Here is a 57,671-nt window from a genome sequence, read left to right as displayed (position 1 = left end):
AAAAGATTTGGATGATGACGGCAGCTTTAGGGGTGGGAATATGGCTGACAGGGTGTTCGCCGGCTTTTGTTCCGGTAGAAGATCCGAGTGAGTCACAGACAGAGGAACGAAATAGTCCTGAAACGGAAAAAGAAGATCAGAGGGAAGATCTGGCCTTTCAGCCAATTTCGGAAGAAGAACGTCGGCGGATCGTAACGGAATTGGAATCGTTTGATGGAGATCATAAATTTTCGGATATGGATCCGGAAAAGGCAGCATCCTGCGGCGGAGAGATCCGGGATACGTATGATTTTATCGGACGGGAGACGGAAAATGGTTACGGGTATGTCTTGGGATTTCGAAAAGGCAAGGAGGATCCGTTGCAAGATCTCAGCATTTATAGCATTGATGATGTGATCGAGGCTGAAAAGTGGAACGAGGATGAAAGTATTTTTGAAAAAGTATATACTTTCGAAAATGTTTATGAAATGTATTACACGGAAGCAAAGGATGTTCTGTTTTTTGTTCCGAGCGGAATAGAAGAACCGGAAGAACTCAGAAAAGCGTTTACATACAGCCTCTGTGACGGTGACGAGGGGGTCCGGTATCTGGAGACTGTAAAGGAGCGCGGCGTGCGGATGTCACCACCGGAGGACGGCGGATATCTTACCGTCCGAAGATTTGAAGATGCAGAGGTACTGGAGGAATATATTCCTTTGACTGAGGATCAGGAGAAAGAGATCACCGGCTCGGATGAGATCATTGATCCGGTAATGTATGGAATAGATGGGATCACATATGCGGCAAGCCAGGAAATTTATGAGTCAGAAAACCCGGATCCGGATGAGATCACGGTTCCGGCATTAAAAATTGCAGAGGAAAAATGTGAATTTCAGACGGTCGGAACGGAAGACATGAAAGAAATTACAAGTGCGGAACTTGAGGTGGTCCCGATTTCCAAAGAGCCAGAGAAAAACACCGATTTGGCGCGCAAAGATTCTGCTGACTCGGAGGTCGTAGGGATTTCCGAGATGCTGCAGGATCCGGAATTGTTAAAAAGGCTGGAGGAGATCCTGGCGGGGGCATCTTTTGATGAAGCGAAAGAATGTCCGTATAACGGGATCCTGACGCTGACAAAGGCGGATGGGACACAGGTAGTGGTGAGACTGGCATCGGACGGATGCGATTCGATGGTTTATGGCAGCTATAGCTTTTATCAGGCAGCTGGGGGTGAAGTTGCGGAAATTTGGGATATGTTTCCGGAGGTAAAAGCGGAGATTGTAAAGTAAGCCGGCATTTGTAGCATTGACATTTCTTATGGAATACAGACAGATATTAGACTGGGTGAACAAAGAAGACTGGAGTGCATTATTGGATGTAGGACAGTCGCAGATTGAGAAACTTCTCTCGGAGCAAAAAGAAAAAAATATTTTATAACGAATGCGGATGCGAATTTGACGGACAACTCCCAGTTCATTTGCAGGCAGATGGGAAACAGGAGAATAAAAATTTTGAATTACAGAAAAGAAAAACAGCCGGGACTTTTAGAACGGCTGACAGAATATGCGGGCTCGGATGCGTATCCATTTCATATGCCGGGACATAAAAGACGGGAGATTCCGGATGGGATCCCGGGGGGATTTCCGGACCCGTATGGGATCGATATCACGGAGATCGATGGGTTTGACAACCTGCATCATGCGGAAGGAATTTTGAAGGATGCCATGGAGACGGTGGCTGCGATCTACGGGGCGGACCGGTCCTGGTATCTTGTGAATGGGAGTACCTGCGGTATCTTAAGTGCGGTTTTTGCAGCCACGGAAAACGGCGGAAAGATCCTGACAGCGAGAAACTGTCATAAGGCGGTGTACCATGCGATCTGCCTGAACCGGCTGGAGGCGGAATATCTGTATCCGGAGGAGATCACGGAATTCAGGATCAATGGAGGAATCCGTGCGGAGGATGTGAGAAAAGCGCTTGAAAAGGATGCGATGCGCTGTGCGGGAAATTCGGGGGATGTGAGAGGAAAAATCACGAAAATCCAGGCAGTGCTCATCACATCCCCAACCTATGAAGGCGTGGTGTCGGATATCCGGGCGATCGCGGATGCGGCTCATGAATACGGGATCCCGTTGATCGTCGATGAGGCACACGGGGCACATCTGGAGTATGCAGATCAGTGTCACAGCTTTCCGAAATCGGCGTTAGAATACGGGGCGGATATCGTGATCCAGAGTCTTCATAAGACGTTGCCATGCTTTACCCAGACGGCAATCCTGCATGTGAAGGGAAAACTTGTGGATCAGGACAGAATTTCGAGGTATTTGTCCATGTTTCAGACATCCAGCCCGTCATACCTTTTTATGGCTGGGATGGAGCGGTGCATCCGGTATATGGATGGGGACGGAAGAAATGAGATGATCCGGTATGAGAAAAGACTGGAGCGCTTTATGGAGCGGATGGAAGGACTTCAGGTACTTGAGGTTCTGGACCGGGAAATCTGTGGGAAATATCGGACTGTGGCCGGATGGGATCCGTCGAAGATCGTAGTTTCCACGATGCGCGCAGAGGATTTTCACGGGGAAGAGCTGGCGGAGACACTGCGGAGAAAATACCATCTTGAGATGGAGATGACAGCGCCGGAGTATGTGATCGCGATGACGTCGCTGATGGACACGGAAGAAGGATTTGAGCGGCTTGGAACGGCGCTGCTAGAGATTGACGGGGTGCTGAGACGCCGCATGGAGTCCGGGCGAAAGGAGAAAGCAGCTAGTGAGACTCCAGAAGGCCTGGAATCTAAACTTTCTCACCCGGTCAGGAGAATGCTCATCTGTGAGGCAATGGATGCTGATACGGAGCGCACAGCGTTTCAGGATACGGTCGGAAAGGTATCTGCGGAGTTTGTGTATCTGTATCCGCCGGGAATCCCGATCATCGCGCCGGGAGAGGTCTTCACGGATGCGATCGTGGAGAAGATCATGGCGTACAAGGCAGCAGGACTTCTTGTCCAGGGACCGGCTGATCCGGATGCGGACGTGATCTTAACATGTCAGACGCCAGGGTTTGTTCATAAAGGATTCTGATGAAAAAGGAAAACGTTAGTAATTCAAGTGCATAAGAGGTGGCTGCATCCGAAATGAAGAGGCTTATCATGCGAGAGTATTTCCCAGGAGAGAAACTTTTGTTACTTTAAAAGAATAAGAATTTGATGAACTGAAAATTCCATGTCATACAGCAGTCTTCACAGATTTTTCCAAGCAGGAACAGGAATTCTTACAGTGTATAAGTGGGAATGCGGATCCCGTGAAATTATCGAGCGAGGATGGAAACAACGGTTGCACGGGACCTCTGATTTTGATACAATGAAAAGATAGAACCTGAAAAGTGGTTGTAAAAGTTCGATCGAAAAGTCTTATCTGACAGGGATAAAAATTATAATACAGAAGGCTGAGAGAAACAAATGGGCAGGATATATTATCTTCTTGGGAAGAGCGCGACAGGAAAAGATACACTGTATAAGGAAATCCTGAAGCGGAGACCAAAGCTGCGGACGGTGACGATGTATACAACAAGACCGATCCGGGAAGGCGAGACGGACGGAGTGGAATATTTCTTTACCGACCGTGAGGAGCTGGAGAGGCAGCTGGCTTCCGGAAAGGTGATTGAGTCGAGAACTTATCAGACGATCGCCGGTCCGTGGACTTACTATACGGTGGATGACGGGCAGTTTAATGTTGCCGACGACGAGTCCTGTCTTATGATCGGGACACTGGAATCTTACGAGAAGATGTGTACCTATTTTGAAGCGGGAAAGATGGTTCCGGTCTATATCGAGGTCCCGGACGGGATCCGGCTTCTCAGGGCCGTCAAACGCGAGGAAAACCAGAAAAAGCCGAATTACCGGGAAGTCTGCCGGAGATACCTTGCAGACGAAAAAGATTTTTCAGAGGAAAATCTGGAACGCCTGGGAGTTACAAAGAGATATCAGAATACGGATATGGAAATCTGCGTGGAAGAAATCCTAAGGGATTTGGATAAATAACTTTTTATAGGCGCTATTTTGTGGTAAGATAAAATGGAAACACCGTTATCGGGAACAGTTAAATGTTCTGTTTGAACCGGGAAGATCCGGCGAAAAAGGCAGTGCCGGAACTAACAGGATGAGGAGGGATGCGGCTATGTCAGAAGAAAAGATCATGGGATTTGAAGAGATCCTCGGGAATGAGATGGTGAAAGATCACTTTAAAAAGGCGATCCAGAACCATAAGATCTCACATGCTTATATCCTGACGGGAGAAGCCGGCATGGGAAGAAAATCGATCGCGAATGCGTTTGCAATGACGCTCCTGTGCGAGAAAGGCGGAAGTGAGCCGTGCATGATGTGCCATTCCTGCAAGCAGGTGATGAGCGGAAACCACCCGGATCTCATCTATGTAACACATGAAAAGCCGGGAAGCATCGGCGTGGATGATGTGCGGGAACAGATCAACGATACGATCATGATCCGCCCGTACAGCAGTTATTATAAGATCTATATCGTGGATGAGGCGGAAAAGATGACAGTTCAGGCGCAGAACGCCTTATTAAAGACCATTGAAGAGCCGCCGGCCTATGCGGTCATCATTCTGATCACGACAAATCAGGAGGCGTTTTTACCGACGATCCTCTCCAGATGTGTCCAGATGAAGTTAAAGCCGCTTAAGGATTTCACGATCAAGAGTTACCTGACCCAGAATCTCCATATTGCGGAGAAGGATGCGGATATCTGCGCTGCATTCGCAAGGGGAAATCTCGGAAAGGCGATCCATCTGGCTTCGTCGGATGAATTTAGGGAACTTTTCCAGAAGGTCATGGTTCTCGTGAAAAACGTGGGAACTATGGATATTTCGATGCTTCTGGATTGTATCCGGGAGATGAAAGAGCAAAACTTTGATATCGGCGAGGTGCTGGACTTAATGCAGCTCTGGTACCGGGATGTGCTCATGTTCAAGGTCACGAAGGACATGAACCTGCTGATTTTCAAGGATGAATATAAAATGATCAATGAGACGGGTGAGAAAGTCGATTATGCCGGTCTGGAAGCGATCCTGGCGGCGATCGACACGGCGAGAACACGTTTGAACGCAAACGTAAATATGGAATTAGCGATGGAATTACTCCTGCTGACCATGAAGAACCCGTCATAAGGAGTAAGGCATGACGAAAGTAATTGGGATCCGCTTCCGAAAAGCGGGAAAAGTATATTATTTCAGCCCTGGCGAGAATGAGATCAAGACCGGCGACCATGTGATCGTCGAGACGGCCAGAGGCGTGGAGTACGGATATGTGGTGCTTGGAACCCACGAGGTGGATGACAAGAAGGTGATCCAGCCGCTGAAACCAGTGATCCGCATGGCGACACCGGCGGACGAGGAGACGGAGCGCCGCAACAAGGAGAAGGAAAAAGAGGCCTTCAAGGTATGCGTTGAGAAGATCAAGAAGCACAATCTCAGTATGAAGCTCATTGACACGGAGTATACCTTCGATAATAATAAGGTGCTGTTTTATTTTACGGCAGACGGAAGAATCGATTTCCGTGAGTTGGTAAAGGATCTGGCTTCCGTATTTAAGACAAGGATCGAGCTTCGCCAGATCGGTGTCCGCGATGAGACAAAGATCGTGGGCGGAATCGGTATCTGCGGAAGACCGCTTTGCTGTGCGTCCTATCTTTCTGAGTTTATTCCGGTATCCATCAAGATGGCGAAGGAACAGAATCTGTCCCTGAACCCGACGAAGATCTCCGGTGTCTGCGGAAGATTGATGTGCTGCTTAAAGTACGAGGAAGATACTTATGAGGAGTTAAATGGAAGACTTCCGAATATCGGCGACTATGTGACAACAGACGACGGTTTAAAGGGCGAGGTCCACAGTGTGAGCATTCTGCGCCAGCTTGTGAAGGTCATTGTGACTGTGAACAACGATGAGAAGGAGATCCGTGAATATAAAGTGGATCAGTTAAAATTCCGCCCGAAAAAGAGACGGGAAAAGCAGTCCACGAACGATGCGGAGCTTAAGCAGTTAGAGGCTCTTGAGAAAAAAGAAGGGAAATCAAAACTCGATGGCGATTGAGTTAAAGGAAAATGAGCGTCTGGATGATCTTCAGAGAAATGGACTGCAGATCATCCAGAAGACAGATGGATTCTGCTTTGGTATGGACGCGGTGCTGCTTTCCGGTTTTGCGGCTGTAAAGCCGGGGGAGAGGGCGCTGGATCTTGGAACCGGGACGGGGATCATTCCGCTTCTTCTTTCCGCAAAGACGGAGGGAAAACATTTTTCGGCACTTGAGATCCAGGATGAGATTGCCAGGATGGCGGAGCGGAGCGTAAAATTAAACCATCTGGAAAATAAAATTGAGATCGTACATGGAGATATCAAGGAAGCCAGCCGGATTTTCGGAGCGGCTTCCTTTGATGTCGTTACGACAAATCCACCGTATATGAATGACTCCCACGGACTTAAGAATCCGACGGAGGTGAAGGCAATTTCCAGACACGAGGTGCTCTGTACGCTGGAGGACGTGGTACGGGAAGGCGCGAAAGTGCTGAAACCGGGAGGAAGAATGTATATGGTGCACCGCCCCCATAGGCTGATCGAGATCTTAGGGACGATGAAGCAGTATAAGCTGGAACCGAAGCGGATGAAGATGGTGCATCCTTTTAAGGATAAGGATGCGAATATGGTCCTCATCGAAGCAGTCCGCGGCGGCGGCGCCTGGATGAAGGTGGAGGCGCCGGTGATCGTTTATAAGGAGCCGGGGGTGTATACGGACGAGATTTACTCAATTTACGGATACTAAAAATTTGGACCAAATGGGGAATGGGTCCTGTATACACGGAAGATGTTGATAGATTAAGGTAAAGCAGCTGACGCCAGTTTACGGAATGTGGCGTTCGGCAGCAGGAGGAATTGGTCATGCAGGGAAAATTATATTTATGCGCAACGCCTATCGGGAACTTGGATGATATCACGCTGCGGGTGCTAAATACGTTGAAAGAGGTGGATCTGATCGCTGCGGAGGATACGCGGCACAGCATCAAGCTTTTAAACCATTTTGACATCAAGACGCCGATGACCAGTTACCATGAGTTTAATAAGGTGGAAAAGGCGAGAGTTCTCGTTGAGAAGATGAAGGAAGGCACGAATATCGCACTGATCACGGATGCCGGGACACCGGGGATCTCGGATCCGGGCGAGGAGCTTGTAAAGCAGTGCTATGAGGCCGGAATCGAGCTGACTTCTCTTCCGGGACCGGCGGCATGCATTACAGCGCTCACGATCTCCGGAATGGCGACGAGACGGTTCGCGTTTGAGGCGTTTCTGCCGTCGGATAAGAAGGAAAAGCAGAGAATTCTGGAAGAATTAAAGTCTGAGACACGGACGATTATCCTCTATGAGGCGCCGCACCGTCTGGTACGGACCTTGGAAGAGCTTCTTGAGGCGTTAGGGGACCGGAGGATCACGATCTGCCGGGAACTTACAAAGAAGTATGAGACGGCATTCCGAACCACGTTTGAGGGGGCATTAGATCACTTTGAGACGGAGGAACCGCGGGGCGAATGTGTCATCGTGGTCGAGGGAAAGAGCCCGGAGGAGATCAAAAAAGAGAAGGAACAGACATGGGAAGCCATGTCGATCAAGGAGCACATGGACGTCTATCTGTCACAGGGAATCGAGAAGAAAGAAGCGATGAAGCTTGTGGCGAAGGACCGCGGAATCGGGAAACGGGATGTGTACCAGATGTTATTGGAAGAGTAAAGAGTCATGCAGTTTAATTCAGTTGATTTTATGATATTTTTTCCCGCAGTGGTGGCGGTATACTTTGTGATACCGCGAAAGCTGCGGGAATACTGGCTTTTAATTGCCAGTTATTATTTTTATATGGGGTGGAATGCCAAATATGCGCTTCTGATCGGCTCATCGACAGCGATCACATATGTAAGCGGACTGCTCTTAGATCGGGCGGATCATACCAAAGAGGAACGTGCCGGAAAAATTCAGAAGAAACTGGTGCTAGCAGCCTGCATGGCGGTCAATCTGGGTATTCTGGCAGTTTTTAAGTACGGAAATTTCGCAATCAATTCTGTCAATTACATATTGTCAAAAATTCATGTCTCGGCGGTGGAGCGCCGGTTTGATCTTCTTCTTCCGGTCGGAATTTCCTTTTACACGTTTCAGGCACTGGGATACATCATGGACGTATACCGGAATGACGTGGAAGTGGAGAAAAATCCGGTCCGGTATGCGCTGTTTGTATCCTTTTTCCCTCAGCTCGTGGCAGGACCGATCGAGAGATCAAAAAATCTATTGAATCAGATGAGATCCATCGATCAGATTCAGGTGTGGGATGCGAAAAGAGTGGCATCCGGTGGGATTTTCATGGTCTGGGGACTCTTCATGAAGATGGTCATTGCAGACCGGATCGCGATTCCGGTGGATACGGTATTTAACAATTTCCGTATGTACGGGGGAACTGAGATCGCACTGGCGGCGGTGGGATTCGCGATCCAGATCTACTGTGATTTTGGCAGCTATTCCATGATCGCCATCGGGGCGGCAAAAGTCATGGGATTTCAGCTGATGGAAAACTTTAATACGCCATATTTTGCCGTCGGAATCCGGGACTTCTGGGGACGGTGGCATATTTCTCTCAGCACCTGGTTCAGGGATTATCTCTATATCCCGTTAGGCGGCAACCGCAGGGGAAAATTCCGCAAAGCGGTCAATATTATGATCGTATTTCTGACGAGCGGCCTGTGGCATGGGGCGGACTGGAGCTTTGTGCTGTGGGGCGGTATTCATGGATTTTATCAGGTGATCGAGGATGTGACGGAGAAATTTAGAAATAAACTCTGGAAAGCCATGAACGTAAAAACAGATTGCTTCAGCTGGAAATTCCTTCAGATGGCAGTGACATTTGTTCTGGTGGTGTTTGCGTGGATCTTTTTCAGAGCCGATTCGATCCGGGACGCGCTCGGTGTGATCAAACGGATCGTGATATGCCAGACTCCATGGGTCCTGTTTGACGGTGAGATCTACAATCTCGGTCTGGACCGGATCGAGATGAACATTCTGATCGTCAGTCTTGTGATCCTGTTTCTGGTGGATCTTGTGCGATATCTGAAAAAACAGACGCTGGACGTATTCCTGATGAGTCAGAATCTGTGGTTTGAGTGGTTTGCTGTGATCGGACTTATCGTGATGATCTTCATTTTCGGGGAATATGGACCAGCATTTGATCCGCAGCAGTTTATCTATTTTCAGTTCTAGGAGGGGAAAAGTGAAAAAGACGGTAGTTCGGATCACAGGTTTTTTGCTGATTCTGCTCATGGTGCTGGCAGGAATCAATCGCGTGTTCAAGATGAAGTACGGGGACGGCATCTACAGCCTGACAAAGTTTTACGAACAGAAGAAAGACAGCGTGGATGTGCTGGTTTTAGGCAGCAGCCATGCGTTTGAAAATATTAATACGGGGACACTGTGGGATGAATATGGAATGGCATCCTATGTATTGGGCGGCTCCAGGCAGCCGTCCTGGAATACATACTATTATCTGAAAGAGGCGTTGAAGACCCAGCAACCGGAGCTGATCGTTTTAGAAGGTTATATGCTGCTCTATGATGCGGATTATGAGGAGAGCAGCAGGATCATAAAAAACAATTTTGGGCTGAAGTGGTCGAAGGATAAGATTGAGTCTATTAAGGTCAGCGCACCGAAGAGTCAGTGGGCAGAGTATTTTCTGGAATATACGCAGTACCACACCAGATACCGGGAACTCAGCCGGGAGGATTTCCTGAAAAACCAGGGATATCGCTACTATGATGACTGGAAGGGGTTTGGATGTAATCTTGATACGATTGCGGAAGTGGGGACCGATGTGAAGCAGGTGGATGAGGTAAGCCCGCTTTACGGAAAGACGGAGGAGTATTACCGGAAGATCCTGGATCTGGCCAGAGAGGAGAATATACCGGTGCTTGTGACGATCGCGCCGTATTTCCTGGTGGATGAGAAGAGTGAAAGGATGTTCAACCGGGTTGGGGAGATCGCAGGGGAATACGGGGATCTGTTTCTGGACGGTAATAAACTTGTGGATGAGATCGGTGTGGATTATCAGGTGGACAATGCGGATGATGTGGGACACCTGAATTATCTGGGAAATCAGAAATACACAAAGTATCTCGGAACATACATAAAGGAACATTATACGGTGAGTGACCGCAGGGCGGACGCGGCTTATGAGAGCTGGCAGAAAAACGCGGATTATATCCGGGAGATGATCGTAAATCAGGAGCTGAAGGAGAGCGGGGATATGGAAGCGATATGCGAAAAGCTCCAGAACCCTAATTATTGGGTGTTTATCTCGGTGGATGATTCCTGCGATGGGGAGGATCAGGAACTTCAGAGGTTTCTTTGCGCGGCAGGTCTTGAGGATGCACTTCAAAACGGCTTTCCGGCGGGAGTATGGCTGACATCTCAGGGGAAAATCTTAAATGCCACTGGGGCAGGTACCGCCAAGATCTATATCCGGAAGAAACCGAAGGAATTTTGCATTCAGAGAATGGCCGGTGCTGACGGGCAGATGGAAAACCAGATCATCTGTGACAGGGTCTCTTACCGGAAGGTGGATTCCGGTGTCAATGTGGTGGTTTATGATCTGATGACGGAGGAGATCGAGGATCAGTTTGGAATTGATGTTTCTGATGGGTGCAGGATCGTGAGATAGGGAATTGTTGAGAAAATAGATGGGTGAAAAATTACAGATAAATAATGAAAAAATAACGAATATCTTAATAATATAGCAGAAAAAAAATAATAGTTGAAAAACAGGGGGGGGGTAAATGATATAATTCAAGTAGATGAAACGGAAACAATCAGCATAGCGGGGGGCGATTTATATGAAGAAAAAAATGTGGTTAACATTATGTAACTTAGGCGTTTCAGTAGTATTTTTATTGTCGTTATATAGCTATACAAAGGGTGTGAGAATGTTTTCGCTGGGATTAGCAATGGCACTTCTTATAGAAATAGGTATCAGAGGGTTTATTGAGCAGAAATTTTCGCAGGAGGGCGCTGAGGTAAATGGAAATAAGATTTATCATGTATCTGAAATATTAAGATATGCCTGCGCTATTATTTTGGCAATAGGAGTGTGGCGCAATGGGTTTAAATGACAGTGATTAAAATAATAGTTGTAATATAAACTGCTCCGTTCTCCCAATTACATGATTGTTTTGGGAGAACGGAGCAGTTTGTTGTAAGAAAGTTTATAAGCTCAGACACACAAGCGGCAGCGTGATGATCGAAAACAGGGTCGTTATGAAGATCATGCCTGCAGCGTAGTCGCCGTCGGAGTGCTGGGTCTCGGCGATCATGGCGATGGAGGCCATGGAGGGGAGTGCGCAGAGGACGCTGAGAGTGACGGCGATGCTGCGGTCGATGGACGGAATGTAGTGCATTATTGTATAGAAAGCAATGGGCAGCAGGACCATTTTTATGAGAACTGTCGCGTAGATCTCCCTGCATTTTAAGTAATTCCGGATTTTGATATAGCAGAATACTCCGCCGAGATAGATCATTGCCAACGGAGAAGCGGCGGAACCAGTTTTTGCGAGGGCGTTTACCACCGCGGCAGGAAGTTTGATGCCGGTGAGAACAAGGAAAACGCCTGTGGTGATGGCAATGGTTGCCGGATTAACCATTTTTATCAGCCGTTTTGAGAGTGAAACAGAAGTTTGGCTGTCCGGCGGGGAGGTCAGGTCTAATCCGATGGTCCAGAGCACGAGCTGGTCGATCACCGTGAATACGGCGATATAGATTCCTCCCTGTTCCGGGTATAGCGCGAGGATGATCGGAATCCCCATGAATCCGCAATTCCCGAACATGCTACAGGCGCGGTAAAGATTTCTGTGTTGTATATCCAGATGCAGTAATTTCGACAGTGCGTCTGTGACCAGATAGAGAACCAGATAGTACACTGCAGTGAGCAGAAGGATCACTGTGGATGAAAGAAACTGCTCCTTTGTTGCGCCGTTGATTGCGTTTGAAAAGATCAGCAGGGGGAGCAGGATTTTTGTGACACACGAGGACAGGGCGCCTAATTTCTCACGGTCCAGCACGTTTGTCTTCACGGCGATGATACCAATCAGGAGATACACCACGAAGACCTCAACTTGTTCGAGTACGATCGAAAAGTAATTCATTATGATACCTCCAGGCGGACAGGGAGATAGGGTGTCCGGCCTTTGTAATATAATTCATTCATTTAGAAGTTCATCTTCATAGAATTCAATTTTATTATAGATGGATTGTTGAAAGATTTCTATCATTATCTCCATCACTCCGGGCAAAAATGATGAAGATAATGATAAAATGAAGAAAATAATCGAGTACAGCACAAAAAATGACTTCCGATACTTAGAAAAGTCGGAAGTCATTTTTCAATAGGACGGGCCTAAATTTTACGCAAATTTTGCCTTTAATGTTCGGATCGCCGGGGACTGTACAAGGATCGTGTAGACCACGCCTCCGAGGACGATCCCTGCGATGGTCTGCATGGACAGGGTGAACATTTCACCGAAGGCAACAACGGTGCCGTAGAGCGGGATCTTTACTAAGGTGTAGCCGATAATATGGGCGATGCCGCCGACGATAGCACCGACAAGCCAGGAATACTTAAAGTTCGGCAGAAGCTTGTAGGCGATAGTTCCGGCGATGAACGCCCAGAGACCTTTTAATAACATGGTCGGGAGAACCCATACCGCGTAGCCGCCGAGAAAATCGGAGAGACCTGCGCCGATGGCACCGGCGAGGACGCCGCGTCTTGTGCCAAATAAGCAGACGGTCAGGATGATCATGCAGTCGCCGAGGTGAGTGTAGCCAAAGGCGGAAGGAATTTTAAAGAAATAGGTTCCGACAAATACCAGAGCGCTCATTAAGCCAATGATGGAGATATCGAGGGTGGTGTCCTGGTGTGAGTGATTTTTCATAGGGGTGTCCTCCTTGAATACAATAATTTCAAATTTTTAATAAATTTAAATGATTCAAACACATGCAACAAAACTCTGTGATATGCAGATGAAAAACTTTTGGCAGGCTTGAATGAAAACGATTTGGCTTTTCGAAGTCGAAATTTCAGTGACACAATTAAAAAAATTGCTGTAACATTTACCCCCTGTTTCTGCAGTGGATACAAAAACTTCTATTTTAATCCCATAAATTTAGCTGCGTTATTATAGAAAATGTTCTCCAGTCCTTCATCATCCACGCCGCATGCCATGATCTTCTGGATCTCAACGGTCGGGGCATGGAACGGGGAGTCGATGCCGAACATGACTTTCTCATGGCCGACAGTGTTGTAGGCGTTGGCGATCTGGACACTCATGGAGGTTCCGGAGGTCTCAAGCCAGATATTGTCGTATTTTTTTGCCATGGTGATCGCTGCATCGACGTAAACACCGTGGGCATGTCCCATATGGATCATGACGATCGGGAGATGCGGGTGGCGTTCAGCCAGAAGTCCGATCTGCCACGGAAGGGAGAACGGCGGATGACCGGAATGGATGAATAACGGTTTTCCGTATTTTTCGCAGATCTCAGCGACGGGATCCACGCAGGGATCGTCGGCGCAGTAGCCGTCAAAGAGGGACTGAAGCTTTGCACCGGCGAAGTGTTCGTCACGGATATAATGCTCTAAGGCATCGTAAGCCGGTTTTCCTTCGGCACAGTTGATCCACATGAGCGGGATGATCTTATCCGGGTGAGCCTTGAAGGCAGCAACGGTCTCTTCATTTGTGTGCGGGCCGTCGGAACAGAGGATCGTCTTTTCAATATTGAATTCTTCCATCTGTTTTAAGAGAAGGTCTGCATTAAAGTGGATATTGAACGGACTGCCGAAGGTGCCGATATGGCTGTGGGCATCGATCTTTTTAAATTTGCTGAAATCGCTTGTAATACTCATAATATCGCTCCTTTTATCTCTGTCAGATAAGACTCCCAACCTTTTCGGGTGGTGAGTCATAGTATGTTGTCGGAAAAATTTCGCATGCGGTAAGTATGTGATTATCATATCTGAGATATGGCATTGTTAAAATATCCAATTTTAAATAATTTGACCAGTCCAGATGCGGCAAATACTGAGCTTAAACAGATGAAAAGGCGGCATTCCTTCTTTGCTGCGTGGAACCACAAGGGTACGGAATGGTTGCAGGTTTACTTAAGCAGCAGGCGGTGAGAAGGAAAAACAAAAATTCACTTGACAAAACAGCAGACATCTATTACCATTAGAATCAAACATTTTGAATATCAAACTATTTGAAATTAAAAACTACTGCGGGGAATAAAATTCCTTCCGCATAAACGAAATGGCAGGATTTAGAAGATGATGACAGCCAGAATTGCTGGAATCGGCGCGTATGTGCCGGAGAATTTGATTACGAACGACGATCTGGCGAAGATCGTGGACACGAATGACGAGTGGATCCGGACACGGACCGGGATTCGGGAACGCCGGATCTCCTCCGGAGAGGGAACGCGCCATCTGGCGGCGAAGGCGGCTGAGCGGGCGCTTGCGGCAGCGGGAGTTGCCCCGGAAGAGCTGGATATCATCATTCTTGGGACTTCATCCCCGGACCGGAATTATCCCAGCGATGCCTGCAGTGTTCAGGCGGCCATCGGGGCAGTGAATGCAGTTGCCTTCGATATCTCGGCGGCATGCGCGGGATTTATTTTCGCCATGAATATCGTGGAAGGATTTTTTAAAGCCGGAATCTACAAGACGGCGCTGATCATCGGGGCGGAAACCCTCAGTAAAGTGACAGACTGGAATGACCGCGGAACCTGCGTCCTCTTTGGAGACGGAGCAGGGGCAGCCGTTTTAAAAGCGGAAGAGACCGGAATCATCGACATGATGATGGGAGCGGACGGAACAAAGGGTGATGTTCTCGCCTGCACCTCGAGAACCGTCGGAAACTTTCTCACAGGGACAAAGCCGGAGCTCGGATTTATGACCATGGATGGACAGGAAGTTTTCAAATTCGCAGTGCGGAAGGTGCCGGAGAGTGTTATGGAGCTTTTACAGCGGACCGGGACAAAAAAGGAAGACATTAAATATTATGTTCTTCATCAGGCGAATGAGCGGATCATTGAGGCAGCGGCCAGACGTCTGAAGGAGCCGATGGAGAAATTCCCGATGACGATCGGTCAGTTTGGAAATACATCAACGGCATCGATTCCGTTACTGTTAGACGATATGATCCAGAAGGACATGCTGAAGCGGGGCGACAAGATCATCATGTCAGGCTTCGGAGCCGGAATGACCTGGGGTGCAGTGCTCATGGAGTGGTAGATATCTGATTCATCCGGAAAGCAGGAGAAATTATCTACATAACAAGAAATAATTTAAAAAAACAAAAAAATGCAAAAACTCATAAAATACAAATAATAAGAACATTTAAAGGAGATCAAATCATGTTAGAAAAAATGAAAGAAATCATCGCAGAGCAGTTAAGCACAGACGCAGACAGCATCACAGAGGCAACTTCCTTCAAGGATGACCTTGGTGCAGATTCCCTTGACTTATTTGAGCTTGTTATGGCTCTTGAGGATGAGTATTCCGTAGAGATCCCGGCTGAGGACCTTCAGAATCTTGCAACGGTCGGTGATGTTATGAAGTACTTAAAAGATAAAGGTGTTGAGGAATAATCAAACCGAATAAACCAGAGTAAAAACGCGTCTATGACGCGTTTTACTGATATAAAGATAATTCCGGGCAATACCCGACAGATAGATTTCAGGAAGTGAGAGCAATAAAAATGAAGACAAGAATTACAGAAATGCTGGGAATCGAATATCCGATCATTCAGGGCGGTATGGCTTGGGTCGCTGAGCATCATCTTGCTGCCGCTGTTTCCGAGGCAGGAGGTCTTGGCCTCATCGGCGGCGCAAACGCGCCGGGAGAGGTTGTCCGTGAAGAGATCCGTAAGGCGAAAGCACTGACAAAGAAGCCGTTTGGCGTTAATGTCATGTTAATGAGCCCGTATGCGGATGATGTGGCGAAGGTGGTTGTTGAAGAGGGCGTGAAGGTTGTTACGACAGGAGCCGGAAATCCTGCAAAGTACATGAAGATGTGGAAGGAAGCAGGGATCATCGTGATCCCGGTCGTTGCTTCTGTGGCTCTTGCGAAGCTTATGGAGCGCGGCGGCGCTGATGCTGTCGTTGCAGAGGGAACCGAATCCGGCGGACATATCGGTGAGGCGACCACCATGACTCTCGTTCCGCAGGTCGTTGATGCGGTATCCATCCCGGTCATTGCAGCAGGCGGCATCGGTGATGGAAGAGGAATCGCGGCGGCTTTCATGCTGGGCGCTGAGGCAGTCCAGATGGGAACAAGATTTGTTGTCGCAAAGGAATCCATCGTTCATGAAAATTATAAGCAGAGAATCATTAAAGCAAAGGACATCGATTCTGCGGTAACAGGAAGAACCCACGGACATCCGGTCCGCTGCCTGAGAAACCAGATGACAAGAGAGTATAACCGACTTGAGGCAGAAGGAAAATCCTTTGAGGAGCTTGAGTATCTGACACTTGGAACCCTCAGAAAAGCCGTTCAGGAAGGCGATACCACAAATGGAACCGTCATGGCAGGTCAGATCGCAGGTCTTGTAACGAAAGAGCAGACATGCAAGGAAATGATCGATGAGATGATGGAGCAGGCAGATAAGCTGCTTGGCGGATGTCAGAAGTAAGGAGAATCATGGGAAAGACAGCATTTATTTTTCCGGGACAGGGCGCGCAGGTATGCGGCATGGGCCAGGATTTTTATGAAAATTCGGAGACTGCAAAGGCAGTATTTGACCGTGCGACGGAGCTTTTAGGTTTTTCCGTTCCGGAGTTATGTTTTGAGAAAAATGATCGTCTGGACATCACGGAGTATACGCAGGCGGCAATGGTGACCACGAGCGTTGCCATGATGAAGGTTATGGAGGAGCGCGGCATCCATGCGGATGTGGCGGCTGGTTTAAGCCTTGGCGAGTACTGTGCACTGGTGGCAGCAGGCGTTATGACGGCGGACGACGCGATCCGCACGGTCCGGGAGAGAGGAATCCTCATGCAGGAGGCAGTTCCGGCGGGAGTCGGCGGAATGAGCGCTGTCCTCGGCATGACGGCAGATGAGATCAATGCAGTTGTGGACGAGATCCCGAACGTGCAGGTCGCAAACTACAACTGCCCGGGTCAGATCGTGATCTCCGGTCTCAAGGAGGCGGTGGAGACCGCGGCGGTGAAGTTAAAAGAGGCAGGTGCAAGACGTGTGATCCCGCTTAATGTCAGTGGACCGTTCCACTCCTATCTTTTAGAGGAAGCCGGGGAGAAGCTTGGAAGGTTTCTGGAGAATATTCCGGTATCTGAGCCAAAGATCCCGTATGTGGCGAATGTGACAGCCGCTTATGTGACAAAGGCGGAGGATGTAAAGCCGCTCTTAACACGCCAGGTATCTTCTTCTGTCAGATGGCAGCAGAGCGTGGAGATTATGCTGGCGGACGGTGTTGACCGTTTTATTGAGATCGGACCGGGAAAGACGTTAGCTGGATTTATCAGAAAGATCAACAGGGAAGCGACAGTCATCAATATTGAGAAATTTGAGGATCTGGAGAAGCTGAACTAAGTGATCGAAAGAGAAATTAGTAAATAATGTCGCCAGAGACAAAAATCTGGCGGCTGACTGATAGAAACACGGAGGGAAACATGAATTTAACAGGGAAGGTTACTCTTGTGACAGGCGCAAGCCGCGGAATCGGCCGTCAGATTGCTCTGACACTGGCTGGATACGGCGCGACCGTCATCGTCAACTATAATGGCTCCGCAGCAAAAGCAGAGGAAGTCGTAAACGAGATCACAGCAAACGGCGGAATGGCGGAGAGCATGCAGTGCAGCGTCAGTGATTTCGAAAAATCCAAAGAAATGATCGATGGGATCGTAAAGAAATACGGCCGTCTCGATATTCTTGTGAACAACGCCGGAATCACAAAAGACAACCTGATCATGAAGATGTCCGAGGACGATTTTGACGCAGTTATTGCCACAAACTTAAAGGGCGCATTCAACTGCATCAAACATGTCTCCCGCCAGATGTTAAAGCAGAGAGGCGGACGGATCATCAACATCTCCTCCGTTTCCGGAGTGATGGGAAATGCAGGCCAGGCAAACTACTGCGCATCTAAGGCCGGCATCATCGGACTCACGAAATCCGTTGCGAGAGAGCTTGGAAGCCGCGGAATCACATCGAACGCAGTCGCACCGGGATTTATCCGTACAGAGATGACGGATGTGCTGCCGGAGGACGTAAAGAAAGCCATGGGCGAGCAGATTCCGTTAAAGCATTTCGGTGAGACAAAAGATATTGCGGAGGCAGTCGCATTTCTCGCTTCCGATGAGGCAGCTTATGTTACCGGCCAGGTTCTTCATGTGGACGGCGGCATGGCGATGTAAAAGACAGTTGGAAAAAGCGCCTGTTCCGGCCACACAGCCGGACAGCGGATGTTTCGGTTATCATCTGCGCGGGGCGTGGATGATAGCATAATTAGAACAGGAGAACGAAAAGCATGAGAAGAGTTGTAGTAACAGGAATGGGCGCGATCACCCCGATCGGAAACGATGTTGAGGCATTTTGGAACGGATTAAAAGAGAAGAAACTCGGATTTGGACCGATCACCTATTTTGACACGACCGATTATAAAGCAAAACTCGCGGCAGAGGTCAAGGACTTCGAGCCGAAGGACTATATGGATCCGAAGGCGGCAAGGAGAATGGAGCGCTTCGCACAGTTTGCGGTAGCGGCAGCCCGTCAGGCGCTGGAGGATTCTTCCCTCGACATGACAAAGGAAGATCCGTTCCGTGTCGGTGTCTGCGTAAGCTCCGGTATCGGAAGCTTACAGATCATCGAGAAAGAATATAAGAAGCTTCTGGAAAAAGGACCGAACCGCGTAAACCCGCTTCTGGTGCCGCTCATGATCAGCAATATGGCAGCAGGAAACGTGTCCATCCAGTTTGGCTTAAAGGGAAAGAACATCAACGTCGTGACAGCGTGCGCGTCCGGTACGAACTCCATCGGTGAGGCGATGCGTGCGATCCAGCACGGCGAGGCGGAGGTCATGGTCGCAGGCGGAACTGAGAGCTGCATCACACCGTTAGGCGTTGCGGGATTCTCCGGACTTACCGCTCTTTCCACTTCTGAGGATCCGGAGCGCGCCTCCATTCCGTTCGATCTTGAGAGAAACGGTTTCGTCATGGGCGAGGGCGCAGGTGTCGTTGTCTTAGAAGAATTAGAACATGCAAAAGCCCGTGGAGCGAAGATCTACGCGGAGTTAGCCGGATACGGAGCGACAGGCGATGCTTATCACATTACTTCTCCGGCGGAGGACGGAAGCGGTGCAGCAAAGGCAATGGAATACGCAATTGCTGACGCGGGAATGAAGCCGGAGGACATCGATTACATCAATGCCCACGGAACAGCGACCCACCACAACGATTTATTCGAGACAAAGGCCATCAAGCTTGCGCTTGGCGATCATGCATATAAAGTAAAGATCAACTCCACAAAATCCATGATCGGCCACCTCTTAGGCGCTGCCGGCGGCGTTGAGTTCATCGACTGTGTAAAGTCTATTCAGGACGGCTTCGTTCATGCCACAGCAGGATTAAAAGTGGACGATCCGGAATGCGATCTTGATTATACAAAGGGCGACGGCGTTTCCATGGAGGTAAAGACAGTTTTGACGAACTCTCTGGGATTCGGCGGACACAATGCGTGCCTGCTTGTCAGAAGGTTTGAGGAGTAAGGAGAACGGCGATGGAAGTAAAAGAGATCATTGAATTAATGAAGGCAATGTCGGAGAACGGCATGACCGGTTTCGAGCTTGCGGAAGGCGACTGGAAGCTGACAATGAAGAGAGAAAAAAAGGTCGTTGCGGCGGCGCAGACACCGGTCGTTATGCAGGTACCGGGACAGGGTTCCATGATCCAGGCCGCGGATGTGACCGTTATGGAGCAGGTCTCCGGTGAAAATGCGGAAAAGAAAGTTTCCGGAATTTCCGAGAAAGTGATCACCTGTCCGCTTGTGGGGACATTCTATTCCTCCCCGGCACCGGACGCAGAGGACTATGTAAAAGTCGGAGATACCGTGAAAAAAGGTCAGGTCATCGGAATCGTGGAAGCCATGAAGTTGATGAATGAGATCGAGAGCGAGTATGACGGAATCGTGGAAGAGATCCTTGTGAAGAACGAGGAGACGGTTGAGTACGGTCAGCCGTTATTCCGGATTCGTTAATTATAAAAATAACCGTTTGGCGGCCCGCGCATTGCCGCACGGGCTGTGAAAGATTGGATAGAGGATAAAAATCATGTTAGGAATCAAAGAAATTCAGGAAATCATTCCCCACAGACATCCGTTTCTTCTCGTGGATTGTGTGGAGGAGCTGGAGCCGGGCGTGAGAGCCGTCGGATATAAATCTGTGACATACAATGAGCCGTATTTCGCGGGCCATTTTCCGCAGGAGCCGGTGATGCCGGGTGTCCTGATCGTTGAGGCGCTGGCACAGACAGGCGCTGTCGCGATCTTAAGCGTTGAGGAAAACAAAGGAAAGACTGCGTATTTCGGCGCAATGAATAATGTAAAGTTTAAGAAGAAAGTAGTTCCGGGCGACAAGCTCCGTCTGGAATGCGAGATCATCAAGCAGAAAGGACCGGTCGGTGTTGGAAAGGCGGTCGCTACCGTGGACGGCAAAGTCGCGGTATCTGCGGAACTCACATTTATGATCGGTTAGGACTGGTGAAGAGATGTTTCAGAAGATTTTAATCGCAAACCGCGGCGAGATCGCCGTTCGGATCATCCGGGCATGCCGGGAGATGGGGATCAAGACGGTTGCCGTCTACTCCGAGGCAGACCGGGACGCACTGCACACACTTCTTGCGGACGAGGCGATCTGTATCGGACCGGCGCCGTCCACGGAGAGCTATCTCGATATGGAGCGGATCTTAACCGCATGCGTTGTCATGAAGGCAGATGCTATCCATCCGGGCTTCGGATTTTTGTCCGAGAATGCCCGCTTCGCGGAGCTCTGTGAAAAGTGCAATATCCGCTTTATCGGACCGTCAGCTGAGATCATTAACAAGATGGGAAATAAGTCCGAGGCGAGAAAAACTATGATGGCGGCGGGCGTTCCTGTGGTTCCGGGAAGCAAAGAGCCGGTCTACACTGTGGAGGAAGGCCTTAAGACCGCGAAAGAGGTCGGCTTTCCGGTGATGATCAAGGCGTCCAGCGGCGGCGGCGGAAAGGGAATGCGCGTTTCGAGGTCGGAGGAAGATTTTGAGGCGAACTTCTTAAATGCCCAGATGGAATCCGTTAAGGGATTTTCCGATAATACCATGTATATCGAGCGGTTTGTGGAGAATCCGCGCCACATCGAGTTCCAGATCTTAGGCGACCGTTATGGAAATGTGGTCCATCTCGGTGAGCGCGACTGCTCGATCCAGAGGAGACACCAGAAGGTTCTTGAGGAATCCCCGTCAGCGGCGATCTCCGGGGAGCTTCGGAAAAAGATGGGTGAGACGGCAGTCCGCGCGGCAAAGGCGGTCGGATATGAGAATGCGGGAACCATCGAGTTCCTTTTAGATAAAGATAAAAATTTCTATTTTATGGAAATGAATACGAGGATCCAGGTGGAGCATCCGGTGACGGAGGCTGTCACGGACATGGATCTCATCAAAGAACAGATCAGGATTGCGGCGGGGGAACCGCTCTCTGTCAGTCAGGAAGACATTAAGATCTCCGGACATGCTATCGAATGCAGGATCAACGCGGAGAATCCGGAGAAGAACTTTATGCCATGTCCGGGCATGATCACAGATATCCATCTCCCGGGAGGCCGGGGAGTCCGTGTGGACACGGCGGTCTACAACAATTACCGGATCCCGCCGAACTATGATTCCATGATCTTAAAGCTGATCGTGCGGGACAAGGACCGGGAGTCCGCCATCGCGAAGATGCGCAGCGCCCTCGGGGAGCTTGTCATCGAGGGAATCAATACGAATCTGGATTTCCAGTATGATATTTTAAGCGATCCGGATTTTCAGTCGGGAAATGTGGATACAAACTTCATTCCGTCGCATTTTCCGGAGTACACCAAAGAATAGGATTATACCAGTTCAGCCATGCACATAGTTAGGCATAGACGTGTGTTGCAAGCTTGCTTGCATAAGCACGTTTATGACTAACTATGTATATGCGGAACGCCACGAGCTTCTTGTTTTCATGGAACATGAAAACAAGAAGACTGCATGGCTGAACGTGCAATTTCCATAGTCTTGAAAGGAGCTTTTATATATGCTAAGGGATATGTTTAAAAAAACATATACGAAGATCGATATGAAATACCGTGCGGGAGAAAAGGAATCTGCCAGAACGGCAGAGGAGGACGCGCCGGTGATTCCTGCCGGGCTGTGGAAAAAGTGCAATAAATGCGGAAAGCCGATCTACACGGACGATGTAAGGGCGAACTTTTATATCTGCCCGAAGTGCGGAGGATACTTCCGTGTCCATGCGTACCGCCGGATCGAGATGATCGCGGATGAGGGAAGCTTTGAGGAGTGGGACAAGTTCATGCAGGTCTCCAATCCGTTAAGCTTCCCAGGATACGAGAAGAAGCTTGCAGCAGCCCGTGAAAAATCACAGCTCAATGAGGCCATCGTCACCGGATCATGCACGATCCACGGACAGAAGACCGTTGTCGGTGTCTGCGACGCGAGATTTTTGATGAGCAGCATGGGCCACAACGTGGGTGAAAAGATCACGAGAGCCGTGGAGCGCGCCACGGAGGAAAAGCTTCCGGTGATCCTTTTCGCCTGCTCCGGCGGCGCGAGAATGCAGGAGGGCATGGTCTCCCTGATGCAGATGGCAAAGACTTCTGCGGCTTTAAAGAGACATCATGAGGCGGGACAGCTTTATGTGAGTGTCCTGACGGACCCGACAACGGGCGGCGTTACGGCAAGCTTCGCGATGTTAGGAGATATCATCCTCGCGGAGCCGGGGGCACTCATCGGTTTTGCGGGACCCCGTGTCATCGAGCAGACCATCGGGCAGAAGCTGCCGGAAGGTTTCCAGAGAGCGGAGTTCCTTGTGGAGCACGGCTTTGTCGATAAGATCGTGAAGCGTGAGGAATTAAAAGAGACGCTGGCGATGATCTTAAAGCTTCATAAGAAGCCGGAGAGCGGATGTCTTGCGGACTGGAAAACGGAAAACACAGTTGACAGGGCGGCTTTTGAGGAAAAAGAGCAGAATTCTTCTGCGAAGAGAGCGCATCATGGTTCCGGAAAGGCAGCAGGAGCGATCCGCAGCGCATGGGATTCCGTCCTGCTTTCCAGAAAGGCGGACCGTCCGGTGGCTACGGACTATATCAACGCGATTTTCGATGATTTTATGGAATTCCATGGAGACCGTTACTGCAAAGATGATGGTGCCATCGTCGGCGGAATCGCTTCCTTCCACGGAATGCCTGTGACAGTGATCGGGCAGGAAAAGGGTAAGAATACAAAGGACAACATCAAGCGCAACTTCGGAATGCCGTCCCCGGACGGATACCGGAAGGCGCTGCGTCTCATGAAGCAGGCGGAGACATTTGGACGCCCGGTAGTGTGCTTTGTAGATACCCCAGGAGCCTTCTGCGGACTGGAAGCCGAGGAGCGCGGACAGGGAGAGGCCATCGCGAGAAATCTCTTTGAGATGTCAGATCTCACCGTTCCGGTGCTCTCCATCGTGATCGGAGAGGGCGGAAGCGGCGGAGCGCTTGCCATGGCTGTGGCGAACGAGGTCTGGATGATGGAGAATGCGGTGTACTCTGTTCTCTCCCCGGAAGGTTTTGCATCGATCCTCTGGAAGGACAGCAAGCGTGCGGACGAGGCGGCGCGGGTCATGAAGATGACCGCGGCGGAATTAAAGGAACTCGGAATTATCGAGCGTGTGATCCCGGAGCCGGAACCGGCAGACCCTGAGACGCTTCCGGAGATCGCGAAGACTATGGAGAATGCCATGGAGGAGTTCTTTGAAGCGTGGACACAGCTTGACGGGAAGACGTTAGCAGAGCGCCGGTATGAGAGATTCCGGAAATTTTAGGCAGCGCTTCAGCAGCGTGCGGACCAGCATATGGTCATGTTAGAGATGGAACAAATACGGGGAGTTATAATTTAGGAGGAAATATGGAGGCAGCAATCGGTCTGAAACCATTAAAAATAGGGAACCTCGTGGCGAAGCACCCAGTGATCCAGGGAGGAATGGGGGTCGGCGTGAGCCTTTCGTCCTTAGCCGGAGCAGTCGCGAAGGCGGGCGGAATCGGAATCATTTCCACAGCCCAGATCGGATTTAAGGATCAGGATTTCGGAAAAAATCCGATGGCGGCGAATCTGAGAGCGATCCATTCCGAACTTAAGAAAGCCAGGGAGAAAGCGCCCCAGGGAATTCTGGGCTTTAATATCATGGTCGCAACGAAGGAGTACGCGTCCTATGTGAAAGAGGCGGTGAAAGCCGGAGCGGACGTGATCATCTCCGGCGCCGGTCTCCCGATCGACATGCCGAAATTTGTCGCGGAGGCGGAGAATGAGAACGGAGGTTCTGAAAAGAAAGAGCGGCGTACCATGATCGCGCCCATCGTTTCCTCTGTGAAATCTGCTCTTGTGATCTGCAGGATGTGGGACAGAAAGTACCACACAGCACCGGATTTCGTCGTAGTGGAAGGACCATGCGCGGGCGGTCATCTTGGATTCTCCAGAGAACAGCTTGCTGAGCTTGGAGCTGACACGGATCATGTGGCGGAGACCTTCGATGAACCGGCATATGATAAGGAGATCCGCGGAATCATCGAGACGGTGAAGAGCTTTGCGGAGAAGTACAAAAAACATATCCCGGTCATCACGGCGGGAGGAATCTTCGACCATAAGGACGTTCTGCACCAGTTTGCGCTTGGGGCTGAGGGCATCCAGGCGGCGACAAGATTTGTGACGACTGAAGAATGTGACGCGGATATTGCATACAAAGAGGCATATATCAACGCGAAAGAGGAAGACATTGTGATCGTTAAGAGTCCGGTTGGAATGCCGGGCAGAGCGATCAAAAATAAGTTTTTAGAGCGTGTTGCTCAGGGACCGGTGAAGGTGGAGCGATGCTTCCGGTGTCTGGAACACTGTAATCCGGCGGAAACACCGTATTGCATCACGAAAGCGCTGATCAACGCCGCAGAAGGAAAGATTGATGAGGCGCTGCTGTTCTGCGGAAGCAACGCATACCGTTGTGAGAAGATCGAGACGGTGCCGGAGGTTATGGCGGCGCTGTGCGGAGAGTAAAAAACTAAGAGAGGCTGTTGTGCAGATCATGTGAATCAGCCAGAATATAAATTTTCAGGAAAGCAGTTTTATAAAGTTCATAGATCCCGTATTTCTGTCATAAGATAAAGAAATTCAGGTGGTGGTTTGGCGTATCTGCGCTTCGAGTGCAGGCGGCCGAAATGTCACCGACTTTGACAGAAATGTGGGATCTTTTTATGTTAAATATGCTCTGGGCAGGAATGATGGCAGCCGGGATCTTCTGGGCGGCGTTTCATGGAAATATGGGAGAAGTGACGAACGGGCTGCTGGACTCGGCGAAGGAGGCGGTGACACTGGGAGTCACAATGCTGGGGATCATGTCATTCTGGTGCGGGATCTTAAAGATTGGGGAGAGAGCGGGACTCATCGAGGCGCTGACAGAGAAGATGCGGCCGGTGATAAGGTTTCTCTTTCCGAACCTGCCGGACGGACATCCGGCGGGGAGATATATTGCGACAAATATGATCGCGAACATGCTGGGGCTCGGCTGGGCGGCGACACCGGCTGGGTTAAAGGCGATGGAAGAGCTGGGAAAGCTGGAGGAAGAGCGGCGGGCGGAAAAAGCGCCGGATAAGAGGAAAAACACGGCAGGGCAGAGCAGTCTGGCGAGACAGTCGGGCACTGCCAGCAATGAGATGTGCACGTTCCTGATCGTAAATATTTCCTCACTCCAGCTCATCCCCATCAACATGATCGCCTACCGCAGCCAGTACGGCAGTGTCAGCCCGGCGGCGATCGCAGGACCGGCGCTTCTCGCGACCATCGCCAGCACGGCGGCGGGAATCGCGTTCTGCAAGGTCATGGACCGGAAAAACGTTGATTTTTGAAAAAAAGTCTACTATAATATTACTATTATGTGGCTGAAGCCCATACTCATAAAAGAGTTCCCCGCCCAAGGCGGTTGAAACCGAGAAATATTTACTGCCGCATGGCATCGGAGCCAGATGCACAGTCTATAGAGACAAATAATACAATACCAGGAAGGTTGATGCATACAGAAAGTATGCCTCTTTCTGGTATTTTTAGTTGTGTGAGGCTTTGGATATTTTTAGGTACTAAAAAACATAGAAACGGGGATAAATTCATGAAAAAACAAACAATAAAGACAATAGTGACGGCTTTGACCGCCGCTGCTATGGTATGTTCCCTGACGGGCTGTGCCGGAAATAGTTCGGGAGCAACAGAAACCTTAAACGCGGAAAAGTCGTCTGCGGCGGAGAATACAGAAGCAGCTGCCGGGGTGGAGCAGGATAATGAAAAAGATTCTGTTATCGTTGTAATGGGACCGTCATCTGAGCCTGAGGCTGGATTTGACCCGGCATACGGATGGGGCGCGGGGGAACATGTCCATGAGCCGCTGATCCAGAGCACACTGACGGTCACAAAGGCAGATATGACGATCGGTTATGATCTGGCGACAGATATGAACGTCAGTGATGATGGCATGACATGGACCGTGACGATCAGGGACGATGTAAAATTTACGGACGGGGAACCGCTGACAGCGGAGGATGTGGCATTTACCTACAATACACTGCGGGATACCAGTTCTGTCAATGACTTTACGATGTTAGAAGAGGCAAAAGCCCTCGACAATACCACTGTGGAATTTGATATGACCCGCCCGTATTCCATATGGCCATATACGATGGCAATTACCGGAATCGTCCCGGAACATGCTTATGGACCGGACTATGGTTCCAATCCTATCGGCTCCGGCCGCTACATCATGAAACAGTGGGATAAGGGGCAGCAGGTGATCCTCACGGCAAACCCGGACTACTACGGGGATGAGCCGGAGATGAAGACGGTGACGGTTTTATTTATGGATGAGGACGCCGCCTACGCGGCAGCGCTCTCCGGGCAGGTGGATCTCGCCTACACTTCCGCGGCATATTCCGACCAGACCGTGGATGGATTTTCCCTGTTGGCCTGCAAGACCGTGGACAACCGCGGCTTCAACCTGCCGGCGATCCCGGCGGGGGAGACGGATGAGAACGGAGTGCCGCTGGGAAATGATTTCACCAGCGATATCAATGTGCGCCGGGCCATCAACCTGGCGATCGACCGGGATGAGATGATCGAGCATGTGTTGAACGGATACGGAACAGCGGCCTACAGTGTCTGTGATCAGATGCCGTGGTACAATGAGGCAGCGGAGGTGGATTATGATCCGGATATGGCGGCAGCAATCTTAAAGGAAGCCGGATGGCTTGCCGGAAGTGATGGAATATTGGAGAAAAACGGTGTCCGCGCCGAGTTCAACATGCTCTATCCGACAGGGGATTCCGTCCGCCAGGCACTTGCGGAGGACACCGCAAACCAGTTGAAAGAGATCGGAATCAAGGTGACGACAGAGGGCGTCGGCTGGGATACGGCCTATGACCGGGCACAGTCCACACCGCTTATGTGGGGATGGGGTGCCCACACACCGATGGAACTTTACAATATTTACCACACGGCACCGGGAAAGGAATACGCGGAGTATTCCCCTTATGCAAACGAAAAGGTGAACGGATATATGGACGAGGCCCTGGCGGAGAGCGACCTGGAAAAGTCCTATGAACTCTGGAAAAACGCCCAGTGGGACGGAACATCTGGAATTACCCAGGATGGTGACCTTCCGTGGATCTGGCTTGTAAATATTGATCATTTATACTGGGTGAAGGATGGTCTGCAGGTGGCAGAACAGAAACTTCACCCACATGGACATGGCTGGTCGATCGTAAACAATGTCGACCAGTGGACATGGAAATAAAGAAAACGGGTCTGTGGTTTGGCAGACAGGCAGTGCGGATGTGTCTGATGGTGCTTCTGGTGAGCATTCTGGCGTTTGTGCTCCTGGCAGTCTCACCCATAGATCCGCTTCAGACAAATGTCGGCCAGACGGCTCTGGGCTCTATGAGCCCGGAGCAGATCGCAAAGCTGAAAAGCTACTGGGGAACAGATCTGCCTCCGGTGGAGCGGTATCTGAACTGGCTGAAAGACTTTCTCCACGGAAATATGGGAACATCCCTTTTATATCGCCGTCCGGTGGCAGAGATCATCGGGGAGAAGGTCATGAATTCCATCTGGCTTTTATTCACGGCATGGTTGTTTTCTGGTATTCTTGGCTTTTTCCTCGGCGTTCTCGCAGGAAAAAAGCGCGGTGGGATCATGGACCGGATCGTGACGGGATATTCCCTGTTTGTGGCCAGCACCCCGGCATTCTGGGTGGCAATGGTGCTGCTTATGGTATTTGCGGTGAAGCTTCACTGGTTTCCCATCGGATTCAGTGTGCCCATCGGCATGGATGCCGGGCAGATCTCCATTGCGGACAGGATCCGCCATGCGATTCTCCCGGTGGTGGCTCTCAGCATCACGGGAATTTCCTCCATCGCCCTGCACACGAGGGAAAAGCTCATCGAGGTCATGGAGAGCGACTATGTGCTGTTCGCGAGAGCCAGAGGCGAGTCGGACTGGTCGATCTTACGTCGTCATGGACTTCGGAACATTCTTCTGCCGGCCATGACGCTGCAGTTCGCGTCGGTGAGTGAGATCATCGGCGGCTCCGTCCTTATAGAACAGGTATTTTCCTATCCGGGATTGGGCCAGGCGGCTGTGACGGCAGGACTTGGAAGCGATGTGCCGCTTCTTCTGGGAATCACGGTGGTTACAGCGGTGATCGTCGCGGCGGGAAACCTTGCGGCGAATGTTCTCTACGGCGTGATCGACCCGCGGATCAGAGAGGGGGCGAAGCGCTGATGAAGAAAAATCGCAGAATACAGAGCTTCGCGCTTCTGATCCTGGCGGCTGTGCTGTTAGCGGTCATTGCGGTGCTCGGAAGTTTCTGGCAGGAAGCTGCCATCAGGACGGATTTTACGAGAAAAAATCTGGCACCGTGTATACAATATCCTTTTGGAGCGGACTGGATGGGACGTGACATGTTCGTGCGGACAGTTGCGGGACTTTCTTTGAGTATCCGGATCGGACTTCTGACGGCGGCAGTCAGCGCGGTGATGGCCTTTATATTGGGACTCAGCGCGGCGGTCTTCGGAAAGTTCGTGGACAGTGCGGTGCGGCTGCTTATCGATATCGTCATGGGAATTCCCCATATGCTGCTTCTGATCCTGATCTCCTTTGCCTGCGGGCGTGGATTCTGGGGTGTTGTCTGCGGAATCGCGTTTACCCACTGGGCATCCCTGGCGCGGCTGATCCGCGGGGAGGTCTTGCAGCTGAAGCAGAGTCAGTATGTGAAGATCGCGGAAAAGCTTGGAAAAGGGAAATTTTACATCGCGTTTTCCCATATGGCACCGAATCTTGTTCCGCAGTTTATCACGGGCCTGGTGCTCATGTTTCCCCATGCGATCCTGCATGAAGCCAGCATCACGTTCCTGGGCTTCGGTCTGTCTTCCGAGAGTCCGGCCGTCGGAGTTATCCTTTCGGAAAGCATGAAATATCTGGCTATGGGAAAATGGTGGCTGGCGCTGTTCCCGGGACTTTTCCTCGTTGGGACCGTGCTTCTGTTTCATTATATCGGACAGGAACTCTGCAGACTTTTGGATCCGGGCAGTGTTCATGAGTAAGGAGGCGGGGAAGATGAATGATACGATTTTGGAAGTTAAGGACCTCTCCGTCACCTTCACCCAGTATGAACGGGGATTTTCCAGGCGGACGATCCACGCGGTGGAGAAGATGGACCTGGAAATAAAAAGTGGTGAGATCGTCGCGGTGGTGGGATCCAGCGGTTCGGGAAAAAGTCTGCTGGCCCATGCGATCATGGGAATTCTTCCATACAACAGTGAAATGGACGGAGAGATACGGTTTCTTGGGGAGCCGCTTACGGAAAAAAAGGTCAAAAGCCTCCGGGGACATGAGATCGTTCTGGTGCCCCAGAGCGTTTCTTACCTGGATCCGCTTATGAAGATTGGGGATCAGATCCAGAACGGGAAAAAGGATGTTTCTGTGAAGGAAAAATGCCTGGCGGTGCTGAAGCGCTATGGCTTAGCCCCGGATATCCGGGGAAAATACCCATTTCAGCTCTCCGGCGGCATGACGCGGCGTGTCCTGATCTCCACGGCGGTGATGGAGAAGCCAAAGCTCGTCATCGCGGATGAGCCGACACCGGGACTTCACCTGGAGGCGGCAACCCGCGTCATGGGACATTTCCGGGAGATGGCGGACGATGGGGCAGGCGTGCTGCTGATCACCCACGACCTGGAGCTGGCGCTCCTGACAGCTGACCGGGTCATCGTGCTCTACGGCGGCAGAGTCGTCGAGGAGACAGATGCGGCGGCATTTCAGGATGAGAGGAATCTCAAACATCCGTACACGAAGGCGCTGTTTCGGTCCATGCCGAAGAACTGGAAGAAGGATGGGGAACAGCTCTGCGATATGGGGGAGATCTTAGAGGACATGCGAAAGGAATACGGCAGATGAGGCTGGAAGCGAGAGATATTTCTTTTAAATATGGAAAAGGGACGAGACAGATCCTGGATCATGTGAACCTTACGGTGGAACCCGGAGAGAGTGTGGGGATCATGGCGCCCAGCGGATACGGGAAGACGACGCTCTGCAAGATTCTGGCGGGGTACGAGAGGCCGGATTCGGGGGAGGTTCTTGTGGACGGGATGCCGGTTCTTGAGCTTCGTGGCTACTGCCCGGTGCAGATGGTATGGCAGCATCCGGAACTCTCGGTGAATCCGAAGAGACGGTTGAGTACGGTTCTGGAGGAAGGCGACTGGACCTTTGAGAATCCCAGCGAGCGGGCACGGATCGAGGCGGGACTTGGGATCCGGGACGATTGGAAAGACCGGTTCCCAGTGGAGGTCTCCGGCGGCGAGCTTCAGAGATTCTGTATTGCGAGAGCGTTGGGGCGACGGACGGAGCTTCTGATCGCGGACGAGATGACGACGATGCTGGACCTTATTACACAGGGACAGATCTGGGATTTTGTCTTGAAGGAACTGAAGCGCCGGGAGATGGGGATGATTGCGGTGAGCCATTCGCCGGAGTTTCTGGAGAAGGTGTGTGACCGGGTGGTGCGGCTATGAGTCGTACAATACAGTGGTGGTAGTGGATTTGCCGATTTGGAATGCGAAGCAACGGCGAAGATATTGAAAGTAGACCGTCTGCGGACAATACATTGACAAGTTTTGTAAGATTCCGTAAAATAACATCATAAAAATATTGATTTTACACGGTGCAGTGGATAACTGCACCGTTTTGTTTTACCGCAGGCGACTACGCCCAGCACGGAAATAGGGGGGAAAGCTTTGTATGAAAAAGCGTAAAAAGCTTGGAGCAGAAAGGCTGTCGGAGTTTTTCAGGCAGTTTTCTGTCCTGGTGGAGTCGGGATTATCAATTCCGGAAACATTGGAGATCATGCAGCAGGATGATACCGACCGGGAGTTCTGCCTGGCGTGTCGAAAACTGGGAGCGTTCATGACCGAGGGGAAGACCGTCGGGGATGCCATGGAAGAAACCGGGCGGTTTCCGGAACCGGCGATCCAGATGATCCGGGCAGCGGAGATGAGCGGCCAGCTTGTCAGGACGACGGCACGGCTGGCGGTCCATTATGAGAAAGAACACAGGACAGAGGGAAAAATCCGCAGCGCGGTTTTGTATCCGAAGATCCTGGTTCTGATGATGATCTTTCTAATGCTGTTCGTATTTCTGGAGATCCTGCCGACGTTAGAGCCGATCCTGGTGGATGTGACGCTGCCGCTTCTTACAAGAATCCTCATGGGGATCAGCCATTTTCTGTATGCGTACCGCTATTTCCTGCCAGTGGCGGCTGTTATGATCCTGGCAGGATGGAAGATCCTGACGGAAAGAGTATGGTTTCGTTACAGCTATGACCGGGTAATCTGCAAATTTCCGGTGGTCGGACGGCAGATAAGGATCATCTGTACGGCAAGATTCTGTGAGAACATGTCCAGCCTTTATTCCAGTGGACTTCCGATCACATCCTGCCTGAAATATACGGAAGGAACGATCGGAAACATGTATCTGGACCGGGAGATCAGGACGATCATGGCGCGTGTGAGCAGCGGAATACTTTTGAGCGAGGCAATCCGGGAGAGTGGTGGATTTGAAAAGAAACTGGCGGCGGTGATCGTTACAGGAGAAGAGGCGGGTCACCTGGATAAAATGCTGGAGCGGATCGCGGGAAGCTATGAACATGAGTCGGATCTGGCGCTGAATAAGCTGGTGAACCTGCTGGAACCGGTAATGATCCTGCTGATCGGGATCTTTACCGGAATCCTGATCCTTGGAATCATGGAGCCGATGTGGAACATGTATGGAAGTATTCGATAAGGAGGGAGTGGCGGTGAGAAAGAACCGGAGCGAAGGATTTGTGATGGCGGAGGTTCTGGTGACCGTGCTGTTTGTCACGGTATTTACCTCACTTCTCTTTTCGTCTGGGGCAAGGCGCTATCGTTCAGCATTGAACTTTGCTGCTGGAACGGAAGCGAGGCTGGCAGCCGAGGCGGTGGTGCAGATCCTTGTGGAGAATATGTGTCAGGAGGAGCCGACAGGAATCCTTGAAAAATTACAGGGACCGGAGGGACTTCCGGAGACGGAGGCGGCAGTGTGGGCAGAGACTGGAAATGGGGAGAAAAAGAGGATCGAGACAGTCATCTCCTCCTATTGGAAAGAAGACGGTTCAGGACTTGTGCTGCAGGCGGTCTGTACTGTAAATGACCGGAAGGAAGGTGCGTCGAGACTGATCCCCATGGCACCTGTTTTCGTGAGTACGCCGTCTTCGGCGGAACGGAGCGGGGAGGAAAAGCCATGAAAAAGAGATGGAAACGGAATGAGAATGGCTCAACACTGGTGGAGCTGATGACGGCGTTTCTGATCCTTCTTCTGGTAGCCGAGGCGATGCTTCTCAGTGTCTCCGGCTATTCAAAGACCGTGAAACGGTATCGGGAGATTTATGAGGCAGGAAACAGACTGGAACGCCATATGGGAGATGCGGAATACGGGGAGCCGGCAGAGATCCATCTGGCGGTTGATGGAGAAGAATTTCTGGAATCGGGATATTTCGCGGAAGAAACGTCGGATACCGGAACCGTCCAGGTCTCGGGATTCTGGGTGTCCATGACTTCGGAAGAAGAGACAGGTGAAAGGAAAGATTAAAGATGGAGAAGGGTCATAGACGGGGGTTTACACTGGTTGAGGTTATGATCGTCATGCTGCTTTTCAGTATGCTGCTCCTTATGATCTTTCCGATGCGGCGGATGGCGGTGTGGGTACTGGATCACGCAAGGACACAGGAGCAGGCAGAAATGCTTGGGGACGCGGCATGGAGATATGTGGCGGACCGGCTGGAGACAGGTGCTGTGGAAGTGGAAGAACTGGACGGACTGTCCATGGACGCGTTTCATATCGATACGCTGAAACCGGAAATTGAGGTGGAAGAGAGCCGGTCTGGCCGCGTCCTTGTCACGGTACGGGTGATGGATGGAAAAAAGGACCTGTATGAGAGGAATGGCAGTGTGCAGACCGGAGATGGTGCTGGATACAATTCCCGGCAGCCGCGGATCCGAAGTACAGACAGCAACTCACGAACCGTCTGCGTCAGCGAGAGGGGAATGAGTTATGATAGAAAGAGGAAAATGGGATGTTGGGCATATTAGGCGGAGAAGGAAAACAGGAAAATAAGAATGAGGTCCAGGAGATGGAGAACTATGGGGCAGAGGCCGGATCTGCGGTGAAGCTCCTTGAGGAACTTTTAAATCTGGGATACCGGAAAAATGCCAGTGACATTCATCTGGAACCGCAGGAAGACCGGATGGTTGTCCGGATGAGGCTGGACGGCATGCTGCTCCATGTGCGGGAATATGACAAGGAAATGCATCAGCCGTTGGTGACGAGGGCGAAGGTCCTCAGCGGAATGGACATTGCGAAAAAGAGAGTGCCGCAGGACGGGCATTTTAAGGAGATGATCGACGGGATCTGCCTGGATGTGAGGACCAGCGTGGTCCCGACGATCTTTGGCGAGAAGATGGTGCTGAGACTCCTGAATATGAAAACGGAGATCGATCATGGCAAAACCTTTGGAATGCGTGAGAAAAATTATGAGAAGATGAAGAGGATCCTCAGAAGTCCGGGCGGGATCCTGTATCTTACAGGACCGACAGGATGCGGAAAGACTACCACATTATATATGATCCTGGAATATCTCGCGAAACAGCCGGTGAATATCGTGACCATCGAGGATCCTGTGGAGCGATATCTTCCGGGGATCAGCCAGATGCAGGTGAATGAACAGGCGGGGATTACTTTTGAAGCAGGACTCCGTGCCGTTTTGAGACAGGATCCTGATATTATCATGGTCGGCGAGACGAGGGATCCGGAGACAGCGAAAATCAGTGTCCGCGCGGCAATCACCGGTCATCTGGTGCTCTCGACTCTGCACACGAAAAGCGCGGCGGGCGGAATCACGAGAATGGCAGATATGGGTGTCGAGCCGTATCTCACGGCGGACAGTTTATGCGGCATGGCGGCACAGAGACTGGTGAGAAAGGTATGTCCGCACTGTGCGGAGACGGTGGAACTTACGAATGAGGAGCAGAAGTTGTTTGGAAGAAAGATCCGGAGCGCAAGGCGCGGACGCGGATGTGAATTCTGTCGGAATACAGGATACAAAGGAAGAACTGCGGTTCATGAGATATTTGTGATGGACCGGGAACTGAAGAAGATGACTGCGGAAAACCGGCCGGAGTGGGAGATCGAGGATTATGTGGTGAAGACACAGGGGATGCGGACCATGCGGGAAGAGCTGGCGGATCTTGTGTGCGCCGGAGTGATTTCGATGGAGGAATTTTTGCGGACGGTGGAGACGTGGTAAGACAGGTGAAAGGCAGGACGTGCGCGGCATGTCCTGTCTTTTTTGACATCGAAAAATGCTTATAAATAATGCTTTTATTGGCATCGGTGAAAAAATGGTATGGTAAAAGTGACGAAAATGCAAAAATATTTTCGTGAAACTGGCTAAATAATGGGGCTTTGGTTTTACGGATCCGATATGGATTCCGGGTATGGCCTGTGATATAGTTATGGACAAACGGAGGAACGAACCAGTTGGGGAGTTCCAGTCAAATCATAATAGATCTTTTGGAAGTCTTAAAAATCTTTGGAGGCAGATATTATCTGCTTTATCGAAAAGCCGCCGGCGGCTTTAGCCGGAATATCCAGGAGGAAAAATGAATCGAAAGAAAGTGGCGAAGTGGCTTGCTGCGGCCGGTTCTCTTGCTGTACTCACAAGCTGCCGGGGAGAACTCGTTCCCTACGCGGCGGAGAGAACGGCAGAATTTCTGACAGCAGAACCTGTGATCCTGAGGGATCGGGAAGCGGGCAGGCGGTTTCTGATGGAGACGGTATCTGCCGCAGAACGGGAAGGGCGGCAGGAAATTGTGGTAACGGGAAAAGACAGCTCGTTCGATACGCTGGTGATCGCGCAGATGTTTCCCGGAGTGGTAAATATTTCAAAGCTGGATCTGGGGACCAGGAATGTGAACGGTGAGACGGTTACGGACTGCCGGATCGGCTTTGAATGGCGGGGGCGGGCGCCGGATTCCGGGGAAAATACCGTTCCAGGAACGGGAGACAAGTTCGGGGAGGAGGAAGACCGGGCTGCATGGAGGACCGGGGATGTGGTCTCGCGGGAGATTGCGGGAAAAGTATGCCGGTTTCGATGTATCGATGATGATTACCAGGACGGCAGAGGCAGTTATGGGAAACGTGCGCTGTTTCTGGCGGAAAATGTGATTCGGTCCGATGTGGACAGTACTTATGAGGAGCGGATCTTACTTCCGTTTGGAGAAAACAATAACTATAAGAAATCCCGGGTGAGAGAATGGCTGGGGGAACAGGCAGAGACTGCGGTTCCAGATGCATCTTTTGTATACACGGGAGCTTTGACGGCATTTACAGGGAAAACAGGGGATGGTGATTTTGCTGACAGCCGTCTGGATGGTCTTGAGAGCCATTTGCTGCCATACCAGGACTGCAGGGACAGATTCTTTCTGCTGTCTTTGGAGGAAGCATACCGGTATCGGGATGAGATCTGGAATCCGGAAGGAAAGGGAAGTTCTTACAGCAGGGGGTTCTGGCTTCGGACACCGGCTTATGAGGTGGATGAAAGAGGCAGTTTTGTATATGGAAACAGGGAGTATGTTGTAGATCTTGAAAATGGATGCTTCAGACAGGCGGATGTGTCAGATGTTGGGATCGGGATCTGCCCGGCATTCTGTCTGCCGCAGGCATAGAGGGGAGAAAAGAAATGAAGAAGAGCAGAAAAAACAGAGGCAGAAAGAGCCAGATGATGTTAGCAGGGTTAGGACTCTGCATGGCGCTTGGAACACCGGTAAGAGGAATGGCAGTTTTGAGAAGTGTGGAAACAGCGGCGGAGAGAACGGCGACGGCATCGGATGCCGTGGAAAATATTGCTGTGCTCGCTGCGGATGAGGAGATCTGGGGCGCTGATGTGGGCGATATGAGCTTTTTAAGTGGAAGAACTGGGGATGGAACAAAGGAAAAGCCGTACCAGATCACAACGAAGGAGCACCTCATTGGGCTCGCTGTCCTTGCGTCCATGGGAATGGAGGTTGGAAGTGGAGAGGGCACTTATCCGGGAAATTATAAAGGTGCCTGGTTTGAGTTAGGGAAAAATATTGATCTCGGTGGAATGAACTGGATCCCTATCGGATTCTATCACACTGGGGCGGATATGCGGGCCGGAAGAGTATCGCCGTTTGAGGGGCATTTTAGCGGAAACGGAAAAACTGTGTCCAATTTCCGCATGTACCAGCCGTCCTGGGACTTTGGGGGACTGTTCGGCGCAGTGGAGAACGCGGAGATCACAGAGCTCAAGGTAAAGCCGGGGCATGTGATCACGGTAAAGGAGAATGGGGGAATTCTCGCGGGCCGTGCGAAACATTCAGTGATCCGGAACGTGACAGTAAACGGTACATTGAGGACTACCGGTACAGCCGGTGGAGTTATTGCGGATGTCCTGGAAGACTCTGTGGTGGAAAACTGTATTTCCGACCATGTGGCTATCGATACGGGAAGCGGAAAGGAGAGCTTTGCCGGGGGAATTGCCGGACGGGCGGCAGAGTCTTTGATCGCGGATTGTGAGGTGAACACAGGGGACAGTCTGAGTGCCAGGATCCAGGGCGGCGGCTATGTGGGCGGAATCGTGGGATTCCAGAATTCCGCGGATATTTTCAATACGCATGTGATGGGAACCATCGGCGGAAGCGGCTCTCAGTCCATCGGCGGTATCACGGGAAAATACGCTTCCGGAAAGATGAAGGTGGCACGGTTTGAGGGGACCATCGCATCTTCCGGGCTTGGAAGTGCGGCGCGCGAGGGAACTTTTATTGGAACTCATGATACTGGCTTCCACTTCCGTTATGGGGTTGAGGACGGAGCGGATGTGGCGTACCTGTTCGCGGATACAGAGGAGAAGATTGCAGCCGGTGTCTGCGGCTCAGGTGTCTCGGATGACAATCGGTTCACCTACGATGCCCATATTGGCTTCTGGAACAAAGGAGATAATTTCTACACATTGGTGCAGGGACAGAACACGAAGAAAGAGGACGAACTCTATTTCTATGAGGAACTCGAGAACGGCGTTCTCCATGTAGTGGATACCGAGGCTGCGGCGAGACAGGATCTCTATACTCCGGATCATTTCGCGCCGAATTCCGTGGGACGACCAATGCGGGGATATCTGCTGTCGGTCCTTCAGGTGGATACAGCGGCAAATTCAGGGAATTTCTATGATGTGGCGGTGTTGACGGCGAGAGGTCCGTCTGCCTACAGCAAGGAATTCCACAAAGCATACCGGGGCGCGGTGGCTGCCGGAGATACCGTTACAGTCCTCACGGCTCCAAAGAACACGGAGACAGAAAAGTTCCAGATGGATGGTGTGCCGACCTATACAGATTCCCTGGGACGTAGAAGGAAGATGACCTATCAGACAGGCGGTTCCTACCAGTTTGTGATGCCGGAACATGACACGGAGGTCTCTGCGGTCTATAAGAAAGTGGCAGCAGGTGTGCGGGTAGAGCCCCAGGAATTTGGTTTCCGGGTCACCGAGGAGCGCACCGGGGACCGGATGAACCCGTCGATCACCACGGAAGTGAGGGATACCGCGGGGAAATTGCTGGCGAGATATTTAAACGGAAAGCTGGAGGCGGGAACGAAGGTCCAGGACGTGAAGATCCAGGCTGTGGTCGATAAGAACAACGATGTCGCCGATGAGGCGGTGAGATGGAGTGTGGATGACGATGAGTTGATCATCTTAAAGAAAAATGATGATGAGGATGAGTCCGGATATACGAAAAAGAGCGCATCCATCGAGTTGAACCTGAATGCAGGATTCTTTAAGGATATTGTGGAGAAAGCGGAGACAGAACAGGCGAAGAAACAGTACCGGTACCCCATTGAGGATACGGTCTACGGAAACGGTACCCAGGGCGGACTTGCGGTTCTGACAGCAAAGACGAGACCGGCATCCAGCTTTGAGGAGAAGTCTGTGACCGCAAACTGCAGGATCCCGGTGACATTCCAGATCAAGGACCGGACGAAGATCGCAGCGGAAGGCGCGACTCTCGACAAAGCGGCATTGAATTTTATGGTGACAAGAACATTGACCGGTGACAGGAAAAAGCCGCAGGAAACGATCACGGTATCCGCGCCGCAGATCCTGTCAGGATCCTTTACACCGGACTATTTCGATAAAAAAGATATCAGCTGGACCGTCGGCGATAATGCCATTATCCAGGTGGACGCCGGTTTTGTGGAAGAGGGAATCGCGGACGGAGATTACCGGAACGCAAAGGTGATGGCGAAAAAGGATACGAGATGGATCCTGGATCTCATAGAGGCGGATGAAGCGGCTCATAAGGAACATATCTATGAGAAACGTACTGGGTGTGGAACAAGAAGCACGGAGGTAGTGATGGCGGCAAAGGATGCCCTTGGAAATATCCAGTCGGCAGTCTGCAGCGTGAAAGTGGATTTTGTGACAGATGACAGGACTGTGGTGATGCCGGAGGAGATCAAGGTGGATCAGGGAGAGCTGGTGTTTGACCTGATACTCACGAAAACGGGATCGAGATATAACCCGGCGGTCATATGGCAGGGCGCGGATGCACAGAAGATTACGGCAAAGCTGATACCGCAGGAAGCGTTAAAAGGAAATGGGGACGGTAGCTTCGAATTTAACTGGAACGTAAAAAATGGTGCTGTAAAGGTAGAAAACGGTGCGGTATCAGTAAGTACGGAGGCATTCTGGATCGCGGAGGGGATGAAGAAATATCCGTATACGGCGGAATATGAGGACGAGATCACGGTCAGTGCTGGGGCTTTGGAGAAAAAGATTCCTGTGAAATTAAAGTTTGAGCTTGTGGATAAGACCTGGTCCGGCAGCTCAGGAGGACGTTCTTCCGGCGGCGGAAGAACGGGAAGTGTGCTGAAAAAGGCACAGAACACAGGGGAACAGCCAAAGGGCAGTGTCACCGGTGAGTGGAGAAAGCAGGAGGATGGAAGCTGGAAATTTGTTTCCGGCGGAAGAACGTATGCCAATGAGTGGGCCTGGATCTACAACCCATATGCGAAAGAAGGACAGGAAAAGACTTCATGGTTCCATTTTGCGGCTGACGGCAGGATGCAGACAGGGTGGTTTCTCGATGAAAAAGATGGAAGCTGGTATTATCTCCAGAAGACAAATGACGGAAGCCAGGGGAAAATGCAGACTGGTTGGATAAAAGAAGGAGAAGCGTGGTATTACCTGGGACCGACCGGGCGGATGACGAAAGGCTGGAACTGGATCAATGGAAAATGCTACTATATGGACCAGAAAAACGGACATATGCTGGCGGACTGTGTGACGCCGGACGGCTACACTGTGGATGAGACAGGCGCATGGTGTGTCAGAGGTGCGGTACAGACGATTGGAAAGAAATAATGGCGGGGGATCAGTATGGAAGAGAAAAGAAGAAGGCGATGGTTGGCTGGATTTCTGGCAGTCATTATGACGATCACGGGAGTGGGGATTCCACTCCCGTTCCCGTCCGAGGCATCGGATGTGTGGCCGCAGAAATCGACGGCCCCGTATTACTGCCTCGATGGGGGAAAAGGCTGGAAGAAGGTCGACCGGTATGATATGTATAAGTTTGATACGATGCCGTCTCCACTTACGGAAACGCAGGCGAAACGGTTATTCTGGGCATATCCGGACAACTGGTCGGCACTGAAGGACGCGGCAAAAAAGTTTGATCCGGGTCTTTATGCGGAGATCGCGTCTACGACGTCCAGTGCCAATATCGTAAAGTATGTGAAAGACGATGCAGGGACAAAATTTGCCTGGGTGGCTGACAATCCGGAAATTGAAGACCGCGCGATCGCTGTTATGGAGCAGGCGTCCTCCGTCGGGCTGGCGGCGGGAAAAGAAGCTCCGGATGCGATCAGGGGAGCAACTTCGGAAGATACGGCAGTGCCATTTCAGGTACTGCCTTTTTCTGACGGACCTGGCGCCCTGGATACGGAGTTTGTTCTCGGAAAAGAGTTTATCCGGGATATCGCGAAGATCGAGCCCCAGAGTGTGTGGGACAATGGATCCACAGGGGGAAACGTGGGATGGCTTGACGCATCCCAGGATAAAAATATCGCGAAATCGGTGATGGGACAAAATCTGTATGAGGTGACCTGGAGCGGGGATGCGATCCGGATCCACAACAATGGTTCGGTGACCGCAAATGAGAATGCTGTCGGAAGCAATATGACGGATGAAGAGAAATACAACAAGACAACGGTGCGGTATAAGATTACTATGAAAGGCAATTCCGGCTGGTATACGGAAGGCAGCTGGAATCCGGAATATCTCAGGGAGTGGATGGACTTTAAGGTCTGCATCAACGCGCCGGAACATCAGAGACTCTACAAAGCGGATATGAGGATCATTCCGTCTGATATGGTGTTCTATCTGGTGATCAGCCAGGATGGGGAAGGCGGCGGATCAGGCACTCTGGGTGACGGGGAAATACCGGAATATGGTGTGGAGACGCCGACGCTTGAATTTCAGATCTATCGCCATAAGGAGACATTTTCAGCGGATTACAATGTCAGGCTTGTAAAACATGACGGTGAGACCGGAATGCCGCTCAAGGGAAGCCAGTTCTATCTGTATGAAAGGTTTGAGGACGGAGGAAAGATCTCAAAGACGGACGGCGAGGGAAAACTTGCGGAAAAGAACCTGAGCTTTCGTCCATGGAGCGGCTTTCAGGTGTTTTCGGAAGGAACCACGAACGGAAAAGGGGAGATAATCTACAAAGATACCAGAAAGTATGCGTATGAAAAGACATACTGTGACGGACATGCCGCGCCGTCATGGGCAAATATGCCGGAGGACCAGGAAGATGGGGATTCCGGGGATAAGGACGGGAAAAAGAGCGATGCTTATGAGGAGGCCGCGGAACAGACCAGGGATAATAACAGGGCTGCGGCAAAGCAGTGGATGGAGCTGATGGAAGCCTGTGAGGCAGAGGCGGAAGGCGGCTGCCATTTTCACTGGCTCGCGGATGAGAGCGTTTATGATGAGGTGCAGGAGGTACTGGAAAGCGGAGAACCGGATGGGAGAAGCCAGAAAAGTGCTGGAAATGAGCGAAAGCTCCGGGCTGCATCCGAAGACGCATTAGAGGAATCCGGCTGCAAGGCGGACTGTGAGGAGACATACCGGAGGTTTATCGGACTGAGGTTTACCTATACATGGAAGGAGATCCAGGCAAGAAACGGATATATCCTCCATGACCTGCACCTGGATGATATCCCTGTGGAGATGATCACGACGGATTCTTCCCAGGCGGGAGTAAACGCGGAAAAACGATCCGGAAGCAGTCGTGAGATCACGGAAAATATCTGGTATTCGGGAAATGGAGTGACAGGTGGGAGTACTGTTTCGGAGAGAAAAATACCGGTGGTAAAAAGCCACGCGGGAACAATTATGAAGAGAACGGCGTCTAATGCGGAAGCAGATACTAAAGAAGCTGCGGTTAAGGCAACGGCGTCCAATGCAGAAAAGAAGAGTATTTTTGATCGGTTTTACGACTGGTTTATGGGAAGAAGCCGGGATGAAGCTGATGATGGCGAAGAATCCGATGGCTGGGGAGAGTTTGAAGGCGTTGGGGACTTTGAGGATATTCTGGCGGATGCAGAGGAGGATGGAATCCGGCATCTGGATCCCAGGGATTCCGAAAAGTATTCGCACTGTAATGGCGCTGAGGACTGCGGGGATGCCTGGCATGTGTATGACCATCGAACTGAGGGGCGGATCCATATCACGAAAAAAGACAGAGATCTCTTTAGGGGAGAAGCGGATGATTATTCGTCCTACGGGGATACGGAAGGAGACGGAACACTTGAAGGGGCCGTTTATGGCCTTTTTGCGGCGGAAGACATCGTTCATCCTGATGCGGAGGTGACAGGAAACGGAATTCTGACCAATACCGGCGTTGTCTATAAGAAAAATGATCTTGTGGCAACGGCAGCAACAGATCAGGATGGAAATGCGGATTTTCTGTGTTATACGGAAGCACCGGGGGTGGAGTACGATTATACGGCCGGAAAGATCAGAAAAAGGACGGATATCTCCTGGAACGGGCCGGGAAACCTGTATCAGGAGAACATGGAGAAGAACGGAAACTGGTGGATCGGGAGACCGCTGATTCTGGGAAAATATTATATAAAAGAACTTTCCAGAAGTGAGGGATACGAGCTTTCGGTAAACGGAATGGATCAGGAGATCACCAACCGGGGAGCAGGCTTTGAAACTCCAGGATCTGTGACGGACGCAAATGGAACGGCTGTGGTCACGATGCCGGAACTCACAGCGGCAATGGAGGGAGATGATGGAAGTGGAAAAGGATATGATGAACTTCCATTTACGGTCACATCAGCGGGGACAGCAGGGGAAAATGGAGATGGAGGTTATGAGATCTTTGCCTATGGTTTTTCGGAAGGAACGAAATTCTACCGCGTTGATACAGGGGAGGAGCTGGTGACAGGACCTCACGTGACGGGAACAGAAGAGGTGATTGTAAAAGATGGGGCCGGGAGAACCGTATGGAAACGGGCGGAGAGCGATACCAGTGATCTTCTCTATCAGCCGGAGCGGGATGCGGCGGGAAATATTACCGGACAGGAACCGGTGAGCCGGATAGAACCGCAGATCTTAAAGGCAGAACAGATTCCGGAAAAGATACCGATGAGCCTTTCAAATCTGTCTGTCAATGAGGAAGATGAGCGGTTTCAGGTGAAACTGGAGGACTGTGACCTTTCAGACGAAACGTCGGAGAGCTTTCTCTTCTTGAAGGCTCAGACAGAGGAGATCCTTGGAAGAAACGGGTATGAAGTTCCGGTTACGGCCGGAGGTATCCGCTCGCTGGAGGATGTGCCGGTCTATAGCCGGGGAGTAAAAAAGGGCCAGAAAGATCTCTGGGGAATGACAACAGATCCGGGAGAGCCGGCAAAAAAGACCGTGTATGGTGCAGCGGTGCAGGAAATTACAGTGCCTGTCGAAAAGAATTCCTGTGTTCTGGATCTTATGAGAAGCATTTTCACCTGGTATCAGGAACATCCCCAGTGGAACTTTTGCGGAATCGATGGGATCAGAAAAGAGGATGCTGGTTATCAGGTAACGCTGTATGCAGGTGCATCTTCTATTGGAAATCGCAGATTTTTTACCTCAAAAGTGGAAAATGGGAAAAAGACGCCGGACAGTGTCTATGCGGTGTACGAGGATCCGGTAAATCTCCGCTGGGTGTATCAGGAATATAAAAATAGCGGAAAATTCCGGTTCCAGACCGACAGACAGTATGTGATTGGGTCCGCTGGAAACAGAAGATATTATCTCGATGCGACGCTGACACCGGCTCTGATGCCGGGAACAGATGGAAAGCTGACAGAGATCATGCATCAGGTCATGGTTTATCATAAAGAGGGAGAAGAGGTGCTTGATTACCTGTCGGGAGATCCGGCACATGGATACCGTGTTCCGCTGACGAGAACGGAAGATAAGATCGAAATCACAACAGAAAAAGAACTCGTGGAAAAAGATGTGGAGATTCAAAGCGTGGTGAGGGAGAAGAATGGTGTATACAGAATTCAGGTTCGGACTTCCGGAAAAGATTCGTTCGGAAAGGAATTTACCGATGGAAAGACGAGCCTCACCTTAAACTTTATCGTAAAACTTCCGGAAAAAAGTCATGCTCTGACGGAAAAGGAGATCCAGAGGATCGGAAACGCGAATGTCTGGGGATACCAGGCAGGAGACCGGATCGGGTATGCGGAATATCTTGTGAAATTCTCGGGGGCAGCGCTTGCTGTGTCAGTCTCAAAAAATCAAGACGTTTCAGACACTTACATCATTGCAAGGCGGTTGGTATACCGCGGTCAGGATAAGATCAGCGAGGATGGAGATACGGGGCTCTCGCCTGCGCTTGTACTGGAGCGGCCTGTAAAGCAGAAGGTGCAGGTGGAGAAAAAGACGGATGACGGGAGAAACATCGGGAATTTCCGGTTTAAAATTTATCTGAAGTCTAATCTGGAACGGATCTTCTGCACAAAAGACGGAGAGATTTCCTGGGTAGATAAAAACGGGAAAACGGTACAGATCGAAGAATACCAGAAAAACTTCCCGGAGCTGGTCCAGAAGATCTATACGAAAAAGGCGGATCGCCACGTACTGGAGACAGTGGAGCAGAAAATAGATCCGGATCATGGGGAAGCCGGGACGGTTAAAGGGTATAACTATGAGAAATTCTTTGCAGCTATCCGGACGGCAGACACGGATTGCTGGAAGAGAAGGGGATTCCTGTGGAATACATCATTTAAACCGTTTGCGGCCAGTCTCATTACCGGAAAGCAAAATGAGATCAATACCTCGGAATACGCGAAGGAGAATGCAAAGCGCTCGGACGCAGTCCGGCAGTTTGCCGTTGACTGGTATCTGAAAGCGGAGCAGGAACAAATGAAACAGGGAGAAAACGCATATTCGGATGAGCAATATGATCATGCGCTCTATCTTGCGATCCAGAAAGCGGAGGACTATCTGCAGCCGTTTTTCAAGTATGATCTGGGAAAAATCTATGCGATTGCCTGGGACTGCGAAGAGAATGGCGGACTAGACGGGGATAGGATGACTCTGGCGGTCCGGAAGGAAAATGGACAGGCACAGGAAGAGGCAGCGTCAGCGGTATCGAAGTATCTTCCTTACGGAGAATATGTAATCGTGGAGGAACAGCCCCATGCGCCGGAGCTTCTTGACTTTAAGAATAGGCATTATGAGATCGATGCGCCGAAGGAGATATTTCTTCCAGTGGCAGGCGGACAGACTGAGGCTGGAGATGACTGGAAGGAGAAGTATGTATACAGGACTGCAGATTCTCCGTGGGATCTTGCAAAAAAATATCTGATACGCTTTAACGAGGAGTCGGCGGAAAATCAGAAACAGGAACTTCGGGAGTATGTGATATGTGCCCACAGCAATGATGGGGATTTTGAAGTCTATCCGTATGGACTTTCTGAGAAAAAGAGAGCAGGGCATTACGAACCTTACGGGAATGAGAAGGTAAAGCAGTACTATCATTACCGGGCGGACAGTGAAAATGGAGCGAAGAGAGAGGGAAAGGAGATGATGACAGGCATAAAGACTGCCTATGACGGGGAATATGCGTCGATGCTTGTTCCATGGAGCATTGTGGATCCGAATGAGGAGAAGGAGGATACAGTCTGGGCCGGTTATGGGGAAAAGACATTTTTGAATCGAAAGTATTTCTCAAATCTGAGAATTGAGAAGCTTGACGCGGAAACTGGAGAGCCGATCCTTCATGATGACGCGGTATTTGGAGTCTATCGGGCGGAAAGAAATGAGGCGGACGACGGGGATGGTGCCGTGCGATGTTATACGGCGGATACGATGATCCTTGGAAGCCAGCATTTTCTTGAGGCGATGGGGGCAAAGGAAATCCGGACATTTGCGAGAAAGGCAGCCGGGGCCGGAGAGCTTTTCTATGGAACGGTCCCTGCCGGAACACCGATCTGTCAGGAGAGTGATCTGGTAAGCTTTACGGATAAAAATGGGCTGCAGACAGGAACACTCATGGCGATCCCGACGATTCGGGATATCGAGGAAAAGGGGATTCTCCAGGCAGTTGGATATGCAAAAACACCGAATCCGCTTCCCGCGGGGGTTTATGTGCTGGCGGAGGTGAAGCCGCCGGCCGGGTATGTGCGTTCAGGACCTGTGGCAGTAGAGATTTACAGTGACCGGATCCTGTATTCCGGAGGCTGGACAGAAGGAAAAACGGCGGCAGCAGTTTACGGGTACGAGCAGGATCCGGATGGAATCCACCCGGAAAATGTCACGGATACTGCCAGAATATATGCGGAAAATACCGCAACAATTCTGGAAATTTCAAAAACAAAGGCAATAGACTCAATTCGTGGAATGAAAGTATCAGGGCGAGTGGAAGGAACGATATCGGAACTTCGTGCACAGTACGGGCTTGAGAATCTAGATCTTGCCTACAATCATGCAGGTACATACCAGGGATTTGGCTGGAAAAAGGGGACTCTGGAGATGCTGGAGCAGAGGAAACGCGGCGGAGAACGGGTGGAGATTGTCTATGAGAATGGAATCTTTCAGGGTTATGGTTATGTGACGAGAAAACTGGAGGCGGCAGATCATCAGAATCCGTATGTAACAGGAGCCAAGCTTGCACTTTACGATGCGATCCGGGTCAATCAGACCGGGGATTCACAGGATCATGCATTTGAAGGTGTTGAGGTCACAAGGGACAGAAATGGAAATGTGACAGATATTGTTGTAAAAGAGGGATATGCCGGAGAAAAGCTGGAATTTTCCCGGGACAGAGCGTCAGTAGATGAGATGCGGGGAGAAGATACCTGGGAAATCAAGACAGTGAAGCGAAGGGATACACCGGTCTTATTCTATGATCTTGGAAATCTTGATGTGATAAAAAAGGGAAAAGACGGGACTTTCTACGGCTATGACCGGGAAGGACGGCAACAGAAGATCACCTTTGATACAGAATCGATCTATGCGTTGAAAAACGGACAGCCGGTATTTGAAATATCGGGAGGCGATTTTACAAAACTTGTGTATGACCGGAAATCGAAGGTATTTACTGCAACGGATCCGGAGACCACACTGTTTCATCTCGATGGATCTTTGTGCAGGGATGCGGAGGTTGATGCCTACACAGGCCTGGCATATGTGAAGAAGACAGAAATCGGATCAAATGGAAGAGAACAGCAGGTATTCTATGTATGGCCCGTGGTAAAGGAAACAGACACCGCGGGAAATCTGACTGGAAGAAGAAAAATACTGACGGGAAGACCGGCGGAGATCATGGAAGGAAGTGAGAATGCCTATATTACGGGAACATGGAACACGGAAACAGGGGTTTTTGAAAAATGGATGGAACCGGTTCTCGATGAGTTTGGCCTGGTGAAATATTATCCGGAGAGCGGAGCTCTGTATAAAAAGGGTGAGCCGGTCTATGACCGGGATGGGGACTATGTGACATACCGGTATGAGGAGCTTCTGGAGATGGAAAACCGGGCTGCGTATCATTTAAATGAGAGAGAAAAGCTGCTTGATGTGGGAAATCCGGAGAATGAGGCGGATGACGTGCCGCTAAAGCACAGGAAAGGAGAGTCCTATCTGATTCCAAATGTGTGGATCAGCGGCGAAAAAACGATTCAGGATGGACGGATGGATGAAAGTACGGACGGACAGCCGGACCTTTTAAGGCGGGTGATCCCGGGCAGCTATATCCTGGAAGAACTGGAAGCGCCGGATGGCTATGTCCGCACATTTCCGTCAGCAGTGGAAGTGAAGGAGACGAATGAGGTCCAGAGAGTACTCCTGTCGGATGAAAAAACAAAGGTGGAGATCGCAAAAATCGACGGAACGGAGGATTACCGCCAGAAGATAGAAAACCGCACAGATATGGAGACAAGTGAAACAGGAACAGAGATCCGGGGCACATACAGCCAGACCTTTGTAACAGGGGCGAAGCTTGCGCTGTTTAAGGCAAAGCGGGTAAATACTGCCGATCAGGATAAATATCCTAAAGGATATTATCTCGTGAAGGCAGAGGAGACACCGGCTGTGTGGAACTCGGAAGATCCTGTGGATAACCGTAAAGCTTCAGTCACTGCAATGTGGATAACGGATGAAAAACCGAAATATTTTGAAGGAATTCCTGTAGGTGATTATATTCTGGAGGAACTAGAAACACCGGGTGGCTACATTCCTGCATCCATGGAGATTACAGTGGAGGAAACAGGAAATCTGCAGAGCTTTGTTTTGAAAGACGATCATACGAAGCTGGAGGTCTTTAAGCTTGAGAGAATTGCATCCGGGGAGAAAGAGCCGTTATCCTGGCCTGCCGCAGCAGAGTTTGTCCTCTGTGAGGCAGTTCTGGATGAGAATGGGGGAGCAAAGACGGAAAACGGCGCTTATCTGTACCGGAAAGACCGAATCGTGGACAGCTGGAAGGCGGATGATCTGTCGGAATATGTTCCGGCGATTCCAGAGGCGTATGAAAAGATGTTTGGACAGTATGGAAATGAATTCCGGCAGTTCTCGTGGAAAAAGGAATTTCAGGGAAGAGTCTCTTCAGGAGATGCCAGACTTCTGGAGGATATGGCGACGGAAAACAGAAAAATCATCACACAGATCTGGGAATTATCGGATGGAAGCAGAATGCGGGTCTCAGTCACAGTTGATGGAGATCCGAAAAGATTAACATCCGACGGTCAGCTGTCACCGCGGTTTGAATACCAGTTCCGCTATCATGACAGATCATCCGAGAGGTATCCGGGAATGACCAGTTATGATATGAGAGCCGGTCTGCACCGAATTGACCGGATTCCGGAAGGAAAATATGTACTTCTTGAGACGAGAGTTCCGGACGGTTATCAGGGAGTGGAACCGATCCTTATCACGGTAGACCAGACGGAGAATATCGTCCGTTATGAGGTGGAAAACAGACGGGAACCAGAAGAAAAGATAGCATGTGGCAGGATCAGGATCCGAAAGACAGATGCGGAAGATAAAGAATTGAAACTTTCCGGGGCATGGTTTGAGGCGGTCTGCGTACAGACGGGAGAAAAGACGGTATTTATGACAGGTGCGGACGGAATTGCGCTGTCACCGGAGCTACCGATCGGTTATCTGAAAAATGGTGCCTGGGTCATGTACGAGTATGAGGTTCAGGAGATCCAGTCTCCACCCGGATATGGGTGTTCGGAAGAGACGTTTTCTATCGTATTTGACAGGGAAAAAGAAGCGGTGATCCAGTTGTATGAACTTTCGATTACGAATAAAAAGACGAGAGCACAGTTCAGCAAGTTAGATATGGCGACGGGAGAAGAACTGCCTGGAGCGTCCCTGGAGTTAAAAACGGTGGATGGAACGGTCATCGATTCCTGGATATCAGGAAAAGCTCCGCATTTTGTGGATGGAACGCTGACAGCAGGAGAGACGTATATCCTGACGGAAATATCTGCGCCGGATGGGTATGAGATCGCTGAATCCATCAAATTTACAGTGCCAATAGATGGAAGCTTTATAAAAATCGAGATGACAGACCGCAGAAAAACACTGGACGAACCGGAAAGACCTACTGAACCGGAGCTGCCGACAGAGCCGGCCGAATCTGAGACAACGGCGTCAGCGGAGACTCCGACAGAGCCGAAGGAACCGGAGACGTCTGAGAGACCGGCAGAGCCGGAACAGCCAACAGCGCCCACTCCGCATGACAAACCGAAGAAACCGGTGGAGGCAGAGTGGACAGAACCGGAATCGGAGGAGGAATCGAAACAAGAACGGGACCGAGAAAAGACGTATGGCAGGATTACAGTACGCTATGAGCGGGAATTTTCCGGCAGCACAGAGGGGCGAGTCCGTCAGAAGGACAGGACAAGTCTCAGGACCCCGGAGACTGGCGATACCCGGAGACCGGAAATTGCGGTATTTGGTCTGTTTATCGGATTCCTTGGTCTTTGGTATCTGCATATAAAGAAGGAGGAAAATGAGAGAAGAGAAGAACGTAAGGATAAAAAATGATGGGAGCCAAATATTCCGGCTTCCTGTCAAAAAAATTTCCGGTTTTTTAGGAAGTGTGATGTTTCTGTCATGTCTGGCATTTCCGCTGCCTACGTTTGCAGAGGAAGCACTTTTCACGGAAGAGGCAGCATCTGGAAATAAAAAATCAGAAGAAAAAGAGACTTTGATCTATGAAAGCCCCATATTTACGGATGGAGGTGAGGCATTCATACCGGAAGAGACAAGGAGCGAGGGGGAAAAGGAATATCGGTTGGTATCAAAACGAATCAGAAATGCGAAAAAAGCCGGAGAAATAACATATGCCCAGGTGACAATTCCCTATGACCTGGAAGGTGATGATACGGTGCCGGAGACGGCAGACGTTCCGCTTATCGATGAGGAGTCCGGCACAGAGTTTGAGCGGGAACTTTCTCTTGTAGATGTGGAAGAGACGTCGAGAAGCTGGTCGGATACCTTTTCCTTTTCTGTGACGGTATCTGGATACGGGGCAGATTCGTTCTATTTGGGAGATATGGAGATTCCTGGCGATGCAGATCTTGCTGATTATGGAGAAAAACTTTTAGAACTTGCAGGGTTGTCCCGGGTATATTATCGGGTGGACCGGGTGGAATGGGACGGAGAACCTTATATGGATGGGGAGGTGATGTTCAGAAATGCGACTGCAGGCGGAAGTAAGCTGATTCGAAATGTAAAAGCAAAATATGGAGGTCAGATCCGAACACCGGATCTGAAAGGAAAGCAGTATATTGGAATTTATGAGGAAGTTCTTCCAGAAACGGAAAATAAGACAGAAAACGCACCCGAGGCAGAGATCGTAAGTCGGGCAGAAGAAGAAACGGATCCCCCAGATCTTTTGAGAACCAGTCTGGCGGAGCGGATCATAGAATGGCTGGAGAGCCATGTCACAACGATAACGGTCAGTATCGGGATCCTGTTCTTTTTAGCAGCGGGAATCTGGTTATTCGTGAAGACAGGAAAAAAGCCAGGGTGTCAGTCACCCTAGCTTTTCCTGCCAGTCTTTTTCCTTAAAACCAGTGAGAACAAAGGAATCGCCGATAACTAACGGACGCTTTACAAGCATTCCGTCTGTTGCGAGCAAGGCAATCTGCTCTTCTTCGTTCATTGTCGGGAGTTTATCCTTCAATCCCATGGATTTATAGATAAGTCCGCTGGTGTTAAAGAATTTTTTCAACGGAAGTCCGCTCTTTTTATACCATTCTGTCAGTTCCTCCGCAGTGGGATTGTTCTCCTTGATGTGGCGGCTGGTATAGGATACATGATGCTCATCAAGCCAGCGCTTTGCTTTCTGACAGGTAGAACAGGGTGGATACTCTAGAAAAAGAATACTCATAGTGAAAAACACCTCCATGGGCTTAGTATAATGGATTTTTGCGGAGAATACAATGAGAAGGAAAAGAATTGAAGGGAGATTGCTGCGGTTCCCAGGATAGGACTGACGGGAAGAAGACATTCTGTAGAGTATGTGTTAATGTCGGGAAGTTCTAAAGAAACGGCAATCGCAGGGCATAGAAGAAAAACATGGATATATTGATTTTCCTCTCAGAATTCATGGTTCCGCTCACGGTATTTTATATCGTTGGTTCCGGAATCCTCGCAAAACGGCCGGTATTCGACGATTTCCTGGATGGTGCAAAAGAAGGAATGCGGACAGTGGCGGATGTACTTCCAACCTTGATCGGACTGATGACTGCGGTGGGAGTATTGAGAGCTTCCGGGATTCTGGAGGTATTATCAGAGCTTCTGAAATTCCCAGCCGCACTCTGCCATATCCCGGTTCCGGTAATTCCGATCATCCTGGTGAGGATCATATCCAGTTCCGCGGCTGTCGGTCTGATCCTTGATATTTTTAAAGAATACGGTCCAGATTCCTTGGTGGGAAATATGGTCTCGATCATGATGGGGTGTACGGAGACAGTATTTTACACCATGAGTGTATATTTTATGTCTGCCCATATCCGAAAGACCCGTTGGACATTGCCGGGAGCTCTAGTCGCGACAGCGGCCGGGATAGCTGCAAGTATCTTTCTGGCGGATTTATTGTAAGACCGCCAGAATGCCAGGCAAAAAGCCAGGCGTTCTCAGCGGCGGAACAGCAGCAGAACAGCAACGGGGACATAGCAGGAGAAGAGGCTGTAAGTCCTGAAATTTCCCGGAAAAAGGTCGGAAACACTTGGAAATCAGTTGTGCCGTCAGTTGGAATCGGTTATAATAAAACCCATAAAAGACAAAAGATCCGGGCTGCCAGAAGAGATCAGACAGCCCAGGGAGAAAGAGGATTCCGCTGTTGGACGATTATAAGGAACTGAATGAGATCCTGGTGAGATTATTCCGCAGCATCATGGATGTTGAGGAGAAAGCGATCATTACCCGGGAATTCCAGGATATAACAAATAACGATATGCATGTGATTGAGGCCATTGGTATAGGAACGCCGAAAAATATGTCCTCGATCGCGAAAAAGCTCTCCGTTACGGTGGGAACCTTGACGATCGCAATGAACAGCCTGGTTAAAAAGGGCTATGTGAAGAGAGAACGCGGTGAGGAAGACCGCCGGGTCGTATATATTTCGCTTTCAGATAAGGGCAAGAAGGCGTTTGTTCATCATGCAAGATTCCACAAAGAGATGATCACATCCATCATGGATGAATTTGATGATGATGAGAAGAAGATCTTGATCCGGGGTCTCACGAAACTGGATAATTGGTTTAAGAATAAGGAAGAAGAGAATAAAAAGAATCGAGAGTAGAAACGATAGACTACCTGCTCTTGATAAGATGTGTAAAAGGCAGATGTTCTTCAAAAGGATATCTGCCTTTTTGAGTATGCGCACCATGGGCGCGCTCTAACGGTGAAGGTTCCGAACACGCCCAGATAGTGGGAAAGGCAGCATGGGAAGACTTACAGGCATACTCCTGGGAGTACCTGCCACTCATCAATGCCGGACATTATATCGCAAACTATGCATGGAATGATCTCGATAAAGGCTTAAATAATTACAGCGGACTCTACTTCTGGAATGCGGGGTACGTAGAGTAGATCAGCACAAAGATCCGGATAAAAATACCTGGCAGAGATGGATCACTTCACTCTGACCAGGTATTTTTGTGTCTGTAACTGGATGTGTATAAAGACTGGCGCCGCGGTGAACAGCGGCGCCGGAAAGTTTTTGATTATTCGATATAGGCAACTTTTCCGATCCGCTCTTTCGGCTGGATCTCAGTATCCGGATCCGGATAGCCTAAAGCAGCCATCCCATAGACTACATGATCGGCCGGAACACCAAAATCATTTAAGATGTCACGGATCGCCGGAGTATCGCAGATATTCTGGAGCTGGTTGATCCATACGGAACCGACACCGTAGGAGTGGGCGGCCAGAAAGATGTTTTCAAGGGCGCAGGCATCATCCTCTTTTCCCCAGATGCTGTCACGGAGGTTCGAAGGCATGATGATTGCCGTTGGGCAGTACATGTTGTAGCCTGGGCGGTCTAAGGTCGTCTCGATCGCGTCTGCCAACCGCCTGATCGCTGCTTTATTTGTGATAACTGTAAATTTCCAGGTCTGTTTTCCACATCCGCTCGGCGCATGGAGCGCAGCCTGCACCAGATCATCCAGAATCTCTTTGGACACAGGTGCATCAGTGAATTTCCGGATGCTTCTTCTTGTCAGTATGTTGTTCATGATCTCATTCATTGAAAAGTCCTCCTGTTATGTTTGATTTATGTAATATGTTGTAACTGTTCAGTAGGTCTGCGCACTTGCTGCGCTGACCGTAAGAAAACATAGGCTGGAGGGCAAAAATCCCATTAGCGAAGCTGATCTGGAATGGATTTTTGCGTGTAACTATGAAGGTACTGAATAGTTACAATATGTTTTGCAACAGGTTGCCCGGGTGCAGCTATTCATGGATGATCCGATATACTTTCTGTGGTCTTCCTTTTGTTCCTTTCTGACGATGGTATAAGAGGGCGGCCATATGATAACGCACCATGCTATCCAACATTCGATTGGCGCTTCGAAGTGTGATATGGAGAATATCAGCCAGATCCTGGGAAGTAAAATCCGTATCGCCTAATATTTCCTTAGCTTTTAAAATTTTCTGAATGGTCAGGGTAGATAACCCTGTTTCTTCGGCCAGATTCAAAATCTGAGGGGAAACGTCACTTGAAAAGGCTACCAGTCTTCCATCTCCAAACAGACCGATCTTGTTTTTCTTCACATTGATCAGATAACTGTTATAATCCACTGTATTCATGGATTCTTTTAATGCATACAGGCTGTTGGAAACGGCATCCTGGAGACTTTCTCCTAATCCGTATCCGATACTAACGCGAAAATCACATTTTTCCTCGAGATACGTTTTCAACGTGCAGGTCTGAAAGTCACAGGTAAGCTTCTCCACGGAGTGGTGATTCGTAAACACCTGAATAAAATCATCCTGGTCTTCCTGCAGGAAGTCACAGAGATATTTTTTACTGTATGACATCAGGCACTTTTGGATTTTCTGCCTGTTTTCTTCTGTATTTGGATAAGGCTTGATATCGATCACCGCAGGGCGGTTTTTCTTCAGATTCTGGATCGTGATGTCATGCATCAGAAGCTCACTGCTCTTTAAAATATCGTCCTGATTACAGTTGACAAAGCGGCAATTTACACCTGCCTTTAAAAGGTCAGGTACGATCAGGCTTCGTCTGGACAGAGTGTATTTGACGGTTCCGCTCTTCCAGAGTTCAATGTGCTTATTTCGTTTTGTCTCCAGAGAATCCCAGATTTCATTGGGCGGTATCTGATTTATAAACTCCTGATTCTTTTCAAACCATTCCTCAAATTTTCCCTGCCTCATTTTTTCAATCAGACTTTTTGCGTTATCCGGGCACATAACATCACAGAAATCAAAGTATCCATACTGCAGTGTAAAATCCTGATATTCGAAAATGACTCTGGTAATTTCGCGGTAGAAATTACTGATACCACATTCAATGTTCCGCATTGGTTTGTGCTTCGGGTAGGATTTCTGAATGATCCGCATCGGGGCGGTTCCTCCGGCCAGAATTCCATCATACTGTTCGGAAATCTGACGATATAGATCCACAACATGTTCATATGTATAGTACACATAAACATCAATAATATCTGCGAGGTCAAGTTCCTTCAGCTCTTTTTTATAAAAAGATTCCAGATACGACGTTGATAGTAACGCTATTTTCATTTTTTAGTCCTTTCGCTTCCAGCGCTTCCTGTTTTGTCAAGTTATATATTTAAAGCGCTTGTGCCAATAGTTACGGTTCACCCTAACCGTTTGATCCCTATAAAAACCCGAAACATATACTGGTAACAGTTTATCATAGCCATTTTAAAAAGTCCAATCTAAGAATTGCCATCCCCCGGTTTATTTTTACACAGAAAATTGAATTTCGAAGCTGGTGTACAATTATTTAAAGCTATTTTAGGACATTTATCGTGTTTTTTGCTGAAAAAGTATTGATTTTTATTAGAAATTAGTATATAATTCCAACATACAGAGACGTCTTTTAATAGCCACAAATATTAATTATTCATTTTGCATAGGAGGAAGACAAATGCAGCTTTTATCTATCGCCATTACATTGGTTGTAGTAGTTCTTGTATCTGCCATGATACTCAAAAAGTACAAACCGCATGCAATTCTTTTAGGGGGCGGTATCGTTTTATTACTTAGTGCTCAGTTTCTGGGGATCAACAACATCATAACTGATGTAGAGAAGAGTACAGGTTTCTGGTTATTTGATGTTTTTGAATTGATGCGTACAACGCTGCAAAAGGATGCGGGAGCTACCGGAATGGTCATCATGGCTGCCGGCGCCTATGCAATGTTCATGAACCATGTGGGCGCGAGTGATGTTATGGTAAAAATCTGTACGAAACCGCTGAAACACCTTGGTTCTCCGTATATTGTCCTTGCATTGACGTACACAGTTGGACAGCTTCTTAATATTTTTGTTCCGAGTGCCGCTGGACTCAGCGTTTTGTTAATGGCTACCGTTTACCCGGTTCTGATCGCATTAGGTGTCAGCCACCTGTCAGCCGCTGCGGTTATTGCATCTGCTGCCTGTCTTGACCTCGGTCCGGCATCCGGTGCCTCTAATATGGCTGCCGAGATGGCTGGTTTAGAGCCAATGACATACTTCATTAAGTATCAGGTGCCGATCATGGTAGTTGTTATCCCGCTTGTAACGGTTACTCACTATCTGGTACAGAAGTATTTTGATAAAAAAGAGGGATTTGTTGCCAATAAAAATGATGCATCTGCGCAGGAAGATGATACAACAGCAGCTGGCGTTCCGAAGTTCTATGCACTTTTACCGCTGTTCCCGCTGGTACTCCTGCTTTTATTCAATGAGCTTGTTATTACTTCTATTAAAATGAATGTCGTAACAGCTATGATGATGGGTGTCTGCCTTACCATTATCCTTGAAGTCATCAGAAAACCGAAGCATGCCTTTGAGTCCGTTAAAATTATCGATGTTTTCTTTGGTGGAATGGGAAAACAGTTTGCTAACATCATTACACTGATCATGTCCGGTGAGATTTTCGCAGAAGGCTTGAAGCGCATGGGAATGATCGATCTGATCATTGAAGGCGCACAGAATATCGGATTTGGACCGATTCCGATGACGATCGTTATGGTTGCTATTATTATGATTTCTGCTATCATCATGGGTTCCGGAGCTGCACCGTTCTATGCATTTATCGCTCTGGCACCGACTGTTTCAGAGTCCTTTGGCATTCATCCGGTCATCATGTGTCTGGCAATGCAGCTTGCAACAGGAATGGGACGAAACATGTCCCCGATTTCTTCCTGTATGGTTGCTACCGCAGGATGTACAGATGGAAAGGTTCTTTCTGTTGACCTTGTAAAACGTACGGTGATCCCTATGTTTGTAGGTGCTGTCGGTCTGATCTTGGGAGATGTCATCTTCTTCATGTAACACGTGGTTTTACATAATATAAATACAAACGTAACTATTCAGTACCTTCATAGTTACGTGCAAAAATCCATTCCAGATCAGCTTCGCTGATGGGATTTTTGCCTTCCA

46 protein-coding genes (1 of these 46 running past the window's edge) are annotated in these 57,671 nt (G+C 49.8%); 40 read left to right on the top strand and 6 right to left on the bottom strand.

Annotated features, from left to right (window positions below; genetic code table 11):
* From GPK83_RS02350 to GPK83_RS02305, 10 genes are all read left to right on the top strand, one after another.
* A protein-coding gene (locus GPK83_RS02350) for a hypothetical protein (protein WP_215703913.1) crosses the window boundary here: on the top strand, positions 1–1,268 show its 3' portion. Its footprint begins 4 nt before the window's first position; only the last 1,268 of its 1,272 coding nucleotides appear in the window; the start codon falls outside the window, past its left edge; the stop codon is at positions 1,266–1,268.
* Between the two features lie 222 nt (positions 1,269–1,490).
* Positions 1,491–3,062 (top strand): aminotransferase class I/II-fold pyridoxal phosphate-dependent enzyme, encoded by a 1,572-nt coding sequence (locus GPK83_RS02345; protein ID WP_275950606.1) that lies wholly within the window; start codon positions 1,491–1,493, stop codon positions 3,060–3,062.
* A gap of 377 nt (positions 3,063–3,439) precedes the next feature.
* Positions 3,440–4,021, top strand: coding sequence for a guanylate kinase (locus GPK83_RS02340; RefSeq protein WP_215703911.1), 582 nt, complete (start codon positions 3,440–3,442; stop codon positions 4,019–4,021).
* A 151-nt stretch (positions 4,022–4,172) separates the two neighbouring features.
* Positions 4,173–5,165 (top strand): DNA polymerase III subunit delta', encoded by a 993-nt coding sequence (gene holB / locus GPK83_RS02335; protein WP_215703917.1) that lies wholly within the window; start codon positions 4,173–4,175, stop codon positions 5,163–5,165.
* Positions 5,166–5,175: 10 nt separating this feature from the next.
* The gene (locus tag GPK83_RS02330) at positions 5,176–6,087 is read left to right on the top strand and encodes a stage 0 sporulation family protein (protein ID WP_215703910.1); all 912 of its coding nucleotides are present in this window, start codon (positions 5,176–5,178) and stop codon (positions 6,085–6,087) included.
* Positions 6,077–6,814 (top strand): tRNA1(Val) (adenine(37)-N6)-methyltransferase, encoded by a 738-nt coding sequence (locus tag GPK83_RS02325; protein WP_215703909.1) that lies wholly within the window; start codon positions 6,077–6,079, stop codon positions 6,812–6,814. Before GPK83_RS02330 ends, GPK83_RS02325 begins: the two co-directional genes overlap by 11 nt.
* A 116-nt stretch (positions 6,815–6,930) precedes the next feature.
* Positions 6,931–7,773 (top strand): 16S rRNA (cytidine(1402)-2'-O)-methyltransferase, encoded by an 843-nt coding sequence (rsmI, locus tag GPK83_RS02320; protein WP_215703908.1) that lies wholly within the window; start codon positions 6,931–6,933, stop codon positions 7,771–7,773.
* A gap of 66 nt (positions 7,774–7,839) precedes the next feature.
* Positions 7,840–9,285, top strand: a complete 1,446-nt coding sequence (locus tag GPK83_RS02315; protein WP_345941758.1) for an MBOAT family O-acyltransferase — start codon at positions 7,840–7,842, stop codon at positions 9,283–9,285.
* A 10-nt stretch (positions 9,286–9,295) separates the two neighbouring features.
* The gene (locus GPK83_RS02310; RefSeq protein WP_215703906.1) at positions 9,296–10,738 is read left to right on the top strand and encodes a DUF1574 domain-containing protein; all 1,443 of its coding nucleotides are present in this window, start codon (positions 9,296–9,298) and stop codon (positions 10,736–10,738) included.
* A gap of 172 nt (positions 10,739–10,910) precedes the next feature.
* Entirely contained in the window at positions 10,911–11,186 is a 276-nt protein-coding gene (locus tag GPK83_RS02305) for a hypothetical protein (protein WP_215703905.1), read from the top strand.
* A 93-nt stretch (positions 11,187–11,279) separates the two neighbouring features.
* Here GPK83_RS02305 and GPK83_RS02300 read toward each other — a convergent pair whose 3' ends face one another.
* The 3 genes from GPK83_RS02300 to GPK83_RS02290 form a co-directional block, all read right to left on the bottom strand.
* A complete protein-coding gene (locus GPK83_RS02300; RefSeq protein ID WP_215703904.1) occupies positions 11,280–12,215 on the bottom strand; it encodes an AEC family transporter in 936 nt (311 codons plus the stop codon).
* A 258-nt stretch (positions 12,216–12,473) separates the two neighbouring features.
* Complete coding sequence (locus GPK83_RS02295) at positions 12,474–13,001, bottom strand: ECF transporter S component (RefSeq protein ID WP_215703903.1); 528 nt, start codon at positions 12,999–13,001, stop codon at positions 12,474–12,476.
* A 212-nt stretch (positions 13,002–13,213) separates the two neighbouring features.
* Complete coding sequence (locus GPK83_RS02290) at positions 13,214–13,972, bottom strand: amidohydrolase family protein (protein ID WP_117472170.1); 759 nt, start codon at positions 13,970–13,972, stop codon at positions 13,214–13,216.
* Between the two features lie 423 nt (positions 13,973–14,395).
* On the opposite strand from GPK83_RS02290, the gene GPK83_RS02285 reads away from it, so the two are divergent.
* The 26 genes from GPK83_RS02285 (at position 14,396) to GPK83_RS02160 (ending at position 51,578) form a co-directional block, all read left to right on the top strand.
* A complete protein-coding gene (locus GPK83_RS02285; RefSeq protein ID WP_215703902.1) occupies positions 14,396–15,358 on the top strand; it encodes a beta-ketoacyl-ACP synthase III in 963 nt (320 codons plus the stop codon).
* 122 nt (positions 15,359–15,480) lie between these two features.
* On the top strand, positions 15,481–15,714 hold the full coding sequence (acpP, locus tag GPK83_RS02280) for an acyl carrier protein (protein WP_015553932.1): 234 nt from the start codon (positions 15,481–15,483) through the stop codon (positions 15,712–15,714).
* Between the two features lie 104 nt (positions 15,715–15,818).
* Positions 15,819–16,757: an enoyl-[acyl-carrier-protein] reductase FabK gene (fabK, locus tag GPK83_RS02275; RefSeq protein ID WP_278286476.1), complete on the top strand. Its 939-nt coding sequence runs from the start codon at positions 15,819–15,821 to the stop codon at positions 16,755–16,757.
* A gap of 8 nt (positions 16,758–16,765) precedes the next feature.
* Complete coding sequence (gene fabD / locus GPK83_RS02270; RefSeq protein ID WP_215703916.1) at positions 16,766–17,674, top strand: ACP S-malonyltransferase; 909 nt, start codon at positions 16,766–16,768, stop codon at positions 17,672–17,674.
* Between the two features lie 80 nt (positions 17,675–17,754).
* Positions 17,755–18,498: a 3-oxoacyl-[acyl-carrier-protein] reductase gene (fabG, locus tag GPK83_RS02265; protein ID WP_215703901.1), complete on the top strand. Its 744-nt coding sequence runs from the start codon at positions 17,755–17,757 to the stop codon at positions 18,496–18,498.
* A 113-nt stretch (positions 18,499–18,611) separates the two neighbouring features.
* Positions 18,612–19,847 (top strand): beta-ketoacyl-ACP synthase II, encoded by a 1,236-nt coding sequence (fabF, locus tag GPK83_RS02260; protein ID WP_215703900.1) that lies wholly within the window; start codon positions 18,612–18,614, stop codon positions 19,845–19,847.
* 11 nt (positions 19,848–19,858) lie between these two features.
* Positions 19,859–20,335 carry an acetyl-CoA carboxylase biotin carboxyl carrier protein gene (gene accB, locus GPK83_RS02255; RefSeq protein WP_215703899.1) on the top strand — a complete coding sequence of 159 codons (477 nt, stop codon included), beginning with the start codon at positions 19,859–19,861 and terminating at the stop codon, positions 20,333–20,335.
* Between the two features lie 73 nt (positions 20,336–20,408).
* Positions 20,409–20,831 (top strand): 3-hydroxyacyl-ACP dehydratase FabZ, encoded by a 423-nt coding sequence (fabZ, locus tag GPK83_RS02250; RefSeq protein WP_015553938.1) that lies wholly within the window; start codon positions 20,409–20,411, stop codon positions 20,829–20,831.
* A gap of 13 nt (positions 20,832–20,844) precedes the next feature.
* Complete coding sequence (locus tag GPK83_RS02245) at positions 20,845–22,200, top strand: acetyl-CoA carboxylase biotin carboxylase subunit (protein WP_117503752.1); 1,356 nt, start codon at positions 20,845–20,847, stop codon at positions 22,198–22,200.
* 190 nt (positions 22,201–22,390) lie between these two features.
* Positions 22,391–24,175 carry an acetyl-CoA carboxylase carboxyltransferase subunit alpha gene (locus GPK83_RS02240; RefSeq protein ID WP_215703898.1) on the top strand — a complete coding sequence of 595 codons (1,785 nt, stop codon included), beginning with the start codon at positions 22,391–22,393 and terminating at the stop codon, positions 24,173–24,175.
* Positions 24,176–24,258: 83 nt separating this feature from the next.
* Positions 24,259–25,398, top strand: coding sequence for a nitronate monooxygenase family protein (locus GPK83_RS02235; RefSeq protein WP_015553941.1), 1,140 nt, complete (start codon positions 24,259–24,261; stop codon positions 25,396–25,398).
* A 197-nt stretch (positions 25,399–25,595) separates the two neighbouring features.
* On the top strand, positions 25,596–26,246 hold the full coding sequence (locus GPK83_RS02230; protein ID WP_215703915.1) for a nucleoside recognition protein: 651 nt from the start codon (positions 25,596–25,598) through the stop codon (positions 26,244–26,246).
* Positions 26,247–26,503: 257 nt separating this feature from the next.
* A complete protein-coding gene (locus GPK83_RS02225) occupies positions 26,504–28,177 on the top strand; it encodes an ABC transporter substrate-binding protein (protein ID WP_215703897.1) in 1,674 nt (557 codons plus the stop codon).
* Positions 28,168–29,163 carry an ABC transporter permease gene (locus GPK83_RS02220; RefSeq protein ID WP_215703896.1) on the top strand — a complete coding sequence of 332 codons (996 nt, stop codon included), beginning with the start codon at positions 28,168–28,170 and terminating at the stop codon, positions 29,161–29,163. The genes GPK83_RS02225 and GPK83_RS02220 overlap by 10 nt, the downstream gene beginning before the upstream one ends.
* A complete protein-coding gene (locus GPK83_RS02215) occupies positions 29,163–29,984 on the top strand; it encodes an ABC transporter permease (protein WP_215703895.1) in 822 nt (273 codons plus the stop codon). Before GPK83_RS02220 ends, GPK83_RS02215 begins: the two co-directional genes overlap by 1 nt.
* 13 nt (positions 29,985–29,997) lie before the next feature.
* Positions 29,998–30,837 (top strand): ABC transporter ATP-binding protein, encoded by an 840-nt coding sequence (locus tag GPK83_RS02210; protein ID WP_117503756.1) that lies wholly within the window; start codon positions 29,998–30,000, stop codon positions 30,835–30,837.
* Complete coding sequence (locus GPK83_RS02205; protein WP_215703894.1) at positions 30,834–31,451, top strand: ATP-binding cassette domain-containing protein; 618 nt, start codon at positions 30,834–30,836, stop codon at positions 31,449–31,451. Before GPK83_RS02210 ends, GPK83_RS02205 begins: the two co-directional genes overlap by 4 nt.
* 226 nt (positions 31,452–31,677) lie before the next feature.
* Positions 31,678–32,718, top strand: coding sequence for a type II secretion system F family protein (locus GPK83_RS02200; protein WP_215703893.1), 1,041 nt, complete (start codon positions 31,678–31,680; stop codon positions 32,716–32,718).
* Positions 32,702–33,199 (top strand): hypothetical protein, encoded by a 498-nt coding sequence (locus GPK83_RS02195; protein WP_117469950.1) that lies wholly within the window; start codon positions 32,702–32,704, stop codon positions 33,197–33,199. The genes GPK83_RS02200 and GPK83_RS02195 overlap by 17 nt, the downstream gene beginning before the upstream one ends.
* Complete coding sequence (locus tag GPK83_RS02190; RefSeq protein WP_117503760.1) at positions 33,196–33,543, top strand: type II secretion system protein; 348 nt, start codon at positions 33,196–33,198, stop codon at positions 33,541–33,543. The genes GPK83_RS02195 and GPK83_RS02190 overlap by 4 nt, the downstream gene beginning before the upstream one ends.
* Positions 33,544–33,545: 2 nt before the next feature.
* On the top strand, positions 33,546–34,043 hold the full coding sequence (locus GPK83_RS02185) for a prepilin-type N-terminal cleavage/methylation domain-containing protein (RefSeq protein ID WP_215703892.1): 498 nt from the start codon (positions 33,546–33,548) through the stop codon (positions 34,041–34,043).
* Positions 34,028–35,257: a GspE/PulE family protein gene (locus tag GPK83_RS02180; RefSeq protein ID WP_117483887.1), complete on the top strand. Its 1,230-nt coding sequence runs from the start codon at positions 34,028–34,030 to the stop codon at positions 35,255–35,257. The genes GPK83_RS02185 and GPK83_RS02180 overlap by 16 nt, the downstream gene beginning before the upstream one ends.
* 355 nt (positions 35,258–35,612) lie before the next feature.
* Complete coding sequence (locus GPK83_RS02175) at positions 35,613–36,677, top strand: hypothetical protein (protein ID WP_015553952.1); 1,065 nt, start codon at positions 35,613–35,615, stop codon at positions 36,675–36,677.
* A gap of 14 nt (positions 36,678–36,691) precedes the next feature.
* The gene (locus tag GPK83_RS02170) at positions 36,692–40,387 is read left to right on the top strand and encodes an FOG: Glucan-binding domain (YG repeat) (RefSeq protein ID WP_015553953.1); all 3,696 of its coding nucleotides are present in this window, start codon (positions 36,692–36,694) and stop codon (positions 40,385–40,387) included.
* Positions 40,388–40,402: 15 nt separating this feature from the next.
* A complete protein-coding gene (locus GPK83_RS02165) occupies positions 40,403–50,575 on the top strand; it encodes a SpaA isopeptide-forming pilin-related protein (RefSeq protein WP_215703891.1) in 10,173 nt (3,390 codons plus the stop codon).
* Positions 50,576–50,633: 58 nt separating this feature from the next.
* Positions 50,634–51,578 (top strand): hypothetical protein, encoded by a 945-nt coding sequence (locus tag GPK83_RS02160; protein ID WP_215703890.1) that lies wholly within the window; start codon positions 50,634–50,636, stop codon positions 51,576–51,578.
* Here the strand turns inward: GPK83_RS02160 and GPK83_RS02155 are convergent.
* Entirely contained in the window at positions 51,570–51,926 is a 357-nt protein-coding gene (locus GPK83_RS02155) for an arsenate reductase family protein (RefSeq protein ID WP_015553955.1), read from the bottom strand. The two genes, GPK83_RS02160 and GPK83_RS02155, sit on opposite strands and share 9 nt — an antisense overlap.
* A 188-nt stretch (positions 51,927–52,114) precedes the next feature.
* Between GPK83_RS02155 and GPK83_RS02150 the strand changes: the two genes are divergently transcribed.
* The 3 genes from GPK83_RS02150 to GPK83_RS02140 all read left to right on the top strand — a co-directional run bounded on the left by GPK83_RS02150 (position 52,115) and on the right by GPK83_RS02140 (position 53,632).
* Complete coding sequence (locus GPK83_RS02150; RefSeq protein WP_015553956.1) at positions 52,115–52,639, top strand: membrane protein; 525 nt, start codon at positions 52,115–52,117, stop codon at positions 52,637–52,639.
* 241 nt (positions 52,640–52,880) lie between these two features.
* Positions 52,881–53,342, top strand: a complete 462-nt coding sequence (locus tag GPK83_RS02145) for a MarR family transcriptional regulator (RefSeq protein ID WP_021905808.1) — start codon at positions 52,881–52,883, stop codon at positions 53,340–53,342.
* Positions 53,343–53,470: 128 nt separating this feature from the next.
* The gene (locus GPK83_RS02140; protein ID WP_215703889.1) at positions 53,471–53,632 is read left to right on the top strand and encodes a hypothetical protein; all 162 of its coding nucleotides are present in this window, start codon (positions 53,471–53,473) and stop codon (positions 53,630–53,632) included.
* A gap of 134 nt (positions 53,633–53,766) precedes the next feature.
* On the opposite strand, the gene GPK83_RS02135 is transcribed toward GPK83_RS02140, so the two are convergent.
* Positions 53,767–54,288, bottom strand: coding sequence for a nitroreductase (locus GPK83_RS02135; protein ID WP_178275919.1), 522 nt, complete (start codon positions 54,286–54,288; stop codon positions 53,767–53,769).
* A 205-nt stretch (positions 54,289–54,493) separates the two neighbouring features.
* Positions 54,494–55,804 (bottom strand): hypothetical protein, encoded by a 1,311-nt coding sequence (locus GPK83_RS02130; protein ID WP_215703888.1) that lies wholly within the window; start codon positions 55,802–55,804, stop codon positions 54,494–54,496.
* A gap of 370 nt (positions 55,805–56,174) precedes the next feature.
* On the opposite strand from GPK83_RS02130, the gene dcuC reads away from it, so the two are divergent.
* A complete protein-coding gene (dcuC, locus tag GPK83_RS02125; protein ID WP_215703887.1) occupies positions 56,175–57,563 on the top strand; it encodes a C4-dicarboxylate transporter DcuC in 1,389 nt (462 codons plus the stop codon).
* Positions 57,564–57,671 lie beyond the last annotated feature (108 nt).

Source organism: Clostridium sp. MCC328, from assembly GCF_018785465.1.
Lineage (GTDB): Bacteria > Bacillota > Clostridia > Lachnospirales > Lachnospiraceae > Pilosibacter > Pilosibacter fragilis.
This window is presented reverse-complemented; position numbering and strand designations above follow the sequence as displayed.

Coding starts and splice junctions, on each gene's coding strand:
- GPK83_RS02185 (WP_215703892.1), top strand. CDS start 33,546: ATGGAGAAGGGTCATAGACGGGGGTTTACACTGGTTGAGGTTATGATC.
- GPK83_RS02340 (WP_215703911.1), top strand. CDS start 3,440: ATGGGCAGGATATATTATCTTCTTGGGAAGAGCGCGACAGGAAAAGAT.
- GPK83_RS02210 (WP_117503756.1), top strand. CDS start 29,998: ATGAATGATACGATTTTGGAAGTTAAGGACCTCTCCGTCACCTTCACC.
- dcuC (WP_215703887.1), top strand. CDS start 56,175: ATGCAGCTTTTATCTATCGCCATTACATTGGTTGTAGTAGTTCTTGTA.
- GPK83_RS02155 (WP_015553955.1), bottom strand. CDS start 51,926: ATGAGTATTCTTTTTCTAGAGTATCCACCCTGTTCTACCTGTCAGAAA.
- GPK83_RS02150 (WP_015553956.1), top strand. CDS start 52,115: ATGGATATATTGATTTTCCTCTCAGAATTCATGGTTCCGCTCACGGTA.
- GPK83_RS02180 (WP_117483887.1), top strand. CDS start 34,028: ATGTTGGGCATATTAGGCGGAGAAGGAAAACAGGAAAATAAGAATGAG.
- GPK83_RS02240 (WP_215703898.1), top strand. CDS start 22,391: ATGCTAAGGGATATGTTTAAAAAAACATATACGAAGATCGATATGAAA.
- GPK83_RS02205 (WP_215703894.1), top strand. CDS start 30,834: ATGAGGCTGGAAGCGAGAGATATTTCTTTTAAATATGGAAAAGGGACG.
- fabZ (WP_015553938.1), top strand. CDS start 20,409: ATGTTAGGAATCAAAGAAATTCAGGAAATCATTCCCCACAGACATCCG.
- GPK83_RS02135 (WP_178275919.1), bottom strand. CDS start 54,288: ATGAATGAGATCATGAACAACATACTGACAAGAAGAAGCATCCGGAAA.
- GPK83_RS02235 (WP_015553941.1), top strand. CDS start 24,259: ATGGAGGCAGCAATCGGTCTGAAACCATTAAAAATAGGGAACCTCGTG.
- accB (WP_215703899.1), top strand. CDS start 19,859: ATGGAAGTAAAAGAGATCATTGAATTAATGAAGGCAATGTCGGAGAAC.
- fabG (WP_215703901.1), top strand. CDS start 17,755: ATGAATTTAACAGGGAAGGTTACTCTTGTGACAGGCGCAAGCCGCGGA.
- GPK83_RS02300 (WP_215703904.1), bottom strand. CDS start 12,215: ATGAATTACTTTTCGATCGTACTCGAACAAGTTGAGGTCTTCGTGGTG.
- GPK83_RS02170 (WP_015553953.1), top strand. CDS start 36,692: ATGAAGAAGAGCAGAAAAAACAGAGGCAGAAAGAGCCAGATGATGTTA.
- GPK83_RS02325 (WP_215703909.1), top strand. CDS start 6,077: ATGGCGATTGAGTTAAAGGAAAATGAGCGTCTGGATGATCTTCAGAGA.
- GPK83_RS02245 (WP_117503752.1), top strand. CDS start 20,845: ATGTTTCAGAAGATTTTAATCGCAAACCGCGGCGAGATCGCCGTTCGG.
- GPK83_RS02285 (WP_215703902.1), top strand. CDS start 14,396: ATGACAGCCAGAATTGCTGGAATCGGCGCGTATGTGCCGGAGAATTTG.
- GPK83_RS02305 (WP_215703905.1), top strand. CDS start 10,911: ATGAAGAAAAAAATGTGGTTAACATTATGTAACTTAGGCGTTTCAGTA.
- fabD (WP_215703916.1), top strand. CDS start 16,766: ATGGGAAAGACAGCATTTATTTTTCCGGGACAGGGCGCGCAGGTATGC.
- GPK83_RS02220 (WP_215703896.1), top strand. CDS start 28,168: ATGGAAATAAAGAAAACGGGTCTGTGGTTTGGCAGACAGGCAGTGCGG.
- GPK83_RS02165 (WP_215703891.1), top strand. CDS start 40,403: ATGGAAGAGAAAAGAAGAAGGCGATGGTTGGCTGGATTTCTGGCAGTC.
- GPK83_RS02175 (WP_015553952.1), top strand. CDS start 35,613: ATGAATCGAAAGAAAGTGGCGAAGTGGCTTGCTGCGGCCGGTTCTCTT.
- acpP (WP_015553932.1), top strand. CDS start 15,481: ATGTTAGAAAAAATGAAAGAAATCATCGCAGAGCAGTTAAGCACAGAC.
- GPK83_RS02200 (WP_215703893.1), top strand. CDS start 31,678: ATGAAAAAGCGTAAAAAGCTTGGAGCAGAAAGGCTGTCGGAGTTTTTC.
- fabF (WP_215703900.1), top strand. CDS start 18,612: ATGAGAAGAGTTGTAGTAACAGGAATGGGCGCGATCACCCCGATCGGA.
- GPK83_RS02290 (WP_117472170.1), bottom strand. CDS start 13,972: ATGAGTATTACAAGCGATTTCAGCAAATTTAAAAAGATCGATGCCCAC.
- rsmI (WP_215703908.1), top strand. CDS start 6,931: ATGCAGGGAAAATTATATTTATGCGCAACGCCTATCGGGAACTTGGAT.
- GPK83_RS02160 (WP_215703890.1), top strand. CDS start 50,634: ATGTTTCTGTCATGTCTGGCATTTCCGCTGCCTACGTTTGCAGAGGAA.
- GPK83_RS02295 (WP_215703903.1), bottom strand. CDS start 13,001: ATGAAAAATCACTCACACCAGGACACCACCCTCGATATCTCCATCATT.
- GPK83_RS02225 (WP_215703897.1), top strand. CDS start 26,504: ATGAAAAAACAAACAATAAAGACAATAGTGACGGCTTTGACCGCCGCT.
- GPK83_RS02230 (WP_215703915.1), top strand. CDS start 25,596: ATGTTAAATATGCTCTGGGCAGGAATGATGGCAGCCGGGATCTTCTGG.
- GPK83_RS02215 (WP_215703895.1), top strand. CDS start 29,163: ATGAAGAAAAATCGCAGAATACAGAGCTTCGCGCTTCTGATCCTGGCG.
- GPK83_RS02195 (WP_117469950.1), top strand. CDS start 32,702: ATGGAAGTATTCGATAAGGAGGGAGTGGCGGTGAGAAAGAACCGGAGC.
- GPK83_RS02130 (WP_215703888.1), bottom strand. CDS start 55,804: ATGAAAATAGCGTTACTATCAACGTCGTATCTGGAATCTTTTTATAAA.
- GPK83_RS02330 (WP_215703910.1), top strand. CDS start 5,176: ATGACGAAAGTAATTGGGATCCGCTTCCGAAAAGCGGGAAAAGTATAT.
- GPK83_RS02190 (WP_117503760.1), top strand. CDS start 33,196: ATGAAAAAGAGATGGAAACGGAATGAGAATGGCTCAACACTGGTGGAG.